Origin of the sequence: Rhizobium sp. AN80A, assembly GCF_030053015.1 — a bacterium.
Taxonomy (GTDB): Bacteria; Pseudomonadota; Alphaproteobacteria; order Rhizobiales; family Rhizobiaceae; genus Rhizobium; species Rhizobium metallidurans.
Genome location: NZ_JASJPX010000003.1, coordinates 2382387 through 2439366 on the forward strand (window position 1 = coordinate 2382387; position 56980 = coordinate 2439366).

Genomic DNA, 56980 nt, shown 5'->3' on the forward strand with positions numbered 1-56980 from the left:
ATCGCCGTCGCCGCCGTGCAGGTCGGCCTGGCGCATGCGCTCGGGCGCTTCCGGCAGGAACTGGGCAACGAGGCCCCCTGCCCGCCAGCGATGACGCGGCTTGCCTTGCTCGTCGCGGTCGAGCAGCTCGGCGGCGGCCAGGCGCACGCGCGTCGGGATCTGCTCGGACTGGCGGAAGTAGGTGCCGGCAATGTCTTCCAGCGTGGCGCCGTCAAGTGCCACGATGCCCTGGTAAGGCTGGCTGAACTTGCCCTGGTCGATGGTAAACGCCAGCATGCCCTTGCCGAGCAGCTGCTCGGGCTCAATTCTGCCGGCGGCAACCGCCTCGTCCAGCAGCGTCTGGTCGAAGCGGGCGTAGGCACGCACGTTCTCGGGCGTCGTGAAATCGGCGACAAGCAGATCGACCGGACCGTCGCTCTTGGTCTGCACGGTGAACTTGCCTTCGAACTTCAGCGATGTGCCAAGCAGCACCGTCAGCGCGATGACCTCGGCCAGCAGGCGGGCAACGGGTGCGGGATAGTTGTGGCGTTCGAGGATCGCATCCAGCATCGGGCCGAGCTGGACGGCGCGACCGCGCACATCCAGGCCTTCCACCTGAAACGGAACGACATGATCATCGCCGGCGAAATCGAATTCGCCGAGGGCGGCTGCAGCTTCTGCCATGGTCTTCTCCTAGTCTGAGGGCAACGGACGAGCCCGTCCATCCGCCAGCGCGGCCACAGGCCTGTCCGGCCCGATGTGGCCTCCAGTATGGTTCAGATCGCGCCCAGGCACCAAGCAAGAATCGACTTCTGCGCATGAAGACGGTTTTCCGCTTCATCGAAGACCACGGATTGCGGGCCGTCGATCACCTCGTCCGTGACTTCCTCACCACGATGGGCCGGCAGGCAATGCATGAACAATGCATCCTTGTCGGCCTGTGCCATCAAAGCCGAATTGACCTGATAAGGCTGGAAGATGTTGTGACCCCGGGCCCGATGTTCCTGATTCATGGAGACCCAGGTATCGGTCACCACGCAATCGGCGCCGGCGACCGCACGGTCTGCATCATGACCAAGCATGATTTCGGCGCCCTCATTGCGGGCCCAGTTCAGATAGTGATCCTTCGGCTCGGAACCAAGGGGTACCGCCATGTTCATGCGATAGCCGAACCGGGCAGCCCCTTCGACCAGCGAATGCAGCACGTTGTTGCCGTCGCCCATCCAGGCGACCGTCTTGCCCTTGATGGGGCCGCGATGCTCCTCGAAGGTCATGATGTCGGCCATGATCTGGCAGGGGTGCGTGTCATCCGTCAGCGCGTTGATGACGGGAACCGTCGCGTGTTCGGCGAGCTCCAGCATGCGCGCATGGTCGGTGGTGCGGATCATGATCGCATCGACATAGCGCGAGAGCACCTTGGCGGTATCGCCGATGGTCTCTGCGCGGCCGAGCTGCATTTCGGTGCCCGAAAGGAACAGCGTTTCGCCGCCGAGCTGGCGCATGCCGACGTCGAAGGAGACGCGCGTGCGGGTCGAGGGCTTTTCGAAGATCATCGCCAGCATCTTGCCTGCAAGCGGCTTGTCGCCCTTGCCGGCCTTGAAGGCCTGCTTGCGGGTCTTGGCATCGTCCATGATGACCCTGAGGTCGGAAGACGTTACCGCGGAGAGATCGAGGAAGTGTTTCGGGGGAAGCCATCTGTCTATACCTGTTACGCCCGCCATCCGGCCGGGTCATCAATCATTCAAGCCGTCTTCTTCGCCTTGGCGCGCACGCTCTCGGCGGCACGCTCGAGACGCGCAAGGCCTTCGCGGGCTTCGTCGGCCGTGACGACGAGCGGGGGCAGCAAACGGATGACATTGTCGCCGGCCGGAATGGCTAGCAGGTTCGAAGCACGGATGGCCTGCAGGAGCTCGGCCGACGGAACGGCCGCCTTGACGCCGAGCATCAGGCCTTCGCCGCGGATATCCTCGATCACATCGGGGAAACGATCCTTCAGCGATGCAAGCCCCTGACGGAAGACCAGCGCGACGTCGTTGACGTGCTGCAGGAAGCCCTCTTCGAGGACCACGTCGAGCACCGCGTTGCCGACGGCCATGGCGAGCGGGTTGCCGCCATAGGTCGACCCGTGCGTGCCAGCCTTCATGCCCGATGCGGCTTCCGCCGTCGCAAGGCAGGCGCCGAGCGGGAAACCGCCGCCGATGCCCTTGGCGACGGCCATGAGATCGGGCGTCACGCCGGACCATTCATGCGCGAAGAGCTTTCCGGTGCGGCCGACGCCGGTTTGAACCTCGTCGAGGATCAGAAGCAGGCCCTTTTCGTCGCAGAGCTGGCGCAGCGCCTTCATGAACTCGGTGGTCGCCGGGCGGATACCGCCCTCGCCCTGCACCGGCTCGATCAGGATGCCGGCCGTGGCATCGGTGATGGCGGCGCGAACGGCTTCGATATCGCCGAAGGGCACCTGGTCGAAACCGGGCGTCTTGGGGCCGAAGCCCTCGAGATACTTCTCCTGGCCGCCGGCGGCGATGGTCGCCAGCGTGCGGCCGTGGAAGGCGCCCTCGAAGGTGATGATGTGGAAACGCTCGGGATGGCCCTTCGAATACTGGTAGCGGCGCGCGGTCTTGATCGCGCATTCCAGTGCCTCGGCGCCCGAATTGGTGAAGAACACCTTATCCGCGAAGGTTGCATCCGTCAGCCGCTTGGCGAAACGCTCCTGGCCCGCGATCTCGTAAATGTTGGACAGATGCCAGACCTTGTCGGCCTGCTCCTTCAGCGCGCCGACGACGTGCGGGTGGCTATGGCCGACGGAGGTCACGGCAACGCCCGCGCCGAAATCGAGATATCGCTCGCCGGTTTCGGTGATCAGCCACACGCCCTCTCCTCGCTCGAACCGCAGCGGGGCACGAGAGTAGGTATCATAAAGCGGCGCGGCTTCAGCCATGGCGCGATCTCCTGTCATTCGCTCAACACTGGCCCGGACTCCGGCTAAAAGCGGGTGCCCGGAAATGAAAAATGCCGCCTTTCGGCGGCGAGGGGCACTATTGTCTTTTCGCAGTGCGATGTCAACAAAACTGAGCTTTTGCCGCATGCGTCAAGCAAGCATCGGGGCGCCGGCGAGCTATCAACAGCTAATGTTGCAGAAATGACTCTACCATCCAGCAAGTTGGGGAAAACCGAGAAATCGATTCGCCGCGATTCAACCGACTCTTGTCACGGAGTCGCCCTCACTCTAGGTTAAAACTCAATTACTAGACTGCATGCGGCGGAACTAGTCACCAAAATCGAGCAAGCGTTTCTTGGTCCGGACACGTCCGTGCCATGGGTGAAGGATTCTGCCTACACCAACGCTAATAAGGCGGAGACAGGGCATGAACTGGACAGACGAGCGCGTTGAAAGACTGAAGAAGCTTTGGGCCGAGGGCCTGAGCGCCAGCCAGATTGCGGCACAACTTGGCGGTGTAAGCCGCAACGCCGTCATCGGCAAGGTCCACCGCCTGAACCTTCCGGGCCGCGCCAAGGCCGGCGGCGCAACGACGGCGACGAGAGCGCCGAAGCGCCCGGCGGCATCCACGCCACGCCCCGCCAGCAACTTCAATTCCGCGCGCATCTCGCCCGCCCGTGCCGTCGCCCGCCCACAGGGTTCGGCGATGCTCAAGGAAGAGATGGACATCGATGCGATCGAGGAAGTTCGCTTCCGTCCGTCCGCCAACGTGGTCGTTCCGATTTCACGCCGCCTCGGTCTCACGGAACTGACCGAGCGCACGTGCAAGTGGCCGGTCGGCGATCCGCTGACCGATGATTTCCACTTCTGCGGCTGCGAGTCCCCGGATACGTCGCCCTACTGCACCTATCACCAGCGCATGGCCTACCAGCCGGTCAACGAGCGCCGCAAGGCAGCCAACCGGGTCGCATGACCCGGAAAGCCGGATAAGGAACACAAGAAAACGGGCCCTCGCGGGGCCCGTTTTTCGTTGGATCGTGAGAACTGGAAGCGCTTACGCTTCCATGGAATAGCCGGCGCCGCGAACGGTGCGGATGACATCCTGCATGTTCGAGAAGTTGAGCGCCTTGCGCAGGCGGCCGACATGCACGTCGACGGTGCGTTCGTCGACATAGATGTCGTGGCCCCAGACGCCATCGAGCAGCTGCGAGCGCGAGAAGACGCGGCCCGGCGACGACATCAGGAATTCCAGCAGGCGGAATTCGGTCGGTCCGAGGCGGACTTCGCGGCTCTTGCGGTGGACGCGGTGGGTTTCGCGATCGAGTTCGATATCGCCGCACTTCAGCAGCGAGGACAGAACTTCCGGCTTGGCGCGACGCAGCATCGCCTTGACGCGGGCAACGAGCTCAGGTGTCGAGAACGGCTTGACGACGTAGTCGTCGGCGCCGGTCGAAAGGCCGCGAACACGTTCGCTTTCCTCGCCACGGGCGGTCAGCATGATGATCGGCAGGCGCTCCGTCTCCGGGCGCATCCGCAAGCGACGGCACAGTTCGATGCCGGATACGCCAGGCAGCATCCAGTCGAGGATCAAAAGGTCGGGCGTGCGCTCCTGCAGCCGGATCTCGGCCTCGTCACCGCGAAGGATGGTATCGACTTCAAAGCCTTCGGCCTCAAGGTTATAGCGAAGAAGCACGCTCAGTGCTTCTTCGTCTTCAACGACTGCTACTCTTGGGATCATTCGTCTCGGTCTCCTGGTGGCGCGGGTCCGTCACGCTTATTCCGTGACCGCGCCGACGGTGTTAGCCGTATCGTCCTTCGGACGCTCGCCTTCCGGCTGGGCGCCGGTTGCCATGTAGTAGATGGTTTCAGCGATGTTGGTGGCGTGGTCGCCGATACGCTCGATGTTCTTGGCGCAGAACAGGAGATGCGTGCAGCTGGTGATGTTGCGCGGATCTTCCATCATGTAGGTCAGCATCTCGCGGAACAGCGAGGTGTACATCGCGTCGATTTCCTCGTCGCGCTCGCGGATCGACTTCGCCTTGTCGGCGACGCGGCTGGTGTAGACGTCAAGCACTTCCTTGAGCTGGACGAGCGCCAGTTCGGCGAGGTGCTCGAGGCCGCGGGCGAGCTTGCGCGGAACGCCGGTGCTCTGGACCGCGATGACACGCTTGGCGGTGTTCTTGCCGAGGTCGCCGACGCGCTCGAGGTCGGCGGCGATGCGGATCGAACCCATGATCTCGCGAAGGTCGGCGGCCATCGGCTGACGGCGGGCGATCGTGATGATGGCCTTTTCGCCGACTTCACGTTCGGCGTTGTCCAGGATCACGTCGTCGGAAATGACCTTCTGGGCGAGCGAGATGTCACCGTTGACCAGCGCCCGGACAGCGTCCGAGACCATCTGCTCGGCAAGGCCGCCCATCTCCGAAATACGGCGGGTCAGGAACTTGAGATCATCGTCATAAGCGGAATAGATATGTGTCGATGCCATGGGGCTTATCCTTGAATGTCCTGAGGTTTACCGGTTTCGGAGATCAGCCGAAGCGGCCCATGATGTAATCCTGGGTGCGCGGATCGTCCGGGTTGGTGAACATCTTGTCGGTGTCGTTCTCCTCGACAAGGTTACCGAGGTGGAACATGGCGGTGCGCTGCGAGACGCGGGCCGCCTGCTGCATGGAGTGCGTGACGATGACGATCGTGTAGGCTTCACGCAGCTCGTGGATGAGTTCCTCGACCTTGGCGGTCGCGATCGGGTCGAGCGCCGAGCAGGGCTCGTCCATGAGGATGACTTCGGGGCTGACGGCGATCGCGCGGGCGATGCACAGACGCTGCTGCTGACCGCCCGAGAGGCCGGTGCCGCCTTCATGCACGCGGTCCTTGACTTCGTTCCACAGGCCGGCGCGCTGCAGGCTCTGCTCGACGATGACGTCCATGTCGGCCTTCGTCTTGGCGAGACCATGGATGCGCGGGCCGTAGGCGACGTTCTCGTAGATCGACTTCGGGAAGGGGTTCGGCTTCTGGAACACCATGCCGACGCGGGCGCGCAGTTCGACGACGTCGATATCCGGATCGTAGATATCATCGCCATCGAGCGTGATCTTGCCGGTGACGCGGCAGTTGTCGATCGTGTCGTTCATGCGGTTCAGGCTGCGCAGGAAAGTGGACTTGCCGCAGCCCGACGGACCGATGAGAGCCGTCACGGTGTTTTCGCGGATGTTCAGCTTCACGTCGAAAAGCGCGCGCTTGTCGCCGTAGTAAACCGAGACGTCTTGGCCGATCATTTTATACGGAATGGTATTCATCTTCTGGTCTAGCGCCTTCTCAACTGCTGCTTCCGTCAACATGTTCATGATGTTTACTCCGTTTACCAGCGGCGCTCAAAGCGACGACGCAAGAGGATGGCTCCGAGGTTCATGACGATCAGGAACAGGAGCAGGACGATGATGGCGCCGGACGTGCGCTCGACAAAGGCGCGTTCGGCTTCGTTTGCCCACATGTAGACCTGCACCGGCAGAGCCGTGGAAGGATCCATCGGGGTGGTCGGCGCATTGGCGACGAAGGCGACCATGCCGATCAGGAGCAGCGGTGCGGTTTCGCCGAGCGCGTGCGCCAGACCGATGATGGTGCCGGTCAGGATGCCAGGCATTGCCAGCGGCAGGACATGGTGGAACACCATCTGCATCTTCGAGGCGCCGAGGCCCAGCGCCGCGGCGCGGATCGACGGCGGCACGGCGCGCAACGCCGCGCGGGTGGCGATGATGATGGTCGGCAGCGTCATCAGCGTCAGCACCAGACCGCCGACCAGCGACGCGGAGCGCGGGAGCCCAGCGAAGTTGATGAAGACGGCGAGACCGAGCAGACCGTAGACGATGGAGGGCACCGCCGCGAGGTTGTTGATGTTGACCTCGATCAGGTCGGTCAGCTTGTTCTTCGGCGCGAACTCCTCGAGATAGATCGAGGCAGCGACGCCGATCGGCAGCGACAAGGCGAGAACGATCAGCATCAGGTAGAGCGACCCGATCAGGGCGACGCCGAGACCAGCGGCCTCAGGGCGGCTGGAGTTGCCGTTGACGAAGAGGCCGGTGTTGAATTGCTTGGTCAGCGCGCCGCTGGCGGTAAGCTGTTGCATCCAGCCGACCTGGCGATCGTTGACCTTGCGGTTCTTCTCGTCGACCGTCAGATCGATCTGGCCCTTGTTGGCCGAGTCGACGTTGGCGTCGGCGAGCAGCGTGACGTTGACCGTCTTGCCGATGAGCGACGGGTCGGCGACGACCATGTCGCGGAGCACGATCGGCGCGCCCTTGGAGATCATCGCGGTGGCGTCACGCGTTTCCGGACGGCTCTGGGCGTTGATGCCCAATGTCTTGACCATGGCGTCGCGGATCAGCACCGGATAGTTGCCGGTGATCAGCACCGAGGGGTCCGTGGCGCGCTTGTTGTTGGGATCGAGAACCTTTTCGGAGAACTCGATGGGGAGCGTGATCGCGGTCTGCTGGAATGCCGTGTAGCCCTGACGGACAACCGTCGTGATCAGGATGGCGAGGAAGATCAGACCGAAGGAGATGGCGGCGATGCCATAAGCCTGGAACCGGCGCTCGGCGGCGTAGCGACGCTTGATGCCGATGTCGCGGCGGGCCGGCGCCTTGGAGACGACGACGCCCTGCGAGGAGGAAACAACGTCCGTCATTCGTACTGCTCCCGGTATTTGCGCACGATGAAGAGCGCGTAGATGTTAAGGCAAAGCGTGATGAAGAACAGCGTGATGCCAAGCGCGAAGGCAACCAGCGTCTGCGGCGAGGTGAACTCGAGGTCACCCGTCAGCTGGTTGACGATCTTGACCGTCACCGTCGTCATCGGCTCGAAGGGGTTGATCTGGATGCGGGCGGCGACGCCGGCCGCAAGCACGACGATCATGGTTTCGCCGATGGCGCGCGAGGCGGTCATCAGCAGCGCGCCGACGATGCCAGGTAGAGCGGCGGGGAGAACGACCTTCTTGATCGTTTCCGAGCGCGTGGCGCCGAGACCGAGCGAACCGTCACGCAGGGCGCGCGGTACGGCGGTGATGATGTCATCCGACAGCGAGGAGACGTATGGGATCAGCATGATGCCCATGACGATGCCGGCCGTCAGTACGCTCTGCGCCTGGATGAAGTTGCTGTAATCGCCGGTCAGGAGACCGTTCACCTGGGACGAGAGGTCGCGCAGGAACGGGCCGACGGTGACGAGGGCGAAGAAGCCGTAGACGATGGTCGGGATACCGGCCAGGACTTCGAGCAGCGGCTTGGCGATACCGCGAACCTTGGGAGCCGCGTATTCCGCCATGTAGATGGCCGCGAACAGGCCGACCGGAACGGCGACGAGCATGGCGACGAAACCGATGTAGAGCGTGCCGAGCAACAGCGGGATGAGGCCAAACTGACCGAAGGACGAACTGCCGGCGCCGGCGAAGCGCGGATCCCAGACCGTGCCGAAGAAGAACTCGGCGGCCGGAACCTCGGAGAAGAAGGCGGCCGCTTCCGTCAGCATCGACATGACGATGCCAACCGTGGTCAGGATGGCGATGGAGGACGCAAGCAACAGGCCCCAGAGCATAACGCGCTCGACGCGGTTACGGGCACGGAAACGCGGGGCGACTTCGCGCAGCGCATAGGCGCCGCCGGCGACGGCAATCACCAGAACGACCAGCGTCATGATCAGGCGGCTCACACCGCTCTCGGCGTTCAGCGTCTGCGCGCCTTCGATCATGTAAGGCTGCGGCACGCCGGCGAGCGGAACGCCCTTGGCGGCGAGCTTGGCCTGCAGGCCGGCGGGATCGCCGACGCCGGCAGCCACGTCTTCCTGCGCGAGCAGCGGCAGACCGCGGGCGATGGCGTTGACCATGCCGTAGTTCAGGTTCTGCTGGGCGGCCGGCAGGGCCTTGACGTCTTCAGAGTCTGACTCGAAAAGCCTTCAATGATATCGGTACCTTGCCAAGCGTCGTGTCAGTACCCGGATGTGAGCGATGGTGATCCAGGCCTCGGCTGATGCGACGGATTTTTCCCAATCCTTGGCCAATCTTCGGCATCTACCAAGCCACGCGAAGGTGCGCTCCACGACCCAGCGACGCGGCAGAACCTCGAAGCCTTTTGCCTTATCGGTGCGCTTGACGACCTGGAGGGTGAACTTTGCGATCTTTTGCAGGGCGCCCCTCAGCTTCGGTCCGGCATAACCACCGTCGGCGAAGATATGTCTCAGCCACGGCCAACGCTTGAGAATGGTTTTGAGGACGGCAGGCGCGCCGTCGCGATCCTGTATCTCGGCGCTGTGAACCTTGAGGCCGACCATCAATCCGAGCGTATCGACGACGATATGCCGTTTGCGTCCCTTGATCTTCTTGCCTGCGTCATAGCCTGAAATTCCACCACTTTCCGTGGTCTTCACGCTTTGGCTGTCGATCACGCCCGCAGACGGCGAGGCTTCCCGGCCCTCCAATTCACGCGCCTCCATCACCAGACGATGATTGATCCGAGCCCACAACCCTGTCGCTCGCCATTCGTAGAAGTATGACTGCACAGTTGTAAAAGGCGGAAAATCCTTCGGCAGCATTCGCCACTGGCAACCGGTCGTCGCGATGTACAGCAACGCATTCACGACTTCACGAAGATCGGTGCTGCGCGGCCTGCCCAGCCGCCGTGGTCCAGGCAGGCAAGGCCAAATCAATCCCCATTCCCGGTCCGTCAGATCGCTTGCATAGCGCATTGTGCGTCGGGCATATTGCCGACGGGTGAAATCAGTCCAGCCCATTGTGGCCTCCGTTCGTCCTAAGCAAACAAACAGAATCACAACTGGCTGATTTCACTCAACTCTTTTTCGGTCGGGCTCTCAGGGAAGCCGCCACGGACGGAGGATTCGATGATGGATGGGCTGATGATAAGCCAGGCGCACAGCACGAGCAGCGCGGGCAGGACAGCCCAGATAGCGGCGTAGGCACCGTAGTAGCCAGGCCGGGAATGCAGCGCAGAGGATTTGCCTCCGGCAAGCGCCGTCGCGCGGCCGCGCGCTGCCACGAAGGCAACGGCGCCAAGCACAACGAGGCACAAGAGTAAGACGGATGTACTCATTCGTTAAGGTCCCCCAGGCCCTTGGCCCCCAAAGAGCGAAATGCCAGCACGGCCATTTCGGCTTCCAATCATGGAGTAGTTCAACTTCGCCGCCCCCTTAGAGCGGACAAAGGCAGTGCCGGCGCGAACCCTTCGGTTCGCGCCGGCAAAGTCGATTACATGGTCTTGCCGTCTTCGACTGCCTTGCGGGTCGCTTCGCGCTCGGCGTCCGGAGCAGCAACCAGGCCGTACTCGACGAGCGGGCTGTCAGGGCCAACCATCTGGTCGGATACGAAGAAGTTCACGTATTCCTTCAGGCCCGGGATAACGCCCAGGTGAGCCTTCTTCACGTAGAAGAACAGCGGACGGGAAACCGGATAGGTGCCGTCAGCGATCGTTTCCGGGGTCGGAACGATGCCCTTCACGGTGGCAACCTTCAGCTTGTCAGCGTTGTTTTCGTAGAAGGAGAGGCCGAATACGCCAACGCCGGTCTTGTTGGCAGCGATGCGTGCCAGCGTTTCCGGATAATCGCCGTCGATGTCGACTGCAGCGCCGTCCTTGCGAACAGCAACGCAAGCCTTGCTCTGGGCAGCCTTGTCGGTGATTTCCTTGGAGATCACGTCGAGAGCGCCGCTATCCTTGCAGCCAGCAGCGAGAACGTTCAGTTCGAACACTTCGCGGGTGCCGTGCTTTTCGCCAGGGATGTAGGCAGCGATATTAACAGCCGGGAGCTTCGGGTTGACTTCCGACCACTTCTTGTAGGGGTTTGCGACGAGCTTGCCGTCGACAACAACCTGGGCAGCGAGAGCCTTGTAGAGGTCGGCCGGCTCGTAAGCGACGTCAGGGTTGGACGAGTCGGTCGCGAAGACGATGCCGTCGTAGCCGATCTTGACTTCCTGGACGTCGGTGACGCCGGCAGCCTTGCAGGCTTCCAGTTCCTTGGCGTTGATCGGACGCGAAGCGTTGGCGATATCGATCGTGTCAGGGCCTACGCCCTTGCAGAATTCCTTGAGGCCAGCGCCGGTGCCGCCGGATTCAACGACCGGCGTCTTGAAGTCCTTGAAGGTTTCGCCGAAGCTCTCGGCAACGATCTTGGCGTAAGGCAGAACGGTGGACGAACCACTGACCTGCACCTGGTCGCGAGCAACAGCCGCGCCTGCGAAAGCGGCGGAAGCAGCAAGTGCGGCGACCGTAAGTTTAAAAGCGTTCATAATAGTCTCCCGGGCTTATAGCTGTCTGGGTGGGGCCTGGAACGGCCCCTGACGGTGCCGTCTCTGTCAGCGGCACGCATTCTTTAGCCCCTGATGACAAGAGCTTTTATGTCAATTCGGTGAAACATTTATGACAGTCTATGCACTTGAAATACATAGATAAAACTAAACTTCACGAACGAAGACCGCTCTTTTATGTCAAAATCGGACTGTAAAGCTCGTTCCCTTGCCGACCTCGGACTTCACGATCAGGCGCGCACGGTGACGGGTCAGGATGTGCTTGACGATGGCAAGCCCCAGCCCCGTGCCCTTCTTTGAACGGCTGTCCTCGATGTTGACGCGGTAAAAGCGCTCCGTCAGACGAGGAACATGCTCAGCCGGAATCCCCGGCCCCTTGTCGACGACGGTGACCTCGACCGGTCCGCCGGGACCATTGTTGAGGAAGACCTCGACGACCTTTCCTTCCTGGCCGTACTTGCAAGCGTTCTCGATCAGGTTTTCAAATACCTGCACGAGCTCGTCGCGGTCGCCGAGCACCTCCGCCCTGCCTTCCGGCAGATGCAGCCGGATATCGACGCCGACATCGTTTGCAAGCGGCAGAAGCGCATCCCGGACATGGCCGAGCAGCGGAACGAGATCGACCTTCTCATCGGGCGCGATATGTGACTTCAGCTCGAGACGCGACAGCGACAAGAGGTCGTCGACCAGCCGGCTCATGCGCGTCGTCTGGTCGAACATGATGCCGAGAAAGCGTTCCTGCGCCTTCAGGTCGCTTTTTGCCGGGCCCTGGATCGTTTCGATGAAGCCGCGCAGCGAAGCGAGCGGCGTGCGCAATTCGTGGCTGGCGTTCGCAACGAAATCCGAGCGCATGCGGTCGATGCGGCGGACCTCCGATATATCGCGGAAGGACAGGACGAAGAGGCGTTCGCCTGATCCACCGACGACACCATTGATGGCGCCAAGCTCCACCGGCGAGCTTCGGACAATATAGACGCGCTCGGACGGCAGGCGTTCCGAGTGCTCGATCTGGTTCGGGGCATTGGTGACGATCGTTTCGCGAACCATGTCGAGAATGCTCGGCGAGCGGAGGCGCGCGGAGATATGCGCCCCGATGACGACCTCGCCAAACGCCTTTTCGGCGGCGCGGTTCTGGAACAGCACCGAGGCATCGCCGGCGAGCACCATGACCGGGATATCAAGCGCGGAAAGCGTGGCAGACACCTCGGGCAAGAGGCTGCGCGCTGGCTCATCGACCTCGGGCACCGGTGGCGCCGGCGTGATCTGTTTGCGCGGCTCGGACGAACACATGATAGCGAGAAGCATGATCGCCAGCAGCCCGAGCACGCCCCATCCGTTCATGCCCGCGGTAGCGGCGATGAAAGCGATCGCCACTGCGACAAGAAGCACGAAGCTCTCCCGACGGATCTTCGCCGTCAGTTTTGCCGTCCATGGCGTTTGCTGTTCCAAGTGCCCCTCGCGACGTTGATTCGTTCTTCGTTGGCTATCAAACTTCGCCTGATAGCGCTCTTTCATGACAGAAGTTTACCGATGCCGCCAGCAAACCGACAAGCGCCCAGGCTACGCACATAATTTTTACCGGCGCCAAGATGTTTGATTTTCAAAAGGAAATATGTTCGCCTTGGCCGCTACTCACAGACCGAGGAGGATCGTCATGGCGCAGGAAGTCGAAAGCAGGGCAGTCGAACTGGAAATTCGCGGCAAGAAGCGCGTCTTCGACGTGGATGACCCCGTTCTGCCCGACTGGGTCGACGAGGAAGCGCTGAAATCGGGCGACTTCCCCTACAACAAGAAGCTCAAGGAAGATGAGTATCTCGAAGAGCTGAAGGCGCTTCAGGTCGAACTGGTGAAAGTACAGTTCTGGCTGCAGGCGACCGGAAAGCGCGTCATGGCGCTGTTCGAGGGCCGCGACGCGGCCGGCAAGGGCGGCGCGATCTCCGCCTCTTCCGCGCACATGAACCCCCGCCTTGCCCGCGTCGTGGCGCTGACGAAGCCTACCGACCGCGAGGCCGGGCAATGGTATTTCCAGCGCTACATCGCGCAGTTTCCGACGGCCGGCGAATTCGTGCTGTTCGACCGTTCCTGGTACAACCGCGCCGGCGTCGAGCCGATCATGGGCTTCTGCACGCAAAAGCAATATGAGGACTTTCTCGCGCAGGCACCGCAGATCGAGAAGGTGATCAGCCACGAGGGCATCTTCTTCTTCAAGTTCTACCTGGATATCGGCCGCGAGATGCAGCTCAAGCGGTTTCACGACCGCCGCCATGATCCGCGAAAGGTGTGGAAGCTGTCGTCGATGGATATAGCTGCGCTGACGAAATGGGACGAGTACAGCGAAAAACGCGACCGGATGCTCAAGCAGACGCATACGGAATTCGCGCCCTGGACCGTCGTGCACGCCAACGACAAGCGCCGCGCCCGGCTGAACCTTATCCGCCACATGCTGAAAACGATCGACTATGACGGCAAGGACAAGGACGCGATCGGCAAGCTCGACGACAAGATCATCGGCCAGGGACCGAAGTTCCTGGCGTGATCGCACCCAAGCGCGTCACCGGAGCGCGTTACTGGCCGGGCAGAATGCGCACGGCGTAGAGGTTGATGCCCCTCGCCTTGCCATCCACGTCGCTGTTGATCAGCAGGTTGCCGGCGGAGGTCGGCGCCAGCGATCGATCGAACCGGACCTGCAGCAGCACGTCCGACTTCTCCCTGTTGATCGTGAAGCGGTGACGGGCGCAATCGCCGAGCGACTGGAAGTCGCATTCGACGGTGATCTGCGTCGGCTCGTCGGAGGTCGACTGCAGGGTAATGGCGATCGTCGAGGACTTGCCCGCGAGCTGCTGCAGGATGTCGGGGGGAACGCTGATCCCGACATTGCCGTCGGCGCCCGGGGCTTGCGACGTCAGGCGGAGTGCCGGACCATCGTTTTCCGCGACGTTTTCGACACGCGCCTGCGCACCCTTGACGACCTTGTTCGTATCGGAGGGCTTGAAGATCTCGAGCCAGGCGGCGGAGAAGGAGTTCTGCGGATCGATGGCAGGCGCCGCGTCGCTATCGGCGCTATGGCCGTCATCCGCGCTGGTACCGTTGAAATCCTCCGGCGCGGTGGTGGCGGGCGGATTGGCGACGCTGGTATCACGCTCGGCGGCGGTCATCAAAAGGCCGGAGGTCTGCACCCACCAGGCGCCCATGCCGATAAAGGCGAGCAAGACGCACCAGACGAGCAGCCGTGAGAAGAACTTTCGCGGCTTGCGCCGGGAAACCGCACGTTCCGGGCGGAAATCCATGCCGGCCGGCTTTTTTTCGGCCGCCAGGGGTTCGGGCGCGGCGGACAGATGATCCGCATTTCCGGCGTGCAGGCCGGCGAGGCCGGAATCGTCATCGTGGCGATGATCGGCAACCATGACCTCGGGCGCGCGCGTTTCGCCACCGATCGAGGGGCTGTCGAAATCCTCGCGGGCGCGCGGAGCCGGCGGGGGCGGAAGATCGACGACCGGCGGCACCGGCACCTCCGGCGGCCCCTGGCGCGGATGAAGGCGCTGCCGCTCCTCGGCCTCGATCATGTGGATCGTCGTTTCCAGGCGGTGGCGATGATGCGCGATTGCGTTGGTATCGGTGACGTCCTGCTTGCGCAGACCGGCCTCCAGCGCCTGGCGCGCGGATTGATAGATCTTGGCTCGGACTTCGGGATTGTCGCGATCGGCGTTGTCTAGCGCCGTTCTGATAGCCGTTTCTAATCCGCTCACGTCCGGTCCTTCGTTCTGATGACAGGCGTCATTATGCTTAACAATATGCCACTGCGGTAGCGGCTGATGCCGCAAACCGCAAGGCTGAGGCTGCCAACGCCCCCCGTTCAACAGGGGATAATACCGAAAGGCAGACCTTTTTATAGAGCAACCGATGTTGGCGGAACCGCGACGGCGGTCTTTTCCTGGCGAAAACTCTCTGCTATCACATTGACGTTTTCGTAAACGTCAATTCTTCACGGTGACCCATGGCCCTGCCCCCGATCCTGACGCGGAACCTCAGACTGCCCGTGGTGGCCTCCCCGCTGTTCATAATCTCGCATCCGGCGCTGACGCTGGCGCAGTGCAAGGCCGGCGTGATCGGCGCATTCCCGGCGCTCAACGCGCGGCCGGAGAGCCAGCTCGACGAATGGCTTGCGATGATGACCGAGGACCTCGCAGCGCACGACGCCGCCAATCCTGACAGGCCAGCCGCACCGTTTGCGGTCAACCAGATCGTCCACACGTCGAACAAGCGGCTGGAGCACGACCTGATGCTCTGCGTCAAATACAAGGTGCCGATCGTCATCTCCTCGCTCGGCGCAGTTCCCGAGGTGAACGCCGCCGTGCACTCCTATGGCGGCATCGTGCTGCATGACGTGATCAACAACCGCCATGCCAACTCGGCCATCCGCAAGGGCGCCGACGGACTGATCGCGGTGGCGGCGGGCGCCGGCGGCCATGCAGGCACGTTGTCGCCGTTTGCTCTGGTGCAGGAGATCCGCGAATGGTTCGACGGCCCGCTTCTGCTGGCCGGCGCGATCGCCAATGGCGGCGCGATCCTGGCGGCGCAGGCGATGGGCGCCGACATGGCCTATATCGGCAGCCCCTTCATCGCCACCGAGGAGGCACGCGCCTCCGACGCCTACAAGCAGGCGATCGTCGACGGTGCGTCCACGGACATCGTCTATTCCAACTATTTCACCGGCGTCGCCGGTAACTACCTGAAGCCGTCGGTCAAGGCCGTGGGCCTCGACCCCGACAACCTGCCGGTGGCCGACGCCTCGAAGATGGATTTCGAACAGGCCGTGGGCGGCGCCAAGGCCTGGAAGGACATCTGGGGCAGCGGCCAGGGGATCGGCGCCATCAAGGCCGTCAAACCCGTCGCGGCGCTGGTGGAGCGACTGAAAAAGGAATACGACGCGGCCCGCGGCCGGCTGGCGCTGCCCGCGCCGGTCTGAGCCGCGCCGGGTAATTTCCACAGCGACGTTCTTTTTTGCCAAAGACGTGACAGGGCGCTTGAAATCTTTGGCCAATGCTTGTATCAGCGCCATGCAAATCGCGGGCCGAACACAAATCACCCGCCGGATTGCCGCTTTAGCTCAGGTGGTAGAGCACATCATTCGTAATGATGGGGTCGCAGGTTCGAGTCCTGCAAGCGGCACCATTTTTTCCAAGACAGATCCCTTTAAAGCTCGGCAACCACTAGTGTCGCAATCCGCTCGCAAGACGGTGGCTTTGCCGGGCGATGGTCGCGCGCCTCCACTCGCTGGCTGTGATAACGATCAATATGCCCGCCACTTCCAGGATCCAGTTCCATTTGAAGGCGAGAACGCGGCTGCCGATGAAGCGATCGACATGTTGGAACGATCCGGCCCGAATGACCACATATCCGAATACAAGCATCGAGCCTGCCAGCGCCAGCATGAGTTCACGCGGCGACCGCCTCACGCGAAAGAGAACGACGGAGGTTACCACGATCCCGACGACAGCGATCGCGAGAATGAAATAAAGCTGCACCGTTCGACGCTGTTCGTACCAGCCACCGGCAAGCGCGATCATGCGGCCGATCTGCGTGAAAGCAGACTGGAGGTCGAGCTGCTTGTTGATCCCAAGGCAGAAGAACGCCACCGAGATCATACGCCACGTGGCCGCTTCCGTACTTCCCGGCAGATGTCTTGACCCCGCAAATCCCGCGGTCCGCCAGCAGGTGACGCCGGCGAGCAGATAGAGGGCGACGGTGAACCATCCAACGACGGTGGGATCTCCGATACCCGGGCGCCAGCTGAATTCCTGGATCACTCCTGTTCCCCGAGCTTGTGTGGCCAAACACTGTTCGGGGTTGATCCTCATTGGTTGCATCGCCCGAGGCAAGTTGGTCTTTGGGTGCAGCCTCCCTGCGCCACGGCGACATCGGTTCAACCGAACTTGAACATATTTTGATGCGCCAAACGGCCACATCCTCAGAATTCGCGATACCGCGACGCATTGATGTCGCATATGAGTGCGATCGTCCTAAAACGTGATGGCGGTCGCGTTTGGATTGGGCGGGCCGTGTCATGAGGGGTCTGAGGCACGGCCCGCAACGCAACGAGGGTAAGGGCACATGTGGGATATCCTGACGATATTGGGCATCTTCGCCCTGCTCTATCTGGGGCGTGAAGTGCAGATCGTTTTCGCCAAGGCCCGCGCTTCCGGATGGAATGATTTCCCCCGGCGCTAGGGCGTCCCCAACCGGCTTCCTTCGATCAGCCGAAGATGCGTGACGCCGTAAGCCGTGCCTGCTTCAATCGCCTGGGTCCGCCGTTCGTGGATCATCCGAATGAGCGAAGTGCAAGACGGCATCCGGGATGGTACCGTTCGTTGTCTCGTTGGTATTGCGTTATCGATTGTATTGAGTTCGCGAGACGTGGCCCGCCTTGAGCGGGCTTTTTTTCGCCCGTACGATGCCGTTCGGCCTTATTTCGCGAGCGTTTCCCCGTCCCCAAGGCTCTGCGGCAGGGATTGCAGCAAGGTCTGGCGCGCGGAGCGCAGATGCACCCTGCAGGCGGCGTCGATCGCGGCGGGATCGCCGGTTTCAAGGGCTGCGATATAATCCAGATGTTCGTGGATGGCGCGCTCGTTGCGCTCGCGCGCGAAGGCCTTGTTCCACTGGTAGTGATAGTGGAAGACGATGGCGATGGCGTCGTAGAAATCGGCGATGAAGCGGTTCTTCGCCGCACCGTGGATCAACAAATGGAAGCGCTCGTCGAGGGCTGAGAATTCCTTGTAGCGGCGGTCGAGATCATCCAGCATGGCGTGGTGTTCGGCCTTGATCTCCGCCAGCGCCCGCCAGGCCTCGTTCTCCTCAGGCAGCCGGCCGAATTCGGCGGCGGAGTGCAGCTCGAACATCTCGCGCACCTCGGCAAGTTCCAGCGCGAATTCGCGTGTGAAACCCTTTAATATCCAGTGGCTGTTCGGCCGCTTCTCGATCAGCCCGAACCGCGAGAAGCGGATGAGGAATTCGCGCACGCTGGTGGTGCCGGTGCCGATTTCGCGGGCAAGCTCCAGCTCGTTGATCTGCGTGCCGGGGGCCGCATCATCCGACAGGATGCGCTGCATGAAGCTGCGCTCGATGATGTTGTGCAGGGAATCGGTCTCTTCCGAGGGAAAGAGATCGGCCTGGGTCGGTGTGCGCAGCACCACCTTCTGGCGCTTGTTCCAGCGGATGATACCCTCTTCGTCGAGGCGGGTCAGGATGGCGCGGGCGGTGCTGCGGCTGATGCCGAGCTTGGCGGCGATGTCGGGCTCGGAGGGCAGGGTCTCGTCGGCGCGCAGCGCCGCGGCATAGCGATTATACGCTTCCTTGAAGACCGTGTTCTGCCGTGCCATGCACACCCCGCCTCGTTGCCCCGCCGCACGCGGCGAGGGCCCGCGGTGGCGGGCGCCGGCGCATGGCAGGAGCTTATCTCTCGGCGATCCTTATCTTATTTTGGATCGTCCGCGGCTGTTTGCCTCCCTCGTCCACAGGATCAATAATCCCGTTGACTTGAAAATGTTTATTGTAGATAAAAAACAAAAGCAATGCGCATTCGCCGATGCAGCGAGTGTTTCCCTAGGGAGAAGATCGTTGAAGAAAGACCCTTGGATTATCCTGTCATCAGGCGACAATGTCGCTGTGGCCACGGCCCCGATCGCCGCCGGCGAGACGGTTGCGGGGGTGACGACGCTCGATAAGATCGACCCCGGCCACAAGATCGCGCTCGAAGATATCGCGCTCGGTCAGCCGGTCGTGAAATACGGGCAGGCGATCGGACGCACGACCGCTGACGTCAAGGCCGGCCAGCACATCCATAGCCAGAACCTGCATTTCGAAAACGACCGCCTGGCCGCCACCGCCAATTCGGCGCCGGAAGAAGCGAGTGCGGCCGACCGGGCGCGCACCTTCATGGGCTACAAGCGCGCCGACGGACGTTCGGCGACGCGCAACTATATCGGCATCATCGCCAGCGTGAACTGTTCCACCACGGTCTGTCGCGCCATCGCCGATCAGGCCAACCGCACCATCCTGCCGCATTACGAGGGCATCGACGGCTTCGTGCCTATCGTCCACGACCAGGGCTGCGGCATGAGCTCGACCGGCGACGGCATGGCCGTGCTGCACAGGACACTTGCCGGCTATACCAGGCATGTGAATTTCGGCGGCGTGCTGATGATCGGGCTCGGCTGCGAGGTCAACCAGCTGACGCTCTACGGCCAGAGCGGCGCCGGCAATTCCAAGCGCCATTTCAACATTCAGGATGCCGGCGGATCGCGCCGCGCCGTCGAGCGCGCCATGGGCATGCTGAAGGAGATCGCCGACGATGTCGGGCGCGAGCGCCGCGTGCCGCTGCCGATCAGCGACATCATCATCGGCATGCAGTGCGGCGGGTCCGACGGCTTCTCGGGGATAACCGCCAATCCGGCGCTCGGTGTCGCGGCCGACCTTCTGGCGGCTGCCGGCGGCACGGCGATCCTGTCGGAGACCTCCGAGATCTACGGCGCCGAGCACTTGCTTCGCAGCCGCGCGGTCAGCGAGGAAGTCGCTCGCAAGCTCGACGAGAAGATCGTCTGGTGGGAGAAATACGTGGCGATGCACGGCGCCTCGCTCGACAACAACCCCTCCCCCGGCAACAAGCGCGGCGGGCTGACGACCATCCTGGAAAAGTCGCTCGGGGCCGTCGCCAAGGGCGGGCGTTCGCCGCTGACGGCGGTCTACGGTTATGCCGAACGGGTGACGGCACCCGGGCTCGTCTTCATGGACACACCCGGCTACGACCCTGTCTCGGCCACCGGCCAGGTCGCCGGCGGCGCCAACATGATCGCATTCACCACCGGGCGGGGCAGCTGCTTCGGCTGTCGGCCGGCACCGTCGATCAAGCTCTCCAGCAATTCGGCGCTCTATGCCTCGATGGAAGAGGACATGGACATCGACTGCGGCACGATCGCCAGCGGCGATGCGACGATCTCGGGCAAGGGGCGCGAGATCTTCGACCTGATCATCGATACGGCATCCGGCAGGAAGACCAAGAGCGAGGAGTTCGGCTACGGCGATAACGAATTCGTGCCTTGGCATCTCGGAGCGACGCTCTAATCAATATTGGACACAGTCTTCAGGGAGGAATGATGAAGACGAGGAGGATCGGCCGGACCGAGCTCGAGGTGACCGAAGTAAGCTTCGGCGCCGCGGCACTTGGCGGCCTCTACCGCGCCTGCCCGCGCGAGCAGGCAATGCAGACGCTCGACGCCGCCTGGGATAGCGGCATCCGCTATTTCGACGTGGCGCCCTGGTACGGACTGGGTCTCGGCGAGCGCCATGTCGGCGATTTTCTGCGCGGCAAGCCGGAAAGCGAATGGGTGCTGTCAAGCAAGGTCGGGCGGCTGCTCAGACCGGTGCCGACGGGGACGGTTCCCGACTACTCTTACGTCGATCCGCTCTCCTTCGATGCCGATTACGACTATTCCTATGACGGCATCATGCGCTCGGTCGAATTCAGCTACGCCCGGCTGGGGCTGAACCGCATCGATATCCTCTATGTTCACGATATCGGCGGCTATACGCATGGCGCCGCGAAGAACGCCGTCTATCTCAAGCAATTCCTCGATACCGGCATCAAGGCGCTGGAGGCACTGAAGAAGACGGGCGCGATCAAGGCCTTCGGGCTCGGTGTCAATGAAGTGCCCGTCTGCCTCGACGTCATGCGCAATGCCGATATCGACTGCATCCTGATGGCGGGGCGCTACACGCTGCTCGACCGCTCGGCCGAAGCCGAGCTGCTGCCGCTCTGCCGCAAGAAGGGTACGTCGCTTGTGGTCGGCGGCGTCTTCAACTCCGGCATTCTCGCGACCGGTGCGGTCGCGGGGTCGAACTTCGACTACATGCCGGCGACGGAAGAGGTGCTGGCCAAGGTGCGCGGCATGGAAGAAGTCGCCAAGAAGAACGGTGTGTCGCTCGCCGCGCCGGCGCTGCAGTTCGCGCTGCGCGATCCTGTTGTCTCGTCGGTGCTGATCGGCACCGGCAAGGCATCCAGCGTGACGCGCAACATGGAGCTCTTCTCACCGATTTTGCCGGAGACGATCTATCCGGAATTCGATAGCTTCACGCTCGTTGCGCCGCCGCTCGGCGACGACGCTGTCCGCGTTTAAGGAAAGAACAGAATGCTCAAAGGAATTCACCCCGTTCTCAGCCCCGATCTCCTGTGCGCCATCGCGCGCATGGGCCATGGAGACGAGATCGTCATCGCCGATGCCAACTTCCCGTCCTTTTCCATGGGCCCGGAAATGATCCGCGCCGACGGCGTCAGCGCGACCGCCATGGCGGAAGCCATTCTCAGCCACATGCCGCTCGATACGTTCGTGCCGGAATCGGCCTGGGTCATGGAAGTGGTGGGCGATCCGACCGCGGTGCCCGAGGTCTGCAAGGAATTTCAGACCATCGTGTCCAAGCGCGCGGGCGATTTCTCGATTTCGACGCTCGAGCGTTTCGCCTTTTACGAACGGTCGCGCAAGGCCGCCTATATCGTCGCGACCACCGAGTTCCGGCTTTATGGCAACCTGATCCTGAAGAAGGGCGTGGTGCTGCCGGACGAGGTATTCTGGGGATAAGGATAGAAACGGAATAAACGTTCCGTATTGACATTCACGCGGAACCTATATTTCATAAATCGAACGCGACGGCCTTGCGGGCTGGATGTCCTGGAGAGACATCCGGCCCTGGATGGAAAAGGCCGGAGGGTATGGAAGAACGAGTTGCCGGCGCTTTGACGTCGGCTGCTCGGTCGGAGACCGGGGGCAGGTACCGGGGCGGAAAGAGCCAAAGGGCTTATCCCACACAGACTTGCAATCAGGGCAGGCCTCGGCTAGCTTCGAACTCGGAAATGTTTTTTATCGATAAAAGTCTCTCGTTCGCGTTCACGAGAGATTTCCTGGAGGAGAACGCACCTGAGAGGAGAACCAACATGCGCATGAAGTCCATTCTTTCGCGTCGCGCCTTTACCGCCATGGCGGGCGCAGCCGTCATGGCAACGGCCATGCCGATGCCGTCCTTCGCGGCGGACGTGACCATTCCGATCATCGTCAAGGACACCACGTCCTTCTACTGGCAGATCGTGCTTGCCGGCGCCCGCGCCGCTGGCAAGGATCTCGGCGTCAACGTTCCTGAGCTTGGCGCACAGGCAGAATCCGACGTGAACGGCCAGATCAGCATTCTCGAGAACGCCGTTGCCGGCAAGCCGGCGGCGATCGTCATCTCGCCGACCGAGTTCAAGGCGCTCGGCAAGCCGATCGACGAAGCCGCCAAGTCCGTTCCGATCATCGGCATTGACTCGGCCGCGGATTCGAAGGCCTTCAAGTCGTTCCTCACCACCGACAACGTCCAGGGCGGCCGCATCGCAGCCGATGGCCTGGCGGCGGCGATCAAGGAAATGACCGGCAAGGAAGAAGGCGAAGTCGTCATCCTCACCAACCTGCCGGGCGTCGGCTCGCTGGAACAGCGCCGCGAAGGCTTCCTGGACCAGGTGAAGACCAAGTACCCGGGCCTCAAGGTCATCGCCGACAAGTACGGTGACGGCCAGGCGACAACCGGCCTCAACATGATGACCGACCTGATCACCGCCAACCCGAACCTCGTGGGTGCGTTCGCCTCGAACCTCATCCTCGGCCAGGGCGTCGGCCAGGCGATCGCCGAAAACAAGCTCGGCGACAAGATCAAGGTCATCGCCTTCGACAGCGACGACAAGACGGTCGGCTTCCTCAAGGACGGCTCGCTGGCTGGCCTCGTCGTGCAGGACCCCTATCGCATGGGCTATGATGGCGTGAAGACCGCGCTTGCCGTGTCCAAGGGCGAAAAGGTCGAGGAGAAGGTCGATACCGGCGCCAACCTCGTCACCAAGGCCAATATGAGTGACCCGAAGATCGACGCTCTCCTGAACCCGAAGGTCAAGTAACGAACTGACGATGGCCGTGCGGGAGCGATCCCGCGCGGCCTTTCTTCCCTTCAGCCGAACTCCTAGGGAGGAGCGGACGGCGAAGGACGGCATGGCAATTCGCGAGGAGGAAACGCACATGAGCCTGGAAGAGGTCAGTCATCGCCACGATGACAGCGCCAAGCCGAAGGAGGCGGACCGCGTACCCGCGGGTGCCCCGATCCTCGAACTCAAGGGATTGCAGAAGAATTACGGATATGTGCAGGCGCTGAAACCGGCGACGATCACTTTCCTGGCCGGCGAGATCCACGCGATCGTCGGCGAAAACGGCGCCGGCAAGTCGACGCTGATCAAGCTTCTGACCGGCGTCATCACCCGTACGGCGGGCGAAGTGCTCTGGTGCGGACGCCCGGTCGCGCTGGCGACGCCCAACGAGGCGATCGCGCGCGGCATCAACGCCGTGCACCAGGAAGTCGTTCTCTGCCCGCACCTGACGGTGGCGGCCAATCTCTTCCTCGGCGACGAGGTCAATCAATACGGTCTGATGCGCAAGCGGGAGATGGAGAAGATGGCGCAGGCCGTCCTCAACGATCTCGGCTTCGGCCTGCCGGCCGGCGTGCCCTTGAGCGATCTGACGATCGGCCAGCAGCAGCTGGTCGCGACCGCCCGCGCCGCCATGCGCGGCACGCAGTTCCTGATCTTCGACGAGCCGACCGCCTATCTGACGCGCCAGGAATCGGCCCAGCTCTTCAAGCTCATCCGCCGCCTGCAGAACGAAGGCGTGACGATCGTCTATATCAGCCACCGCATGGAAGAAGTCTTCGAGCTGGCGGACCGCGTCTCGGTGCTGCGCGACGGCACCCATGTGGGAACGCGCAATATCGGCGAAACCAACGAGAACGAGCTGATCGCGCTGATGATCAACCGCTCGATCGAGCAGATCTATCACAAGGAAGAGATTGCGATCGGCGAGACCATCGTCGACGTTCGTGGCTTGTCCGGGCCGGGCTTCGAGAACGTGTCGCTTTCGGTGAAGGCAGGACAGATCGTCGGCCTCTACGGCCTGATCGGCGCCGGACGCAGCGAATTCGCGCTCGGCCTTTACGGTCGCGAAAAGACCACGGCCGGTGAAATCCACTGGATGGGCAAGAAGGTCAACATCAAGGACGAGCGCACCGCGATGGAGCTCGGCATCGCGCTGGCGCCGGAAAGCCGCCGCGACCAGGGCCTCTGCCTCAACCTGCCGATCGGCCTCAACATCAACCTGCCGGTCTTCAAGCGGCTGAGCAAGGGACCGGTCATCAGCCACGGCGAGGAAAGCAGGAACGCCGACCAGCAGATCCGTGACCTGGCGATCAAGACGCCGAGCCGTCGGGTGCTGGTGTCAGCGATGTCTGGCGGCAACCAGCAGAAGGTCGTCATCGGCAAGTGGCTGAGCCATGGGGCGCGGCTCTTCATCTTCGACGAACCGACCGTCGGCGTCGATGTCGGCACCAAGGCGGAAATCTACCGGCTGTTCGCCAAGCTTCTGAAGCAGGGCGCGGGGATCATTCTCATCTCCTCCTACCTGCCCGAGGTCTACGAACTGGCCGACCGGCTGCATGTGTTCCGCAGTGGCCAGCTCGTGGCCAGCCACGACTTCCACGCCGCCATGCATGAAGAAGTGCTGAGCGAAGCGATCGGCGTCTAAAAGAACAAGAGGGAGAGAGAAAAATGACCGTAACCCCCACCGAGATCGCCGCGCCGCCGCCGCGCCGCAAGGTCAACATCCTGTTCGGCCTGACCCTGATCGGTCTTCTGGCCTTCCTGTGGATCCTGCTCGGCATCGTCACCGCCAGCTTCTGGACGCCGCTCAACATCTCCAATCTTCTGCGCCAGGGCGCGATGACGGCGATCCTGGCGCTTGGCCAGACCTTCGTGATCATCACCGCCGGCATCGACCTTTCCGTCGGCGCGATCGTCGGCTTCTGTACCGTCATCCTGGCATGGCTGCTGCAGGCGGGCTTCCCCGTCTGGGCGGCGATCCTGATCACGCTTTTGATCGGCGTCGGGATCGGGGTGTTTCATGGCTTCGGCATCGTCAAGATGGGCCTGCCGCCCTTCATCATCACGCTGGCGACGCTGACGTCGCTGCGCGGCATCGGGCTTCTGATCACCAACGGTTCGACGATCAACATCGTCAACGAGCCCTTCACGAACTTCGCCCGCGCCGACTTCCTCGGCGTCCCGAGCCTGTTCTGGATGGTCGTGCTGGTTGCGATCCCGTCCTACATCTTCCTGCATCTCAGCCGCTGGGGACGCTATCTCTTCGCGGTCGGCTCCAATCGCGAGGCGGCGCGTCTGTCGGGTGTCAGGGTCAACGGCATCATCTACATGGCCTATATCCTGTCGGCGACCTTCGCGGCGTTCGTCGGTGTCCTGCTCGCCTCGCGTATCGCCATCGGCAACGCCACGCAGGCGGACGGCTGGGAACTGCAGGCGATCGCCTCGTCGGTCATCGGCGGCACCTCGCTGTTCGGCGCGGTCGGCTCCGTGCATGGCCCGCTGATCGGCGCCTTCATCCTGGCCACGATCAACAACGGCGCGAACCTGCTCAACGTCAATTCGTTCTGGCAGCGCATCATCACCGGCCTGCTGATTATCGTGATCGTCTACTTCGACCAGCTGCGCCGTCGCCGCAGCTCCTGAACGCCAACATAAGGAGCCGGCCTTGCCGCCGGCTTCCTTTCAATCGAATGCAGGACCCGTCATGAAAGCCGTGCTTTGCCAACAACCGGGTGTTCTCGAGATCGTCGAGCGCCCCTCCCCCGGCACGCCGGCTCCAGGCTGGGCGCGACTCGCCGTCAGCCATGTCGGCATCTGCGGCACCGACTACCACATCTTCGAGGGCAAGCATCCGTTTCTCGAATATCCGCGGGTGATGGGCCACGAGATCTCCGCGACCGTGGTGGAAACCGGCGCCGGCGTCGAGATCGCGGTCGGCACGCCCGTGATCGTAAACCCGTATATCTCCTGCGGCCGATGCGTCGCCTGCCGCAAGGACAAGGCGAATTGTTGCACCGACATCAAGGTACTCGGCGTTCACACGGATGGGGCGTTCTGCGAGGAGATCACGGTTCCGGCGGGCAATCTCGATGCGGCGCAGGGGCTGAGCCTGGAGGCGGCGGCGACGGTGGAATTCCTGGCGATCGGGGCGCATGCCGTGCGCCGCTCGCTTTCGCCTGAAGGCTCGCGCGCGCTGGTCATCGGCGCCGGTCCGATCGGCCTTGGTGCTGCAATCTTTTCGCGGATCGCCGGCCATGACGTGACCTTGCTCGACACCAGTGCGGAACGGCTGGAGATGGCCGCCGAGCGCTTCGGATTTACGTCAGGTATCGTCGCCAACGATGCGACGCTTGATGCGGTCAAGGCGAAGACTGGCGGTGACGGCTTCGACGTCGTTTTCGACGCGACGGGCTATGGACCATCGATGGAGAAGGCGTTCCAGTTCGTCGCGCATGGCGGCGCGCTGGTTCTGGTCAGCGTCGTGAAGGACGATATCCGCTTCTCGGACCCCGAGTTCCACAAACGCGAGATGATGGTGATCGGCAGCCGCAACGCGACGCGGATCGATTTCGAGCATGTGGCGGCCTCGATCGCCAACGGCCTCGTGCCGGTGGATCGGCTGATCACCCACCGCACGACGCTCTCCGATACGCCGCGCGATCTGGCGCGCTGGGCGCATGAGAAGAGCGGCCTGATCAAGGCCGTCATCAAAATCGCCTAGAGACTGTCGATCGCCTCGCGCATCTGGCGTACGATCGAAGCGTCCGTCCGGTTGGGCGACGCGGCCTCGAAGCCGAAGGCGACCGCGCGGGGATCGACATTGCTCACAGGCGAGCTGCAGGAGCCGTGAATTTCGCGGGCGCCGGTGGCGCGCAGGATCTGCGGCGCGTTGGCGGGGCGCACGCCGCTGCCCGGCATGATCGATATCCGCCCGGCCGCCTTCCTCGACAGCCGCGTCAATGTTTCCAGGCCATCGATGGCCTTGGGAATGCAGCCGGAAGTGAGGATGCGCTCGCAGCCGAGCTCGACGGCCTGCTCCAAGGCCGCGTCGGGATCGGGAACGAGATCGAAGGCGCGGTGCAGCGTCGAGCCGAGGCCGGCGGCGTGTGCTTTCAAGCGGCGCAGCAGCGGCATGTCGAGCGTGCCGTCCTCACGGTTTGCCCCGATGACCACGCCGGCGAGGCCGAAGGCGCGGACGGCATCGATATCCGCCATCATCGCCGCTTCGTCGCCGCTGTCGAACACGAAGGGGCCGGCGTGCGGGCGGATCATCGCGTAGACGGGGATGGGGGCGGCGGCGGCCGCCTTCATCATGCCGGCGACAGGCGTGAGCCCGCCGATTTCAAGCGCCGAGCACAGTTCGATACGATCGGCGCCGCCTTCGATGGCCGCCGCCAGACCGCGCGGGCTATCCACGCATACCTCAAGCAAGATCGTCACGCATTCCTCCCTCGTCACCTCATGATCGTCCAAGCCGAAGCCTGCTCTTCCGGTTAGCATCGCAGAGTTGGATTTGCGAGCGGAGACCGGAAGGCAATCGATCATTGATCGATTGGACAGTGTCGTGAACAGTATTTTCGCAATCGCATCGATTTTTCAATCGTGCACACTATGTCAGTTAAGCATTGGATCGGTCGCCGACAGCCAGCTGTCTTCGCCGGGGAGTCTACAGCGGTTCGCCTTGCGCCAAGGCTTGCCGCGCTTTCAAGGAATAAGGGGATGGTCATGCTGAAAAGAATAGCCCTTGCGGTATCGCTCTGCGCACTGACGGCAGGTGCAGTGCAGGCGGCGGATGTCGTGGTGTCTTCGAAGATCGACACGGAGGGCACGCTGCTCGGCAACGTGATCGCGCTGGCGCTCAACGCCAATGGCATCAAGACGAAGGACCGCATCGCGCTCGGCGCCACGCCCGTGGTGCGCAAGGCGATCACCGCAGGCGAAATCGACATCTATCCCGAATACACCGGCAATGCCGGCTTCTTCTTCAACAAGCCCGACGATGCCGCCTGGAAGAACATCCAGCAGGGCTACGACATGGCCAAGAAGCTGGATTACGACGCCAACAAGATCGTCTGGCTGACGCCCTCGCCCGCCAACAACACATGGGCGATCGCCGTGCGCAACGACATTGCCGGGAAGAACAACCTGAAGAGCATGTCCGATTTCGGCAAGTGGGTCGCCGGTGGCGGCGAGGCGAAGCTGGTGGCTTCGGCCGAATTCGTCAACACCGCCGGCGCGCTGCCGGCGTTCCAGACGACCTATGGCTTCATGCTGAAGCCGGAGCAGGAAATCGTGCTCTCGGGCGGTGATACCGCCGCCACGATCAAGGCCGCCGCCGACCAGACGAACGGCGCAAATTCCGCCATGGTCTACGGCACGGATGGCGCGATCGAGGCAGCAGAACTCACCGTGCTCGAAGACGACAAGAGCGTGCAGCAGGTCTATGCGCCGACGCCGATCATCCGCGAGGAGGTGCTGAAGGCGAACCCGAAGATCGAAGAGATCCTGGCGCCGATCTTCAAAAGCCTGACCGCCGACGAACTGCGCAAGCTGAACGGCAAGATCCAGGTCGATGGCGAGCCGGCGAAAAGCGTTGCCGAGGCCTACCTGAAGGAAAAAGGCTTCCTGAAGTAATCGCCGACGCTCCGTATCCAGCCATGGGTGCGGAGCCGTTTTCCTTCCAGGCTGGGATGGATCGATGGAAGAAACCTTAGCGGTCCGCAGACTGGACCGGCTCGGCGTCGTTCTCGTGGCGGCAGGCGTCGTTGCGGCGGGATTGCTGCCATTCATCTACGTGAAGGCGAACCGGATCGCATCGGGCAAGCCGATGCTGCTGATGCAGCTTCTGGACCAGCCCGCCGTCATCATCCTCACTCTGCTCCTCGTTCTCTCGGCCTGCGCGGTGCTGTTTCTCGAAAACGCCTATGCGCGGCTTGCGATCTCGACGCTCTGTCTGGCGGCATTGCTGGCGGCGATCGGGTTCGTGGCGACGTCGTTTACGCCGGCAGGCAGCGCGGCGGCGCGCATGACGCCGGGCGGCGGCTTCTGGGTGCTGCTCGCGGTGACGGCGCTGATCATATCGGATGCGCTGGTAAAGGTGCGGCTGCGCCCATGGATGCGGGTCGCGGCACTTGCTGCTTACGCCTGTCTGCTCGGTGTTTTTCTCTGGTCGGGGCTGCTCGACAGTCTGTCGATCATGCGCGAATTCGCCAATCGCGGCGACCAGTTCTGGGCCGAGGCGTGGACGCATGTTGAGCTGGCCTTCGGGTCGCTGGCGATCTCGGTCTTGATCGGCCTGCCGCTCGGCATCGTCTGCTTCTGGGTGCCCAGGCTTCGCGCCGCGCTCTTGCAGGGGTTGAGCCTGATCCAGACGATCCCAAGCCTGGCGCTTTTCGGCCTGCTGATGCTGCCGCTCGGCTATCTCGCGGCGCAAGTTCCGCTGGCTGCCGCGATCGGGATCAGCGGCATCGGCGCGGCACCCGCCCTGATCGCGCTGGTGCTCTACTCGCTGCTGCCGATCGTGGCCAACACCGTCGTCGGTCTCGAGGGCGTCGACCCCGCCGTGCGCGACGCAGCCGCCGGGATGGGACTGACGCGCCGCCAGATCCTCACCGGCATCGATTTGCCGCTGGCGCTGCCCGTCATCCTCACGGGTATCCGCATCGTGATGGTGCAGGCGATCGGGCTGGTAACGGTGGCCGCGCTGATCGGCGGTGGCGGGTTCGGCGTCTTCATCTTCCAGGGGCTTGGCCAGACGGCCATGGACCTCGTTCTTCTCGGCGCCGTGCCGACCGTCATCTTCGCCTTTTCCTCGGCCGTCATTCTCGATGCGGTCGCCGACAGCATACGGGAACCTGCCGCATGAGCATGATCGACATCCGCAACGTCACCAAGCGCTACGGCGACACGACCGTGGTCGACAACGTGTCGATGGCGGTCGAAAAGGGAGAGATCACCGTCATCGTCGGAACCTCGGGGTCCGGCAAGTCGACGCTGATCCGGATGATCAACCGGCTGGTGCCGATGACCTCGGGCGAAATCCGCGTCGGCGGGCGCAACGTGGCCGATGTGCCGGAGACGGAGCTGCGCCGCAATATCGGCTACGTCATCCAGGGCAACGGGCTCTTTCCGCACCGCACGGTGGCGCAGAACATCGCGACGGTGCCGCAGCTGCTTGGCTGGGAGCGCGGCAGGATCGATGCCCGCGTCGATGAACTGCTCGGCCTCTTCAATCTCGACCCCAAGTCCTTCGCCAGGAAATATCCGCACCAGCTTTCCGGCGGCGAGCAGCAGCGCGTCGGTGTCGCGCGGGCGCTGGCGGCGGGGCCGGAGGTGCTGATCATGGACGAACCCTTCGGCGCGCTCGATCCCGTCATTCGCGGCAAGGCGCAGGACGATCTTCTGGCGATCCAGAAGCAGTTCGGGACGACGATCATTCTGGTGACGCACGACATGGACGAGGCCTTCCACCTCGGCAACCGGATCGCGGTGATGCGCGGCGGCAGGCTGCTGCAATATTCGACGCCGGAGAAGATCATAACCGAACCTGCCGACCCCTTCGTGCAACAGTTGACGGGAACGACGGACCGGGCGCTGAAGCGCATGTCGCTGCTGCCGCTGACATCGGGCATGGCGCCCGCCAAGGCCGGGCTCGACCACGGCCTGCCGCAATCGCTCAGCCTGCGCGACGCGCTGGCGGAGATGATCTGGCAAGGGATCGACGAGGCGGCCGTCGAAAACGAGAAGAAGGCGGCCATCGGCTCGATCTCGATGTCGCACCTCCTGGAGCTGGGCCGCAAGGAATGAAGCTCCTGACCGCCAATCTCTTTCGCGTCGCGGCTCTGGCGCTGCTCCTGATCCTGTTGTTCCGGACGGAGTGGCTGTCCTTCCTGCTGACGCCGCTCACCAAGAACAACGCGCCCGCCGTCTACACGCAAAGCAGCCTGCCGCTTCTGGCGCTCGGGCATCTGCAATTGGTGCTGATCTCGATTGTCGGGAGCGCCGTGGTCGCCATTCTGGGCGGCGTTTTCGTGACGCGGCGGAGCGGCGCCGATTTCCTGCCGCTGTCGCGCGCCATCGCCAATGCCGGACAGACCTTTCCGCCGGTCGCGGTGCTGGCGCTGGCGGTGCCGGCCATGGGCTTCGGCGCCGGGCCGACGCTGGTGGCGCTGTTTCTCTACGGGCTACTGCCGATCTTCGAAAACACCATCTCTGGCCTGCGCCAGGTCTCCCCCGCCGTGCTCGACGCCGCCGACGGCATGGGCATGAACCCGACGCAGCGGCTGTTCCAGGTGGAGCTGCCGCTGGCGCTGCCGCTGATCATCGAGGGCGTGAAAGTGGCGACCGTGATCAACATCGGGACGGCGACGATCGGCTCGACGGTGGCGGCCAAGGGGCTGGGCGAAGTGATCATCGCCGGGCTGATATCGGATAACACCGCCTTCATCCTGCAGGGCGGCCTGATCGTCGGGCTAATGGCGCTCCTGATCTATGACGCGGTCGGACTGGCGGAAAGCGCGATGACGCGAAGAATGGGCTTGCGCACCGCCTAAGCCAGCAGCTACCAAAGCGGCCTGATACGCACGATGGAGGCAGCCTTGGCCAAGATGATTCACTCGATGATCCGCGTTCTTAACGAAGCGCGCTCGGTCGAATTCTACGGCAAGGTCTTCGGGCTCGAGGTCGCCGACCGCATCGATTTCGACACCTTCACGCTGATCTATCTCAGCAACCGCGAGACCGGCTTCGAGCTGGAACTGACCGTCAACAAGGGCCGCGTTGAACCCTATAATCTCGGCGACGGCTATGGGCATCTGGCGGTGTCGGTCGACGAGGTCGCCGTCGAGCACAAGCGGCTGACGGAAGCCGGGCTCAATCCCGGCAAGCTTGTTGAGCTCAACCGCGACGGCAAGCTGCTTGCCCTGTTCTTCTTCATCACCGATCCCGACGGCTACAAGATCGAAGTCCTGCAGCGCCACGGCCGCTATCTCTAAGAGACCCCGATGATTTCCAAGACAGACCTGCATACCGGCTGGACCCTCAACTGTAACGTTGCAGGAAAGCCTAACCTGCCGAAAACAGTGCCGGCGCATGTGCCCGGATGCGTGCATCTTGACCTTCTGGCAAGCCGGCTGATCCCCGATCCCTATGTCGACGTCAACGAGATCACCAATGACTGGATCGGCAGCGAGGACTGGACCTATCACTGCCGCTTCGACGCATCGCCCGACGCCGATTTCGTGCACGAGCTTGTCTTCGACGGGCTGGATACGGTGGCGACGATCTCGCTCAACGGCGAAGAGATCGGCCAGACGTTCAACATGCACCGCACCTACCGCTTCGACGTTTCCGATCGTCTGAAGGCCGAGGGCAACGAGCTGGTCGTGACCTTCCGCTCGGCTTACGCTTACGGCGCGGAGATGGAAGCGCATTATGGCTACCGGCCGAACAACTATCCCGGCCCCGGCAACCTGATGCGCAAGATGGCCTGCAATTTCGGCTGGGACTGGGGACCGACGCTGGTGACGGCGGGTATCTGGAAGCCGGTGCGGCTGGAGCGCTGGGCGAAGGCGCGGCTGGCCGAAACGCTGGTTTCGGCAACGCTTGCCGGTGGAGACGGGATGGTCACGGTTCGGGCAAGGATCGCGCGCGCTGGTGACGCCGGCGACTGCCGCATTACGGCGAGCATCGGCGGCGTCACGCATAGCGAGATCGTCGAGGCCGGAAGCGACGAGGTCCGCTTCCAGGTGCGCGTTCCCTCCCCGCAGATCTGGTGGCCGCATCATCTCGGCGCGCAGCCGCTTTATCCGATGCATGTCGAATTGCGCGACGGCGAGAGCGATGAACTGCTCGACGATTACGCCAAACAGATCGGCTTCCGCTCGGTGCGGCTCGACACTTCCCCGGACGAGCATGGCTCGGCCTTCACCTTCGTGATCAACGACGTGCCGCTGTTTCTCTGCGGCGCCAACTGGATCCCCGACGATTGCTTCCCCTCGCGGGTCACGGCAGAGCGCTATGCCTCGCGGATCGACGAGGCGAAGGCCGCCAACATCAACCTCTTGCGGGTATGGGGCGGCGGCATCTTCGAGCGGGACGAGTTCTACGAGAAATGCGACCGGGTGGGCATGCTGGTGTGGCAGGATTTCCTGTTCGCCTGCGCCTCCTATCCCGAGGAGGAGCCGCTCCGTGGCGAGGTCGAGGCGGAAGTGCGCGACAACGTCGGGCGGCTGATGCCGCATCCCTCGCTGATCGTCTGGAACGGCAACAACGAGAATATCTGGGGCTTCGACGAGTGGGGCTGGCGGCCGATCATCAAGGAGGGCGAGAGCTGGGGGCTCGGCTACTATCTCGATATCCTGCCGAAGCTCTGCGCCGAGATTGATCCCGACCGCCCCTACTATCCCGGCAGCCCCTATTCCGGCACGATGGAGATCGAGCCGAACGCCGATGCGCATGGGTGCAAGCACATATGGGATGTGTGGAACGACGTGGGCTACGAGGTCTACCGCAACTATATCCCGCGCTTCTGCTCCGAGTTCGGCTGGCAGGCGCCGCCCAACTGGGCGACGCTGGAAGAGAGCGTTCACGACGCGCCGCTGACGCCGGTGTCCAACGGCGTCTTCCATCACCAGAAGGCGACGCAGGGCAACGACAAGCTCATCCGTGGGCTGACCGGCCACCTGCCCGAGCCGCGGACGATGAACGACTGGCATTTCGCCACGCAGCTGAACCAGGCTCGCGCCATCCGCTTTGCCGTCGAGCACATGCGTTCGCACCGCGATATCTGCAAGGGCGCCGTTGTCTGGCAGTTCAACGACTGCTGGCCGGTGACCTCCTGGGCGGCGCTGGATTCGGCCGGACGGCGCAAGCCGCTGTGGTATGCGATGCGGCAGGCTTTCGATCCCAGGCTTCTGACGATCCAGCCGCGCGAAGGCGGGCTTGCGGCCGTTGCCGTCAACGAGCGGACGCTATTCTGGCGGGCGAAGATCTCAGGCAAGCGGTTGCGGTTTGATGGGACCGTGCTTGCGGAGTTCGAATTCTGGCGGCTGCTCTGCGACCGCTTCGAGGCGAAGGCGTTCACGCTACCTCAGGATATCGCGACCGCCGACGATCCCGGCAATGAAATGGTCGTCGTCGACATGCTGGACCGGCGGGCATTTCACTATTTCGTCGAGGATATCGACCTCAAGCTGCCGAAGCCGGAGAGGAGGATCGAGGTCAGCAAGCGGGAGGGCGGTTACGCGGTCGCGGTGACTGCGTTCAGCCTGCTGAAGGATCTCTGCCTGATGGCCGATCGGCTCGATCCGGATGCGGTGGTGGACACGATGCTGATCACGCTTCTGCCGGGCGAGACGCATGTGTTCGAGGTCAAGACGCGGGCGACGATCGGTGTGGCCGATATCGTGGTGGGGACGGGTGCTGCGCTCGGCCAACGATCTCGTTTCAGCTGGTTGAGATAGACCGGCGCAATTCATGCAAAAACCTCCGACTTTCGCCGGAGGTTTTTGTGGCCGTCGGTGGGTCCCGCACGCGGCGGGACCCTTCCGTTCCGGCCTCGCGGGAGACCTACATCCAGTAGGGCGGCACGCCGTAGTAGTCATAGACGCGGCGGCCGTTGTCGTTGTACCAGGTGTCGTCATCATCCGCGTAGCTTGGCGCGCCTTCGATCTGTTCCTTGGTCAGGTCGATGCGGTAGCCATCCAGCTGCGTATCGTAGGACAGCTTTTCCCAGGGCAGCGGATAGTGATCGTGGCCGATGCCCATGAAGCCGCCGAAGCTCAGCACCGCATAGGCGACGCGGCCATCTCTCTTGCCGAGGATCAGGCGTTCGATCGAGCCGATGTGCTTGCCATCGGCGCCGTAGACACGGGTCCCTTCCACGCGGTCGCTGGCGATCAGCGTGTGCGTATCCTTGACGTTCGGGTCACGGAGGGTCTTGTCGTTGTCCTGTTGCAGCATGTCTCTACTCCCTTTCGGTTGGTTCCTCGTGCCTGGCCTCTACTCCTCGTGCCGGGCGTATGAGTTGAAAACGTCGCCCGCTGCCCGTTGTTCCCGAATTTGATCCGCAATTTTGGCGGGCTGCGCAATATTGACGTTTACGTCAAGGTTATTGTAGCTTCATGTTGCTTGAACCATTCGAGCAATGACATAAGCTGCCGTATTGGAGGATGGAGGATCATCCAGTAGTTTCGACGGGCGCCCCGCCGGCAGCGACAGGGAGAGAGACACGATGAACAGCATTTCCGCCCATCCTGGCGGTGAAAAGCCCGACAAGCCGTGGCTTGCCACCTATCCGGCGATCGTACCGGCCGAGCTTCCGGCGCTGGAATACGAATCACTGGCGGAGTTGCTTGAGAAATCCTGCGCGCGTTATGCCGACCGCATCGCCTTTTCCAGCATGGGCAAGACGCTCACCTATCGCCAGCTGGAAAGCCAGACGCGCAAGATCGCGGCATGGCTGCAGGCGAGCGGCCTGCAGAAGGGTGACCGCGTCGCGGTGATGATGCCGAACGTGCTGCAGAACCCGATCGCCGTCTATGGCATCCTGCGCGCCGGGCTTGTGGTGGTGAACGTCAACCCGCTCTATACGCCGCGCGAACTGGAACACCAGCTGCGCGATTCCGGCGCCAAGGCGATCTTCGTTCTGGAGAACTTCGCCCACACCGTCCAGCAGGTGCTCGGCCATACCGATGTGCGCCATGTGGTTGTCACGTCGCTCGGCGAAATGCTCGGCGCCAAGGGGCTGATCGTCAATCTTCTCGTCCGCAAGGTGAAGAAGCTCGTTCCCGCATGGTCTATCCCACGGCACAAGACTTTCAAGCAGGTGCTTGGCGAGGGCGACGGCGCGACGCTGAAGCCATCGGGACTTGTGGGCAGCGACATCGCCTTCCTGCAATATACCGGCGGCACGACAGGGATCGCCAAGGGCGCCGTGCTCACGCACAAGAACCTGTTGTCGAACAAGCTGCAGCTGGAACTCTGGCTGAAATCCGCCTTCGAGAAGCGCCAGCGGCCGGATGTGCTGAACTTCCTCTGCGCGCTGCCGCTCTACCATATCTTCGCGCTGACGGTGAATTCGCTGATGGGCATGTCGCTTGGCGCCCATAACATTCTTGTCGCCAATCCGCGCGACATCCCCGCCCTGGTGCGCGAATTCTCCAAATCGAACGTCCATGTCTTCCCAGGGCTCAACACGCTGTTCAACGCGCTGATGAACAATCCGGAATTCGCCAAGGTCGACTTCTCCTCGCTGGTGATTTCGCTCGGCGGCGGCATGGCCGTGCAACGGCCGGTGGCGGAGCGCTGGCTTACGATCACGGGATCGCATATTACCGAGGGATACGGCCTTTCCGAGACATCACCCGTCGCCACCGCCAACCGCTTCGATCCGCCCGAATTCACAGGCTCGATCGGTCTGCCGATCTCCTCCACCGATCTCGACATCCGCAACGAGGACGACGCGTCGCTGCCACTCGGCGAGATTGGCGAGATCTGCATTCGCGGACCGCAGGTGATGGCCGGATACTGGAACAAACCGGAAGAGACGGCGCGCGCCATGACCCCCGACGGCTATTTCCGCACCGGCGACATGGGCTTCATGGATGCCCGCGGCTACACCAAGATCGTCGACCGCAAGAAGGACATGATCCTCGTCTCCGGCTTCAACGTCTACCCGAACGAGATCGAGGAAGTGGCGGCGATGCACCCGGGCATCCTGGAAGCCGCCGCCGTTGGCGTGGCCGATGGGCATTCCGGCGAGGCGGTGAAGCTGTTCGTGGTGCGCAAGGATCCTGACCTGACCGAGGCGGATGTGAAGGCGCATTGCGTGGCCAACCTCACCAACTACAAGCGGCCGCGCTTTATCGAGTTCCGCACCGAACTGCCGAAGTCGCCGGTCGGCAAGATCCTGCGCAAGGATCTGCGTAACTGATTTGAATGTTTCGTGAAAATTGCAAGCCATCCGCAATCGCGGGTGGCTTTTTTGCGTTTAAGAAGATCGTTGAACTTGATTTGCACCCGGTAAAGCGAATAGTTTCCGCGACCCTCTCGCCCTGCAAAGGAGCCTCCCATGAATGCCATCGTCGACCAACTGAAAAGCACCGCGGCTGCCACCAAGGCCACCGATATCCGTGCTGCCTTCGCGGCCGATCCGAAACGCTTTTCGCGTTTCACCGCCTCGCTCGACGACCTCCTGATGGATTTCTCGAAGACGGCAGTGAACGACGAAGTGCTGGCCCTTCTGGTCAAGCTCGCCGAGACCGGCGGCGTCGAGGCCAAGCGCGACGAGATGTTCTCGGGCAAGGCGATCAACTTCACCGAAAACCGCGCCGTGCTGCACACGGCCCTTCGCAACCGCTCGAACACCCCGGTTCTCGTCGACGGCAAGGACGTGATGCCTGACGTCAACGGCGTGCTCGCCGCCATGGGCAAATTCGCCGACGGCATCCGCTCGGGCGCGCTGAGGGGTGCTACCGGCAAGGCGATCACCGACGTCATCAACATCGGCATCGGCGGCTCCGACCTCGGCCCCGTGATGGCGACGCTGGCGCTGGCGCCTTATCATGACGGCCCGCGCGCGCACTTCGTCTCTAACATCGATGGCGCCCATATCGCCGACATCCTGAAGCTGGTGCAGCCGGAAACGACGCTCTTCATCGTCGCGTCCAAGACCTTCACCACCATCGAGACGATGACGAACGCCCAGACGGCGCGCAAGTTCATCGCCGATGCGCTCGGCGAAGCCGCCGTCCAGCATCACTTCGCGGCCGTATCGACCGCGCTCGACAAGGTTGCCGCCTTCGGCATCGAGAGCGAGCGCGTGTTCGGCTTCTGGGATTGGGTCGGCGGCCGCTACTCGATCTGGTCGGCCATCGGCCTGCCGCTGATGATCGCCGTTGGCCCCGAGAACTTCGGCAAGTTCCTCGATGGCGCGCATTCGATCGACAACCACTTCCGCACCGCGCCGATCGCCAAGAACCTGCCGATCCTGCTCGGCCTGATCGGCTTCTACAATCGCAACGTTCTCGGCTACGCCACCCGCGCGATCCTGCCTTACGACCAGCGCCTGTCGCGCTTCCCCGCCTATCTGCAGCAGCTCGACATGGAATCGAACGGCAAGGGCGTCACCATCGACGGCACGCCGGTAGAGGGCAATTCCGGCCCCGTCGTCTGGGGCGAGCCCGGCACCAACGGCCAGCACGCCTTCTACCAGCTGATCCACCAGGGCACGAGCGTGATCCCGGCCGAGTTCATGATCGCCGCCAACGGCTTCGAGCCGGAACTGCGCCACCAGCATCAGCTCCTGATGGCAAACTGCATCGCGCAGTCGGAAGCGCTGATGAAGGGCCGCACCTTCGAGGAAGCCAAGAAGCAGCTGACCGACAAGGGCATGGACGACAAGCAGGCCGATTTCATCGCGCCGCACCGCGTCTTCACCGGCAACCGCCCGTCGATCACCTTCGTCTACGACAAGCTGACGCCGTTCGCCTTTGGCCGCCTCGTGGCGCTCTATGAACACCGCGTCTTCGTCGAAGGCGTGCTGTTCCGCATCAACTCGTTCGACCAGTGGGGCGTCGAGCTCGGCAAGGAACTGGCGACGGGCCTGCTGCCCGTCATCGAAGGCAAGGAAAGTGCTGCCGGCCACGACTCCTCGACGCAGGGCCTCGTCGCCGAGCTGGCGAAGCTCGCGAAGTAACGAACGCAACGTTCAACAGACGCTCCCGTGGTGACCGCCGCGGGAGCGTTTTCTATTTGGGCGATATGACTGCCTCAGGACCACCCCTTGATGGCGGTCAGGGCCTGGCGCCCTTGCCTGATGGTACGGTGCTCGCGGCCTGCTTGACCTGCGAGCCGGGCTGCGAGGCGACTGCAGGAGCGGACTTGTCCTTCTTCGGCTTGCGCGCTTCACGCGTGCTACGGATTTGACCCTTTGCCATTTCAAGCTCCCTGATTGCGCCACACCGAGCGATGCGGCGCAATCAGCAGGCGCGCTTACGCGGCAAAATGCAAATCCATTCTCACCTGCAACGCTCTAACGAGCGAACTTCTTGGCGCCGGCAACACAGCCGACGATGGCGACGGTGACGACGAGCATGACGGGGCTGACCTGCTCACGCAGCAGCGTTGCCGCCAAGAGCAGGCCGAAGAAGGGCTGCAGCAGCTGCAGCTGCCCGACACCGGCGATGCCGCCTTGCGCGAGGCCGCGATACCAGAAGAAGAAGCCGATCAGCATGCTGAACAGCGAGACATAGGCGAGACCCGCCCAGGCGGGCGCAGCGATCACCGAGAAGGACGGCGGCAGATTGACGAGCGCGAGAGCGAGCATGACGGGCAGCGAGACAACCAGCGCCCAGGAGATGACCTGCCAGCCGCCGAGCCGGCGCGACAGCTTGGCGCCCTCGGCATAGCCGAGCCCGCAGGCGATGATGGCGGCCAGCATCAGGAGATCGCCGAGCGGGGCAGCGGTTACGCCTTGCGACAGGGCGAAACCCGCGACCAGCGCGCTGCCGAGGCAGGAGAAGATCCAGAAGGCCGGATGCGGACGCTCGCCACCCCTGATGACGCCGAAGATCGCGGTCGAGAGCGGCAGCAGGCCGATGAAGACGATGGAGTGCGCCGAGGTGACGCGGGTGAGCGCCAGCGCGGTCAGCAACGGGAAGCCGATGACGACACCGAAGGCGACGATAACAAGCGACGGGAGGTCGCTCAGCGACGGCCGCCTTTCGCGAAACAGCGCGAGCAATGCCAGCGCGATCAGCCCGGCGATCGCCGCGCGGGCAACGGTAAGAAAGACGGGATCGAACCCCATCACCGCCATGCGCGTCGCGGGCAGCGAGCCGCTGAAGATCAGAACACCGATAAAACCATTCAACCAACCGGCCGCCGTGCGGTCCATGGCACACTCCTTCACGATCAATAGCCATCTTATGGTCCCTAGCAGCGTGGCCATGCCAGTTACGGTATGGTACGGTTTCGCCAAACTGTTATGCATCGGAGAGCAGTACGGATGGCCGATAACGTAGTCGTTGGCACTACCCGCGTGGCGATGGTGATGAACACGATCAGGCAGCGCATCGCCGGCCGCAGCCTGACGGCGGGGGCGAAACTGCCTTCGGTGCGGGCGCTCGCGGGATCGCTGAAGATCTCCACCTCGACGGTCGTCGAAGCCTATGAGCGGCTGGTTGCCGAGGGCGCGATCCTGTCGCGGCCGGGCTCCGGCTTCTATGTCGCCAACCAGGCGGCCCCCTTCGCACTGTCGGAGGTCGGGCCAAGGCTCGACCGGGAGATCGATCCGTTCTGGGTGTCGCGCCAGTCTCTGGAGGCGGGCGATATTGGGCTGAAGCCGGGTTGCGGCTGGCTGCCGCCGGCCTGGCTTCCGGAGGATGGCGTTCGCCGCGCCGTGCGGGCGCTGGCGCGAGCCGACGGACCGGTGCTGCTTGCCTACGGATCGCCGCTCGGATTGCCGCCGCTCAGGCAGCTGATCGCGCGGCGGATGGCCGACAAGGGGATCGGCGCCTCGCCCGACCAGATCATCCTTACGGAGTCAGGCATCCAGGCGATCGACCTGCTCTGCCGCTTCCTTATCGAGCCGGGCGACACGGTGATGGTGGACGATCCCTGCTATTTCAATTTCCACGCCCTGCTGCGCGCCCACCGCGCCAGGATCGTCAGCGTGCCCTACACGCCCTCCGGCCCCGATGTCGAGGTCTTCGCCCGCGTGGTGGCCGAGCACCGGCCGAAGCTCTACGTGACCAATTCGGCGCTGCATAACCCGACCGGCGCGATTCTCTCGCCGGTAACCGCGCATCGGGTGCTGAAGATTGCCGAGCAGTTCGACCTGACAATCATCGAGGACGACATCTTCACCGATTTCGAGCACGTGACGGCGCCACGGCTCGCCGCCTTCGACGGGCTCGATCGCGTCGTCCATATCGGCAGTTTCTCGAAGACGCTGTCGGCCTCGGCGCGCTGCGGCTTCATCGCCGCCAAGCCGGACTGGATCGGCGGGCTGACGGATCTGAAGATCGCCACCTCGTTCGGCGGCGGGCGGCATGCGGCGCAGCTGGTGTTGAGCGTGCTCAGCGACGGCAGCTACCGCAAGCATATCGAGACGCTGCGTAGCCGGCTGTCGAAGACGATGTTCGACGTCTCGGGCAAGCTCAAGAACCTCGGCATCGTGCCCTGGCTCGAGCCGCAGGCGGGGATGTTTCTATGGTGCCGACTGCCAGATGGCATCGACGCCGCCGATGTGGCGCGCGCCGCACTGGAGCGGGACGTGGTGCTGGCGCCGGGCAATGCGTTCAGCCTGTCGCAGACGGCGACCGATTTCATGCGGTTCAATGTTTCGCAGACGGAAGATCCGAGGGTTTACGAGGTGCTGCGCGAGGCCATGAAAGCGGCGCGGGATAAGGCTTAGTCTGGTCGGCGCGACGATAATTTCGGTGGAGGTGTCGAGATGGGGCCGCGTCATCCGTCTAGAGAGAATGAAGGATTGGGAGGATCGATATGATCGACGACGAGCTGGAGCGATTTGCGGCGCAGGGCGCGGAGGCCTTGCCTGATGGCGACGATGGCGTGGTCACGCATGATGGCGCCGATATCTGGTACAGCGCGTATGGCTCCGGGCCTCCTGTCATCCTGCTGCATGGCGGGCTCGGGAACAGCGGCAACTGGGGCTATCAGGTGCCGGCGCTGTTGCGATCAGGCCGGCGCGTGGTGGTGATCGACAGCCGCGGTCATGGCCGCAGCACGCGGGACGGCAAGCCCTATACCTACGAGCTGATGGCATCGGACGTGCTTGCGGTGATGGATCATCTGGAGATCGAGAAGGCAGCGCTTGTCGGCTGGAGCGATGGGGCTTGCACGGCGCTGATCCTGGCCGACCAGCATCCTGATCGTGTCGACGGCGTGTTCTTCTTCGCCTGCAGCATGGACCCATCGGGCGTAAAGCCCTTCGTGCCGACACCTGTCATCGACCGCTGCTTCAACAGGCATCGGATGGATTACGAGGCGCTCTCGCCGACGCCGGATCAGTTCGACCGTTTCGTCGAGGATGTGAGCCTGATGATGTCGACCGAGCCGAATTATTCGGCCGCAGACCTGAACCGCATGCGTGTGCCGGTAACGGTGGTGCTCGGCGACAAGGACGAGTTCATCAAGCCGGAGCATGCCGCCCATCTCGTGCGCAGCATTCCCGGCGCAACCTTCATTCCGCTGGAGGGCGTCAGCCACTTCGCGCCGCTGCAGCGGCCCGATGAGTTCAATCGGACCGTGCTCGCGTTTCTCGATCGGCTGCCGTGAGGCTTAGAGGCCGATCTCGTTGGCCCATGGCGGGTTGGCGCCGGCGCGGGAGACCGTGACGGCGGCGGCCTTGGCGCCGAGCGCAAGCGCGTTCTGCAGCGCCTTCTCATCGAGCGAGGCGACCTGCACCTTGGTGAGCAGGCCATCCATCTTCAGCGAGGCGAGAACGCCGGCATCGAACGTATCGCCGGCACCGACGGTGTCGGCCACGGTGACGCGCTGGCTGGGGACGGTGACCTTGCGTTCGCTGGTGTAGCCCGTCGCGCCCTCGGCGCCCTTGGTGATGACGACGAGCTTGGCGCCGTGCTGCAGCCAGTGGGCGGCGAGATCGTCATGGTTGCCGTCCATGCCGAACCACTCCAGGTCCTCGTCGGAGAATTTCAGGATGTCGGACTTGGCAGCCATGCGCTTGATGCGCGCCATGTGCGCCTGCTTGTCCTTGATGAAGCCGGGGCGGATGTTCGGATCGAGCGAGATGACGCGCTTGGCGGCCTCGCGGTCGAGCAGCGCCTCGTAGGTCTCGCCGCAAGGGCTGGGGATCAGGCTGATGGCGCCGAAGTGCAGCGCCTCGCAATCGTCGCCGAGGACGGGCAGGTCGTCGGTGGTGATCATGCGGCCGGCGGTGCCTTCGTCATAGAAGGCGTAGGTCGCCTGGCCGTTGACCAGCTTGACGAAGGCGAGCGTCGACGGGCGCTGCGCGATGGCGCAGAGGCTGAAGTCGACATTGCTCGCCTTCAGCGTCTCCTGCAGGATTTCGCCCATCATGTCGTCGGCGAGACCGGTGAAGAAGGAAGTCGGGATGCCCAGGCGCCCGAGCGCGATCGCCGTGTTGAAGATGGCGCCGCCGGCATAGGGCGCGAAGCCCTTTTCGCCGAGCGTCGTCTCCCGCGGCAGCATGTCGATCAACGCTTCTCCACAGCACAAAATCATGTCCGTCTCCCAAGGGCATTACGATCCGTCGATGCTCAATTGGATTAGATAACTTCGTGGCAAAAGCAAAGCGGCGTGAGCAATTATTCACTCAAAGTGATGAAATACCGCCGTTGCGGCCGGACCATGCGAGCGGCGCGTCGAGGAAGGATTCCACCTCGTTCAACGTGTTCTGATCAAACAGCTGCTGCTCCTTGGCGACGGCGAGAACATCGCGCCAGGTGGCGATGTAGTGCAGCTTGACCTTGCCATCGGCGAAGCGCAGCGCGCCCTCATCGAAGATGCCGTAGTAGAAGAGCGCGATGCCATGATCGACAATGCCGCCAGCTGCGCGCACCGCGTCGATGAACTTGAACATGCTGCCACCCGCCGTCGTCAGGTCCTCGATGACGAGAACGCGCGAACCCTCGGGCATGTTGCCTTCGATCTGGGCGTTGCGGCCGTGGCCCTTCGGCTGCTTGCGGACATAGATCATTGGCAGGCCGAGGCGATCGGCCAGAAGAGCGGCAAAGGGGATGCCCGCGGTTTCGCCGCCGGCGATGCAATCGAACTTCTCGAAGCCCGCCTCGCGCAACACGACGCTGGCGGCGAAGTCCATCACCGTCGAGCGGATGCGCGGGAAGGAGAGAAGCTTGCGGCAGTCGATATAGACGGGGCTCGCCATGCCGGAGGCGAACTTGTAGGGCTGGGTGGCATTGAAGTGAACGGCCTTGATCTCCCAGAGCATCTTGGCCACCAGTTCGGCCATGACTTTGCGGTCTGTGAATGTTGCCTGGATCATCGTTCTCTCCTTGCCTCGATCTTGTGCTCAAACTTATGGGCCAATAGCAGCAAGTGGGGCAAGTTTCCAGAACGCGCGAGGCTCAAAGGCAAGAATGGCAATTGCACGCGCCTGCGTTGTTATTGAGACCGCTTCTCGCTCTGTTAATTTCGCCGCCCGAACGGTGCGTCGCAGCACGGCCATTTCACCGTTTGCGCGAGGCGTGCTGCGCGATGAAAACCATCGCTGGTATTTCCGTTGCGGACAACTTAAATTTCCACAACCTGTTCATAATTTTAGACATTCATCATACGTATTGTTCGGCAGGCATTTGCATGGAGCACGATGCCCGAGGACCCCGAAGACATTCAAATTTGAATGATTTCATTAACAACAGGGTGAAACTTCCCCAGCCATTTTCCGAGCGCCCAAAGACACCATGAAGGAGTCCAGAATGCGCCTGACGAGGTTCACACCGTTCCAGCAGTTCAACCAATCGCTGACCCTCAAGATCTTTTCCATTTGCTTTGTCTCGACGCACGTGCCGCTTCTGGCGCTCGTCGTCTATCTGGTCACCGGCTTTCGCAGCGAGGCTATGCCCGTCCTGATCCTCGTGCTGGCGGCGACGCTGATCGGCACGGCCTTTTGCCTGGCATGCGTCTGGGCATTCATCCGGCCGTTGCACCAGATCGCGGGCGTGGTCGAAACCTACCGCTCCACCGGCGTCGTGAAGTCGGTCCGCAGCCAGCGCAAGGACGAGGTCGGGATCGTGACCAACGGGATCTCGATCCTGATCAAGGAACTGGACGCGACGCTGGCACAGTTGCGCCGGCAGGCGACCACCGACGTCCTGACCGGCCTCGGCAACCGCCGCTGGCTGAAGGATATCGGAGCGCTGGAGATTGCCCGCGCCGCGCGCGAGCGCACGCCGATCTCCGTCGTGGTCTTCGATCTCGATCACTTCAAGTCGATCAACGACCAGTTCGGCCACGACGTCGGCGACCAGGTGCTGGTGATGGCCGGCGCCACGATCCAGCACAACATGCGCCCCTATGACATCGCGGCCCGCATCGGCGGCGAGGAGTTCTGCCTGGTCCTGCCGCGGACCGATATCGATGTCGCGGTCGGCATCGCCAACAGGCTGCGCCTGCAGTTCGAAAGCAAGGCCGTCGGCCCGCTGCCGGCCAAGCGCGTCACGGCAAGCTTCGGCGTCTATCGCGGCGACCCCGCCAGCGAAACGCTGAAATCCATGCTGATGGCGGCGGACCGGGAGCTTTATGCCGCCAAGAACGGTGGCCGCAACACGGTTCGCTCGGCGGTCGCCCTGTCGGTCAGGGACGCGAAGATCCGTGCCTGATCACTCCGCTATCAATTCGCCGATATCGGCGGGCAGCATCTTCTTGTAGAGCGCGATTGCTGCCCGTCCCTCGTCCTCGCTCAACGCGGCGGCATATCTGACCGCCGCTGCCAGGAGCTGCATGACGAGCCTCGCAAGCGCCAGCAGCGCGGGCTTGCGACGATCCGGATAGACCTCCTCCAGCACCGCCAGCAGCGCCTGCGCGTGAAACTCCATATCGTCGGCGTCGATTTTCTGCAGCAGCCGATCCGCCTGCGTGGCGAACCATATGTCGCGCATGACGGGCTCGCTGCGGAAGAAGGCGTGGTACTCGTCGGCGATCCTGCAAAGCGCCGCACGCAGCGTGGCGGCATCCGTCGCCTCCGCAAGCGCCGCGACCACGCAGGCGCGGCCCTCCTCGTTGAAGCGCTCGGCAAGCGTTGCGAAAATCGAGCTCCTATCCGGGAAATACTGGTAGAGCGCGCCGAATGAGAGATCGGCCTTTTCGACGATCTCGCTCATCTTCAGCGCATCGCTTCCCTTCGCCTCGATCAGTTGCGTGGCAACGGTCAGTATCTTCTCGAAGCGCTCGCGGCCCCTTTGCTGACGAGGAATGCGCCGGGGCTGCCTTGTGGCGCCCGTCTTTATTCGCGATCCCGCCGCCGCTTCGTCCGTCATCCGATGCTCCATCGCGCTTGACAGTAGAAATAAGAGAGTTTATCTCATTTTGCAAATGAGAGAGTTTCTCTGTTATTGACTTTTGGCGCAGCCAAAGTGGGAGGTCATCGGCATGGCAATCATTCTCGTATTGGCGCTTGTCGCCGCCGCGATCGGTAGCGGGCTCGTCGCCGGGACGTTCTTCGCGTTCTCGACCTTCGTGATGCCGGCGTTTTCGCGCATCCCGACGGAACAGGGGATCGCGGCGATGAACTCGATCAACGTCACGATCCTGCGCTCACCCTTCATGATGCTGTTCGTGCCGACGGCCATTCTTTGCCTCTTGATCGGCGTGCTCGCGGTGATGAGCTGGCGGGAGGGAGCGAGCCTGTGGATGCTCGCCGGCGCGATCATCTACATTGTCGCTTCCTTCGCCTCGACCATCATCTTCAACGTACCGATGAACGATGCGCTGGGGCAGGTTTCCGGCAACGGTCCCGAGGCCTCCGCCCTGTGGCAAGGCTACCTTCGCGACTGGACGTGGTGGAACCATGTGAGAACGATGGCGTCGCTTTTGGCATCGGCCGCGTTCGTCCGGGCACTGATGGTGATCTGATCGCGCAATCGAGCGCCGATATCTCTAATGCGCCAATGGTTTCAAATGTTTGCGCTTGCTTAGCGGCGCGGCGGCGATATCGTGCAGGGCATGGACCATATCGAACTCTTCCGCCGTCTCGGCGTGGCGCTTGCCATCGGCCTGCTCGTGGGCGTCGAGCGGGGCTGGACAGAGCGTGAGGTGCGCGCCGGCGGGCGCACCGCCGGGCTTCGGACGTTTGGGCTCACCGGCTTTCTCGGCGGCATCGTCGGCACGCTGCAGCCGCTGACCGGCCCGTTCCTGCCGGCCACGATCGCCGTTCTTCTCGGCGCCGTCTACATCGCGGGCAAGTGGCAGGAGGCGATCGAGGACAAGGATTACGGCATCACGTCCATCATCGCGGCCCTTTGCGTGTTCGCGCTCGGCATGCTTGCCGCCCTTGGTGATCTGATCACGGCAGGGGCCGGCGCGGTCGCGGTGACCGTCGTGCTCGCGGCCCGCACCAGCCTTCACGGCTTCCTGCAGGGGCTGACCTGGGTGGAGCTGCGGTCGGCGCTGATGCTGCTGGCGATGACTGTCATCGCTCTGCCGCTGCTGCCGGACCAGGCGCTCGACCCCTGGGGCGCGCTCAACCCCTATTCGCTCTGGCTTCTGACGATCACCATCGCGGCGCTGTCGTTCGCCGGCTACGTGGCCATCCGGCTCATGGGATCGAGCCGAGGGATATTGCTCGCGGGAGCGGCCGGCGGGCTCGTCTCCTCCACGGCGCTGACGCTCTCCTTCGCACGCTATTCGATGGAAGCCCCGCAAGGGGCGCGGCATCTGGCGGCGGGAGCGGCGATTGCAGGCGCGCTGTCCTTCGCACGCGTTCTCGTCATCGCCAGCGCCCTTTCGCTCGCCATGCTCGCGCCGCTCTCGTCGGCGCTCATCCCCGCCATCATCGGCTTCCTGGCAACCAGCCTTTTTCTGGCCTGGCGCTCCGGGTCCTCGACGCAGGCCCCGAAGATCGAGCTGACCAATCCGTTCGAACTCAGGACGGTGATTTCCTTCGCGCTGCTGCTCGGCCTGATCAGCCTCGTCTCGAAGATCGCGACCGAATATGTCGGCGCCTCGGCGCTCTATGTCGTCGCCGCCATTTCCGGTCTCGTCGATGTGGACGCGATCACGCTCTCGACCGTGCGCCTCGTGGGCTCGACGATCAGCGCCACGACGGCGGCCGACGTGACGCTGATCGCCGTTCTGGTCAACATGGTGACGAAGGTGGCGTTGGCCTTTACCGCCGGACGCCGAGACTATGCCGTGACGCTCGGGCTCGCCTCGGCGGTGGCCATCCTGCTCGGGGCGGTCGGATATCTGTCGACGCGCGGCCTTTGGGCTGCCTGAGGCGAGCGGGTCAAGAGGCGGTGCGGGCCGTGTCGGTCGGGACGGCCTGCAGGTGGCTCGCAAGCTCGACACGGTTGCGGCCGGCGCGCTTGGCCGCATAGAGCGCCTTGTCGGCGGCGCTCAGCATGGCATCGAATGGCAGCGGCTTGGTGCGACCGGATGCGACGCCGACGCTGACGGTGCATTTGCACAACTCTCCGTCGATATCGAGTTCGCGTTCCTCGAACGCCTTTCGGATGCGCTCGGCCACGATTTCAGCACGGCCGGGCATGACCTCGTGCAGCACCATGGCGAACTCTTCCCCACCGTGACGGGCAACCGTGTCGCTCAGCCGGCAATTGGCGGTCAATTCGGCGGCGAAGATCTTGAGGACGCGGTCGCCGACCGCGTGACCGAAGCTGTCGTTGATCGACTTGAAATGGTCGATGTCGAAGACCAGCACCGCCGTCGTCGGCCCCATGACGCCGGCGCCGTGGCGATCGAAGAGCGCGCGGCGGTTAAGCAGGCCGGTCAACGGATCGGTTGCCGCGTCGATGCGATGGCGGGCTGCCATGCGCCATTGGTGCAAGGCAAGCGACAGCGCGCCGATGCCGGTCATGCTGGCGATACAGACGGCGAGGCTGAGATCTTCCGCCCAGTTCTTTGGAGCCACCCCCAGGACGAGCTTGCCCTGATAGATCAGGACAACGGCGCAGAGAACGAACGAAAAGGCCGTCAGGCAGTAAAGGGCGGTAATCCCCGTCAGCGGCACGGCGGCCTCGGATCGCGCGCGCCAGTATTGATAGGCGGTGGCGAACAGGAACGCGGCAATGACGGTGTTGTCGATGATGAAGGCCAGGCCGTCGTAGCCGAGCAACATAGGCAGCGACGCCGCTACCGTTGTGACAGCGGCAGAGGCCGCCACGCGCCCGCGCGGGAACTTTCCCGATCGGAACTGGCACCCGGCCCCCCACACCATCGCGAAGCCGGGAAAGAGGAGCGCGAAATTGACGATGCCGACGGTCACGTTCGGCTGGTCGACATAGAGCCCATAGGCAAAGATGCCGCTGACGATCAGAATGAGGCCGATGCCGCAGGCCAGCAGAAATGTTTCGGTTCGCCGGGCAATCCAGCTCGCCAGCACGGTAATGGCGAGACATGCCGCCGAGACCGCCAACGCGGTCAGCAATGAATTATAGTCAAGCGTCATGCTTTGAACTCCGCGGCTTCTGCCACGCTTTCGTTTTCAGAAAATGGAATTTGCCCGAGAGCGAATGTGTTATCAATTTCGTTAAAAAAACATGTATTTAAAGCATAGATGTTAGCGCAATAACATATCTCCGCGGATAGATACTCTCCTCCCAGTAAAAACTAATGGGTTTACGAGCGCTGTCAGCGCTCGACATCCCAATGGAGCGGGAACATGGGGTCGAATACGGTGACGGGACCGGCGCCGGTCTCGATCCTGGCCGGAAACGACACAGGCTCGGCGCGCTTCACCAGCGTTATTCTTTCCTCATTGACAGGAAGGCCATACCAGGCTGGGCCGTTCAGCGACGCGAAGGCTTCCAGTCGGTCGAGGGCATTGTCCTGTTCGAAGACGTGGGCAAGGCAGCTCATCGTGTTGATCGAGGTGTAGATGCCGGCGCAGCCACAGCCGCATTCCTTGAGCGGGTCGACATGCGGGGCGGAATCGGTGCCGAGGAAGAAGCGAGCGTCACCGCTCGTGGCGGCCTGGCGCAGCGCCACGCGGTGATGTTCGCGCTTGGCGACCGGCAGGCAATAATAATGCGGACGAATGCCGCCGACGAGGATGGCGTTGCGGTTGATGATCAGGTGATGGGTGGTGATCGAGCCGGCGAGGTTGCGCTCAGCCGACTTGATGTAGTCGATGCCGTCCTTGGTGGTGACGTGTTCCATCGTCACCTTCAGCTCCGGCAGGCGCTTGCGCAACGGATCGAGCACGGTTTCGATGAAGACGGCTTCGCGATCGAATATATCGACGTCCGATGTCGTGACTTCACCATGGACGCAAAGCGGAAGGCCGATCTTGGCCATGCGCTCGAGCACCGGCATGGCCTTGTCGATATCGCGTACGCCGCCATGCGAATTGGTGGTGGCACCGGCTGGATACAGCTTGACTGCGGTGATCAGGCCGCTCGTCTTGCCCTTCTCCACGTCGTCGGGATCGGTGTGTTCGGTCAGATAGAGCGTCATCAGCGGCTCGAAGCGGTCGCCCTTCGGAAGTGCTGCCATGATGCGGCCTCGATAGGCCTCAGCATCCGTTGTCGTCACGACCGGCGGCACGAGGTTCGGCATGATGATGGCGCGGGCGAAGTCGCGGCTTGAGATCGGCGATCACACCTTCCAGCATGGCGCCGTCACGCAGGTGAAGATGCCAATCATCGGGGCGGCGGATGGTGATCGATTGCATGACTGTAACTCCGGCAAGGCTGCGCTTCAGGCTCAGCCTTGGGAATTACATCCAAGCATGTTCGATGGCAAATGGTTTGCCCATCGCAGCCGGGCAATTGCGATCAGGCGATCTCGAGCGTGACGTCGGCGCGGCGGCGATTGCCGAGAATGAGGCGGCCGTTCGGAAGGTCGTTCTCATAGACCTTGCGCGCCGATTCCTCCTCGCTCAGCTTGTAGCCGCGCCAGCGCGCCCACAACCGCTCCTCGAGCACCTCGATCGGCGGGGCGAGCATGATCGAATAATCGAACACGCCTTCGAGTTCCGCCCACTTGCCGAGGCTGAAGAGCAGGTAGTTGCCCTCGACGATGATGAAGCGATGCTCCGGGGAGATGGGACGCGCCGAGGCGATGGCAAGCTCACGCGAGCGATCGAACACCGGCACCAACACTTCCTGATCGGCCAGGCGAACGGCGCGGATGATATCGAGGAAGCCGCGCACGTCGAAGGTCTCGGGGATGCCCTTGCGGGCAAGCTGGCCGCGCTCGATCAGGATGGCATTGTCCATGTGGAAGCCGTCCATCGGCAATACTGCGGCAGTTTCGCCGCCGGCCCGCAGCGCGTCGGCGATGTGGTCTGCCATTGTGGACTTGCCGGCGCCGGGCGGGCCGGCGATGGCGATCAGAAAGCGCTTCGCGTCGCCGGCGCGGGCAAGGACCTCGCCGGCGATATCCTCGATCGTCATCGTCATGCGGCAACAGGCTCCGTAGGAACTGACTTGGCGCCGGTCATGAAGGCGACGGCATCCGACATTGTGTATTCCTTCGGATTGATGACCGTCAAGCGACGCCCGAGGCGGTGGATGTGGATGCGATCCGCCACCTCGAAGACATGCGGCATGTTGTGCGAGATCAGCACGATCGGGATGCCGCGCGAGCGGACGTCGAGGATCAGTTCCAGCACGCGCCGGCTTTCCTTGACGCCCAGGGCCGCCGTCGGCTCGTCGAGGATGATGACCTTGGAGCCGAAGGCAGCGGCGCGTGCAACCGCCACGCCCTGACGCTGGCCGCCGGAGAGGGTTTCGACCGCCTGGTTGATGTTCTGGATGGTCATCAGGCCGAGCTCGGTGAGCTTCTGCCGCGCCATCTTTTCCATCGCCGAGTGATCGAGCTTGCGCATGACCTTGCCCATGAAGCCCGGTTTGCGGATCTCGCGGCCGAGGAACATGTTGTCGGCGATCGACAGCGCCGGCGACAGGGCAAGGTTCTGGTAGACGGTCTCGATACCGGCCTTTCTGGCTTCCATCGGCGAATGGAAGTTGATCGGCTGGCCTTCGAGGCGGATCTCGCCTTCATCGGGACGGATGGCGCCGGAGATCGCCTTGATGAGCGAGGACTTGCCGGCACCGTTATCGCCGATCACGGCCAGGATTTCGCCCGGATAGAGATCGAAATCGGCGTGGTCGAGGGCGGTGACGCGGCCGTAGCGCTTGACGAGACCACGCGCCATGAGAAGGGGTTCGGTTGCCATCAGCCTGCTGCCTTTCTGATCCACTGGTCGATTGCGACGGCGACGATGATGAGGACGCCGATCAAGAGGTAGGTCCATTGCACGTCCGTGCCGAGCAGGCGCAGGCCGAGCGAGAAGACGCCGACGATGAGCGCGCCGAACATCATGCCGAGAACGGAGCCGCGGCCGCCGAAGAGCGAGATGCCGCCGATCACCACCGCCGTGATGCTTTCGATGTTGGCGAACTGGCCGGCGGTGGGCGACACCGAGCCGATGCGGCCGATGAGGGCCCAGCCGGCGAGCGCGCAGATGATGCCGGAGAGCACGTAGACCGAGATCAGCATGCGCTTGACGTTGACACCCGACAGTTCGGCGGCCTCAGGATCGTCACCCACTGCATAGAGATGGCGGCCCCAAGGCGTATGGTTGAGCACATACCAGAGGAAGGCTACGAGCAGCACCATGGCGATGACGCCATAGGTGAACACCGCGCCGCCGATGCGGAAGGTATCGCCGAAGAGCTGGAGGAGCGGCGCCGTGGTTTCGATTTCCTGGGCGCGGATCGTCTCGTTGGCGGAGTAGAGGAAGTTGGTCGCGAGAACGATCTGCCACATGCCGAGCGTGACAATGAAGGGTGGCAGCTTCATGCGGGCGACGAGCCAGCCATTGATGAAGCCGCAGAGCGCGCCGACGGCAAAGCCACAGAGGATGGCGAGCTCGACCGGAAGGCCGTAGCGGAAGACGAACTGGCCCATGACGACCGAGGACAGCACCATGATGGCGCCGACCGACAGATCGATGCCGGCCGTCATGATGACAAGCGTCTGCGCGGCGCCGACGATGCCCGTAATCGCCACCTGCTGAAGAATGAGCGTCAGCGAGAAGGCGGAGAAGAACTTGGTGCCCAGCAAGGCGCCGAAGATGACCAGCGACAGCACGAGCACGATCAGCGAGACCGCCGATGGGCTCGAATGCAGGAAATGCCGGAACTTCTGAAGGAAACTCTTGTCGTCCGTGTCGAACGAGGCGACGTCGGTCGAACTGTCCTTGAGGACTTTTTCGTAATCGTGATGCGGCGATGCCGCGGTTGGCTCACTCATGGATGTTCCTCCCGGAATCCTGTCCGCCGTGCGTGCGCGGGACGATTGCATGTGAGTGGTGGTCTTTCCCCAGGCCTGCCTTGCGGCCGCCTGGGGTGACAGTCGTTGCACCGGGAAAGTCCCCTCTGGCCTGCCGGCCATCTCCCCCACAAGGGGGGAGAAGACTTGCGGCGCCCACCTGCCCCAATCGAGGCTCAGCGGAACCGGCCGGGTTAGCCCTCCCCCTTGTGGGGAGGGTTGGGAGGGGTCTCAGGCCCGATCGCTTAGCCCCAGCACTTGCCAAGGCCTTCCTTGGTGTCGATCGACTTGACGCCGGAGACCGGCTTGTCGGTGACGAGCGTCACGCCGGTGTCGAAGAAGTTCTTGCCTTCGGTCGGCTTCGGCTTTTCGCCGCTGTCGGCGAACTTCTTGATCGCCTCGATGCCGAGTGCTGCCATCTGCAGCGGATACTGCTGCGAGGTGGCGCCGATGACGCCGTCGGCGACGTTCTTGACACCAGGGCAACCGCCGTCGACGGAGACGATCAGCACGTCCTTCTCGCGGCCGACAGCCTTCAGCGCTTCATAGGCGCCGGCGGCAGCCGGTTCGTTGATGGTGTGGACGACGTTGATGGTCGGATCCTTCTGGAGAAGGTTTTCCATCGCGGTACGGCCGCCTTCCTCGTTGCCGTTGGTGATGTCGTGGCCGACGACGCGCTTGTCGTCCTCGTCGCCGATCTTGTTCGGGTCCTTCGGGTCGATGCCGAAGCCCATCATGAAGCCCTGGTCGCGCAGGACGTCGACGGACGGCTGCGACGGGGTCAGATCGAGAAAGGCAACCTTGGCGTCCGCGGCCTTGTCGCCCAGCGTTTCCTTGGCCCACTGGCCGATCAGCTTGCCGGCGAGCAGGTTGTCGGTGGCAAAGGTCATGTCGGCGCTGTCGATCGGCTCAAGCGGGGTGTCGAGCGCGATGACGAGCAGGCCGGCGTCGCGGGCCTTCTTGACGTTCGGTACGATGCCCTTGGTGTCGGAAGCGGCAATCAGGATGCCCTTGGCGCCATCGGCGATGCAGGTTTCGATCGCGGCCACCTGGCTTTCCGAGTCACCATCGATCTTGCCGGCATAGGACTTCAGGTTGACGCCGAGTTCCTTCGCCTTGGCGGTCGCGCCTTCCTTCATCTTGACGAAGAAGGGGTTGGTGTCGGTCTTGGTGATCAGGCAGGCGGAGACGTCCGCGGCCTTTGCGGGCGCCGAGAAGGCGACGCCGAGAGCCAGCGCGGCGAGCGCGGTGGAAAGCACTGATTTCTTCATTTACTCCTCCCAGAGTGTAGCCGGACCGCCCCATGGCTTGCCGGAATTTTAAAGCGCGAACACCGCCTCAGACGACCGCCGATGGCTTCCTCCAAGCCGTTTCGCGCTGTTTACGGTACTAATTAAGGGCGAAAGAATTTAGCTTGTCAATAAATAAATCCAATTGAATTATTAATTCCCTGTGGCATGCTCGGCGAAAATAACGCATAGGCCGATCAACGGGAGGAATGGCCAATGTCGTCGATGAGAGGTCCGGTTCACTTGCCGGCCCAGCTGCCCGGCGTCAGCCCGGCAGGCGGCGCGAACCAGGTTCGGGTTCGCGCCTACAATGAGAGACTGGTGCTTTCTTTGGTGCGCCTGCATGGCGCCCAGTCGAAGGCGGATATCGCACGCCGCACGGGCCTTTCGGCGCAAACCGTGTCGGTGATCATGCGCGTATTGGAAAAGGAAGGGCTGCTTTCGCGCGGCGAGCCGATCCGCGGACGCGTGGGCCAGCCGTCGGTTCCGATGCGGCTCAATCCGGATGCGGTCTATTCCTTCGGCGTGAAGATGGGGCGGCGCAGCGCCGACCTGGTGCTGATGGACTTCGTCGGCAAGATCCGCATGCAGCTGCATGTCACCTACGCCTACCCCCTGCCCGATCTGTTTCTCAAATTCATCGTTTCCGGCATAAAGGAACTGGAAAGCCGGCTGAGCGACGACGAGCGCAGCCGGATCGCCGGCGTCGGCATTGCGGCACCTTTTGAGCTGTGGAACTGGGAAGAGGAAGTGGGCTCGCCCAAAGGCGCGATGGACGTCTGGCGCGATTACGACCTGCATGCCGAGGTGGCGGCGAGCCTCCCCTACCCGGTCTATCTGCAGAACGACGCGACCAGCGCCTGTGGCGCGGAACTCGTCTTCGGCATCGGCCCGCAGCATCCCGATTTCGTCTATTTCTTCATCGGCTCCTTCATCGGCGGCGGCATCGTTCTGAACTCGGCGATCTTTTCCGGCCGCACCGGCACGGCCGGCGCGATCGGCCCGCTTCCGGTGCGCGGGAAGAACGGCGAGACCTTGCAGCTGCTCGAAGTCGCCTCGATCTTCGTGCTCGAAAACATGCTGCGCGAACGCGGCATCGATCCGGAACCACTCTGGTATTCGGCCGACGACTGGATCGACTTCGGCGAGCCGCTCGAATTGTGGATCCAGGACACCGCCAAGGCGCTGGCGCAGGGCATCGTCGCGGCTGCCTCGATCATCGATTTCAGCGCCGCCGTCATCGATGGCGGCTTCCCGCCCTGGGTTCGCGAACGGATCGTTCAGGCGACGATCTACGAAGCGGACAATCTCGACCTGCAGGGCGTCGTCATGCCCGATATCATCGAGGGCGCGGTGGGTGCCCACGCGCGCGCCATCGGCGGCGCCAGCCTGCCGATCTTCGCCCGCTATCTCACGGACCAGAACGTGCTCTTCAAGGAGGTGGAGAATGCTGAAGGGACTTAACCCGATCCTGAGCCCGGAGTTGCTCTCGACGCTGCGTGCCATGGGCCATGGCGACGAGATCGCCATCGTCGACGGCAATTATCCGGGCCTCGAGGACGCGCGGCGGCTGATCCGGCTCGATGGGCACGGCATCATTCCCGTGCTCGATGCCGTGCTCAGCGTGCTGCCGATCGACGATTTCGTGCCGGAGGCGATTTTCCGCGCCACCGTGAAGGGCGAGCGCGACAAGCTCGACCCCGTGCATGAGGAGATGATCGACTGCTGCGCCCACTACGAACCGCACCGGCAGGTGGTGCCGCTGGTCGGGCCCGATTTCTACAACAGGGTGAAGGCGGCGCATGCGCTGATCCAGACCAGCGAGCCGCGCCTCTACGCCAACATCATCCTGCGCAAGGGCGTGATCCATCCGGGCAAGCCGGGCGACAGTAGCAAAGCCCAGATCGACCCGTTTCCTTACTGACGACCGCTGAGCCGGCGATCAGATCTCGCCGGCGAGCGGCCCCCAGACATCCGTCAGCGCGAAGCCGCCCGGGTGCGGATCGAAGGGATCGAGCGCCACCTGCGACAGGCCGAAGGTGAAGCCGCGGCCCGTGATCGTCGGGATGACGGCCGGGCGGCCGGCGACGGTGGTCTCGGCCAGAAGCCCGACCTCGAATTCGGATCGATGATCGAGCGCGACTTGAAGACATCGCCGACCTTCGCCTTGCCGCGCGCATGCAGCGTCGCGAGGTTGGCGGAATTTCCGGTGCCGCAGGGCGAGCGATCGGCGCGGCCCGGCCACATGGTGGTGCAGGTGCGCACCGTGCCATCGGCCTCGAGATCGCGGAACATGACATAGGCGACACCCGAGATCGCCGGGATCTCCGGGTGCACGACCTTGATCTCGCGATTGATCCTTTCCTTGATCACCATGCCGGCGGCTACCAGGGAGGCGGCATTGGACTTGGCGATCGTCAGGCCGATCTGGCCGACATCGACAAGCGCGTAGAAGATGCCGCCATAGCAGAGGTCGAGCTTGATCGTACCCCACT

At 63.1% G+C, this 56980-nt stretch carries 50 protein-coding genes, 1 tRNA gene and 4 pseudogenes (2 of these 55 only partly in view); 26 read left to right on the forward strand and 29 right to left on the reverse strand.

Features of this window, described 5'->3' with window-relative positions; all coding sequences use genetic code 11:
* The 3 genes from P3R82_RS23430 to P3R82_RS23440 all read right to left on the reverse strand — a co-directional run.
* A protein-coding gene (locus tag P3R82_RS23430; protein ID WP_283195530.1) for an Hsp33 family molecular chaperone crosses the window boundary here: on the reverse strand, positions 1-663 show its 5' portion. The gene continues 333 nt to the left of window position 1, outside the view; only the first 663 of its 996 coding nucleotides appear in the window; its start codon is at positions 661-663; its stop codon lies beyond the left edge, outside the window.
* A gap of 92 nt (positions 664-755) precedes the next feature.
* Positions 756-1700: an ornithine carbamoyltransferase gene (gene argF / locus P3R82_RS23435; RefSeq protein WP_283195531.1), complete on the reverse strand. Its 945-nt coding sequence runs from the start codon at positions 1698-1700 to the stop codon at positions 756-758.
* Positions 1701-1720: 20 nt separating this feature from the next.
* Complete coding sequence (locus P3R82_RS23440) at positions 1721-2917, reverse strand: aspartate aminotransferase family protein (RefSeq protein ID WP_283195532.1); 1197 nt, start codon at positions 2915-2917, stop codon at positions 1721-1723.
* Between the two features lie 427 nt (positions 2918-3344).
* Between P3R82_RS23440 and P3R82_RS23445 the strand changes: the two genes are divergently transcribed.
* A complete protein-coding gene (locus P3R82_RS23445; protein ID WP_183902738.1) occupies positions 3345-3890 on the forward strand; it encodes a GcrA family cell cycle regulator in 546 nt (181 codons plus the stop codon).
* An 81-nt stretch (positions 3891-3971) separates the two neighbouring features.
* Here P3R82_RS23445 and phoB read toward each other — a convergent pair whose 3' ends face one another.
* The 9 genes and pseudogenes from phoB to phoR all read right to left on the reverse strand — a co-directional run bounded on the left by phoB (position 3972) and on the right by phoR (position 12671).
* Complete coding sequence (gene phoB, locus P3R82_RS23450; protein WP_018898307.1) at positions 3972-4655, reverse strand: phosphate regulon transcriptional regulator PhoB; 684 nt, start codon at positions 4653-4655, stop codon at positions 3972-3974.
* A 36-nt stretch (positions 4656-4691) separates the two neighbouring features.
* On the reverse strand, positions 4692-5405 hold the full coding sequence (gene phoU / locus P3R82_RS23455; RefSeq protein WP_283195533.1) for a phosphate signaling complex protein PhoU: 714 nt from the start codon (positions 5403-5405) through the stop codon (positions 4692-4694).
* A 43-nt stretch (positions 5406-5448) separates the two neighbouring features.
* Positions 5449-6264, reverse strand: coding sequence for a phosphate ABC transporter ATP-binding protein PstB (gene pstB, locus P3R82_RS23460; protein WP_183901296.1), 816 nt, complete (start codon positions 6262-6264; stop codon positions 5449-5451).
* A 14-nt stretch (positions 6265-6278) separates the two neighbouring features.
* Positions 6279-7601, reverse strand: coding sequence for a phosphate ABC transporter permease PstA (gene pstA, locus P3R82_RS23465; protein ID WP_183901295.1), 1323 nt, complete (start codon positions 7599-7601; stop codon positions 6279-6281).
* Positions 7598-8842 (reverse strand): annotated as a pseudogene (gene pstC / locus P3R82_RS23470) (phosphate ABC transporter permease subunit PstC); the annotation flags it as partial. The gene pstA and the pseudogene pstC, both read right to left, overlap by 4 nt.
* Positions 8843-8863: 21 nt before the next feature.
* Positions 8864-9697, reverse strand: a complete 834-nt coding sequence (locus P3R82_RS23475) for an IS5 family transposase (RefSeq protein WP_283193952.1) — start codon at positions 9695-9697, stop codon at positions 8864-8866.
* 35 nt (positions 9698-9732) lie between these two features.
* Positions 9733-10014 carry a phosphate ABC transporter permease family protein gene (locus tag P3R82_RS23480; RefSeq protein WP_283195534.1) on the reverse strand — a complete coding sequence of 94 codons (282 nt, stop codon included), beginning with the start codon at positions 10012-10014 and terminating at the stop codon, positions 9733-9735.
* 155 nt (positions 10015-10169) lie between these two features.
* A complete protein-coding gene (locus tag P3R82_RS23485; RefSeq protein ID WP_283195535.1) occupies positions 10170-11204 on the reverse strand; it encodes a substrate-binding domain-containing protein in 1035 nt (344 codons plus the stop codon).
* Between the two features lie 198 nt (positions 11205-11402).
* Complete coding sequence (gene phoR / locus P3R82_RS23490) at positions 11403-12671, reverse strand: phosphate regulon sensor histidine kinase PhoR (protein WP_283195536.1); 1269 nt, start codon at positions 12669-12671, stop codon at positions 11403-11405.
* Between the two features lie 205 nt (positions 12672-12876).
* On the opposite strand from phoR, the gene ppk2 reads away from it, so the two are divergent.
* On the forward strand, positions 12877-13758 hold the full coding sequence (gene ppk2, locus P3R82_RS23495) for a polyphosphate kinase 2 (RefSeq protein WP_283195537.1): 882 nt from the start codon (positions 12877-12879) through the stop codon (positions 13756-13758).
* Between the two features lie 28 nt (positions 13759-13786).
* On the opposite strand, the gene P3R82_RS23500 is transcribed toward ppk2, so the two are convergent.
* Positions 13787-14968 carry a hypothetical protein gene (locus P3R82_RS23500; protein ID WP_283195538.1) on the reverse strand — a complete coding sequence of 394 codons (1182 nt, stop codon included), beginning with the start codon at positions 14966-14968 and terminating at the stop codon, positions 13787-13789.
* 248 nt (positions 14969-15216) lie between these two features.
* Between P3R82_RS23500 and P3R82_RS23505 the strand changes: the two genes are divergently transcribed.
* Positions 15217-16188, forward strand: a complete 972-nt coding sequence (locus P3R82_RS23505; protein WP_283195539.1) for a nitronate monooxygenase family protein — start codon at positions 15217-15219, stop codon at positions 16186-16188.
* Between the two features lie 130 nt (positions 16189-16318).
* Positions 16319-16394: transfer RNA gene (locus tag P3R82_RS23510), tRNA-Thr, on the forward strand.
* A 38-nt stretch (positions 16395-16432) separates the two neighbouring features.
* Here P3R82_RS23510 and P3R82_RS23515 read toward each other — a convergent pair.
* Both P3R82_RS23515 and P3R82_RS23520 read right to left on the reverse strand, forming a co-directional pair.
* A complete protein-coding gene (locus tag P3R82_RS23515; protein WP_283195540.1) occupies positions 16433-17029 on the reverse strand; it encodes a hypothetical protein in 597 nt (198 codons plus the stop codon).
* A 657-nt stretch (positions 17030-17686) separates the two neighbouring features.
* Entirely contained in the window at positions 17687-18598 is a 912-nt protein-coding gene (locus tag P3R82_RS23520; protein ID WP_283195541.1) for a GntR family transcriptional regulator, read from the reverse strand.
* Between the two features lie 238 nt (positions 18599-18836).
* On the opposite strand from P3R82_RS23520, the gene P3R82_RS23525 reads away from it, so the two are divergent.
* The 7 genes from P3R82_RS23525 to P3R82_RS23555 all read left to right on the forward strand — a co-directional run bounded on the left by P3R82_RS23525 (position 18837) and on the right by P3R82_RS23555 (position 26935).
* A complete protein-coding gene (locus P3R82_RS23525) occupies positions 18837-20339 on the forward strand; it encodes an altronate dehydratase family protein (protein ID WP_183901269.1) in 1503 nt (500 codons plus the stop codon).
* A 32-nt stretch (positions 20340-20371) separates the two neighbouring features.
* A complete protein-coding gene (locus P3R82_RS23530; protein ID WP_283195542.1) occupies positions 20372-21391 on the forward strand; it encodes an aldo/keto reductase in 1020 nt (339 codons plus the stop codon).
* A 12-nt stretch (positions 21392-21403) separates the two neighbouring features.
* Positions 21404-21850 (forward strand): RbsD/FucU domain-containing protein, encoded by a 447-nt coding sequence (locus tag P3R82_RS23535; RefSeq protein WP_183901265.1) that lies wholly within the window; start codon positions 21404-21406, stop codon positions 21848-21850.
* 353 nt (positions 21851-22203) lie between these two features.
* Complete coding sequence (locus tag P3R82_RS23540) at positions 22204-23190, forward strand: ABC transporter substrate-binding protein (RefSeq protein WP_183901264.1); 987 nt, start codon at positions 22204-22206, stop codon at positions 23188-23190.
* A 118-nt stretch (positions 23191-23308) separates the two neighbouring features.
* Complete coding sequence (locus tag P3R82_RS23545; protein ID WP_283195543.1) at positions 23309-24859, forward strand: sugar ABC transporter ATP-binding protein; 1551 nt, start codon at positions 23309-23311, stop codon at positions 24857-24859.
* A gap of 23 nt (positions 24860-24882) precedes the next feature.
* A complete protein-coding gene (locus P3R82_RS23550) occupies positions 24883-25857 on the forward strand; it encodes an ABC transporter permease (RefSeq protein WP_183901262.1) in 975 nt (324 codons plus the stop codon).
* Between the two features lie 61 nt (positions 25858-25918).
* Positions 25919-26935, forward strand: coding sequence for a zinc-binding alcohol dehydrogenase family protein (locus P3R82_RS23555; protein ID WP_283195544.1), 1017 nt, complete (start codon positions 25919-25921; stop codon positions 26933-26935).
* On the opposite strand, the gene P3R82_RS23560 is transcribed toward P3R82_RS23555, so the two are convergent.
* Positions 26932-27654: a copper homeostasis protein CutC gene (locus P3R82_RS23560; protein ID WP_183901260.1), complete on the reverse strand. Its 723-nt coding sequence runs from the start codon at positions 27652-27654 to the stop codon at positions 26932-26934. The genes P3R82_RS23555 and P3R82_RS23560 overlap by 4 nt on opposite strands.
* Positions 27655-27939: 285 nt before the next feature.
* Here P3R82_RS23560 and P3R82_RS23565 point away from each other — a divergent pair, with 285 nt between their 5' ends.
* The 6 genes and pseudogenes from P3R82_RS23565 (at position 27940) to P3R82_RS23590 (ending at position 34671) form a co-directional block, all read left to right on the forward strand.
* Positions 27940-28848: an ABC transporter substrate-binding protein gene (locus P3R82_RS23565; protein WP_283195545.1), complete on the forward strand. Its 909-nt coding sequence runs from the start codon at positions 27940-27942 to the stop codon at positions 28846-28848.
* A gap of 64 nt (positions 28849-28912) precedes the next feature.
* Complete coding sequence (locus tag P3R82_RS23570; RefSeq protein WP_283195546.1) at positions 28913-30079, forward strand: ABC transporter permease; 1167 nt, start codon at positions 28913-28915, stop codon at positions 30077-30079.
* Positions 30076-31020, forward strand: coding sequence for an ABC transporter ATP-binding protein (locus tag P3R82_RS23575; RefSeq protein WP_047507184.1), 945 nt, complete (start codon positions 30076-30078; stop codon positions 31018-31020). The genes P3R82_RS23570 and P3R82_RS23575 overlap by 4 nt, the downstream gene beginning before the upstream one ends.
* Positions 31017-31766 (forward strand): ABC transporter permease, encoded by a 750-nt coding sequence (locus P3R82_RS23580; protein WP_283195547.1) that lies wholly within the window; start codon positions 31017-31019, stop codon positions 31764-31766. Before P3R82_RS23575 ends, P3R82_RS23580 begins: the two co-directional genes overlap by 4 nt.
* Positions 31767-31811: 45 nt before the next feature.
* Positions 31812-32207 (forward strand): VOC family protein, encoded by a 396-nt coding sequence (locus tag P3R82_RS23585; RefSeq protein WP_283195548.1) that lies wholly within the window; start codon positions 31812-31814, stop codon positions 32205-32207.
* Between the two features lie 9 nt (positions 32208-32216).
* Positions 32217-34671 (forward strand): annotated as a pseudogene (locus P3R82_RS23590) (glycoside hydrolase family 2 protein).
* 111 nt (positions 34672-34782) lie between these two features.
* Here P3R82_RS23590 and P3R82_RS23595 read toward each other — a convergent pair.
* Positions 34783-35175 carry a PRC-barrel domain-containing protein gene (locus P3R82_RS23595; protein ID WP_183901252.1) on the reverse strand — a complete coding sequence of 131 codons (393 nt, stop codon included), beginning with the start codon at positions 35173-35175 and terminating at the stop codon, positions 34783-34785.
* A gap of 271 nt (positions 35176-35446) precedes the next feature.
* Here P3R82_RS23595 and P3R82_RS23600 point away from each other — a divergent pair, with 271 nt between their 5' ends.
* Together P3R82_RS23600 and pgi are read left to right on the forward strand one after the other, a co-directional pair.
* On the forward strand, positions 35447-37147 hold the full coding sequence (locus P3R82_RS23600) for a long-chain fatty acid--CoA ligase (RefSeq protein ID WP_283195549.1): 1701 nt from the start codon (positions 35447-35449) through the stop codon (positions 37145-37147).
* 138 nt (positions 37148-37285) lie between these two features.
* Entirely contained in the window at positions 37286-38911 is a 1626-nt protein-coding gene (gene pgi / locus P3R82_RS23605; RefSeq protein WP_283195550.1) for a glucose-6-phosphate isomerase, read from the forward strand.
* Between the two features lie 97 nt (positions 38912-39008).
* On the opposite strand, the gene P3R82_RS23610 is transcribed toward pgi, so the two are convergent.
* Positions 39009-39152: a hypothetical protein gene (locus P3R82_RS23610; RefSeq protein WP_183901247.1), complete on the reverse strand. Its 144-nt coding sequence runs from the start codon at positions 39150-39152 to the stop codon at positions 39009-39011.
* Between the two features lie 95 nt (positions 39153-39247).
* Positions 39248-40111, reverse strand: coding sequence for a DMT family transporter (locus P3R82_RS23615; RefSeq protein WP_283195551.1), 864 nt, complete (start codon positions 40109-40111; stop codon positions 39248-39250).
* Between the two features lie 90 nt (positions 40112-40201).
* On the opposite strand from P3R82_RS23615, the gene P3R82_RS23620 reads away from it, so the two are divergent.
* Positions 40202-41632, forward strand: coding sequence for a PLP-dependent aminotransferase family protein (locus P3R82_RS23620; RefSeq protein WP_283195552.1), 1431 nt, complete (start codon positions 40202-40204; stop codon positions 41630-41632).
* Between the two features lie 83 nt (positions 41633-41715).
* On the forward strand, positions 41716-42516 hold the full coding sequence (locus P3R82_RS23625; protein WP_283196412.1) for an alpha/beta hydrolase: 801 nt from the start codon (positions 41716-41718) through the stop codon (positions 42514-42516).
* Positions 42517-42519: 3 nt separating this feature from the next.
* Here P3R82_RS23625 and P3R82_RS23630 read toward each other — a convergent pair whose 3' ends face one another.
* Entirely contained in the window at positions 42520-43446 is a 927-nt protein-coding gene (locus P3R82_RS23630; RefSeq protein WP_283195553.1) for a carbohydrate kinase, read from the reverse strand.
* A gap of 91 nt (positions 43447-43537) precedes the next feature.
* Complete coding sequence (locus P3R82_RS23635) at positions 43538-44227, reverse strand: orotate phosphoribosyltransferase (protein ID WP_183901242.1); 690 nt, start codon at positions 44225-44227, stop codon at positions 43538-43540.
* Positions 44228-44660: 433 nt separating this feature from the next.
* On the opposite strand from P3R82_RS23635, the gene P3R82_RS23640 reads away from it, so the two are divergent.
* On the forward strand, positions 44661-45563 hold the full coding sequence (locus P3R82_RS23640; RefSeq protein ID WP_283195554.1) for a GGDEF domain-containing protein: 903 nt from the start codon (positions 44661-44663) through the stop codon (positions 45561-45563).
* On the opposite strand, the gene P3R82_RS23645 is transcribed toward P3R82_RS23640, so the two are convergent.
* A complete protein-coding gene (locus tag P3R82_RS23645; RefSeq protein WP_283195555.1) occupies positions 45564-46220 on the reverse strand; it encodes a TetR/AcrR family transcriptional regulator in 657 nt (218 codons plus the stop codon). It abuts the gene before it with no gap.
* Positions 46221-46332: 112 nt separating this feature from the next.
* On the opposite strand from P3R82_RS23645, the gene P3R82_RS23650 reads away from it, so the two are divergent.
* Positions 46333-46815 carry an anthrone oxygenase family protein gene (locus P3R82_RS23650; RefSeq protein ID WP_283195556.1) on the forward strand — a complete coding sequence of 161 codons (483 nt, stop codon included), beginning with the start codon at positions 46333-46335 and terminating at the stop codon, positions 46813-46815.
* A 90-nt stretch (positions 46816-46905) separates the two neighbouring features.
* A complete protein-coding gene (locus P3R82_RS23655; protein ID WP_283195557.1) occupies positions 46906-48177 on the forward strand; it encodes an MgtC/SapB family protein in 1272 nt (423 codons plus the stop codon).
* A 10-nt stretch (positions 48178-48187) separates the two neighbouring features.
* Here P3R82_RS23655 and P3R82_RS23660 read toward each other — a convergent pair whose 3' ends face one another.
* From P3R82_RS23660 to P3R82_RS23685, 6 genes and pseudogenes are all read right to left on the reverse strand, one after another.
* Positions 48188-49366: a GGDEF domain-containing protein gene (locus tag P3R82_RS23660; protein ID WP_283195558.1), complete on the reverse strand. Its 1179-nt coding sequence runs from the start codon at positions 49364-49366 to the stop codon at positions 48188-48190.
* Positions 49367-49548: 182 nt separating this feature from the next.
* Positions 49549-50590: pseudogene (gene pyrC, locus P3R82_RS23665) on the reverse strand (dihydroorotase).
* A 103-nt stretch (positions 50591-50693) separates the two neighbouring features.
* A complete protein-coding gene (locus P3R82_RS23670) occupies positions 50694-51320 on the reverse strand; it encodes a nucleoside triphosphate hydrolase (RefSeq protein WP_283195559.1) in 627 nt (208 codons plus the stop codon).
* The gene (locus tag P3R82_RS23675) at positions 51317-52099 is read right to left on the reverse strand and encodes an ATP-binding cassette domain-containing protein (RefSeq protein WP_111561616.1); all 783 of its coding nucleotides are present in this window, start codon (positions 52097-52099) and stop codon (positions 51317-51319) included. The genes P3R82_RS23670 and P3R82_RS23675 overlap by 4 nt, the downstream gene beginning before the upstream one ends.
* On the reverse strand, positions 52099-53178 hold the full coding sequence (locus P3R82_RS23680) for an ABC transporter permease (RefSeq protein ID WP_018898261.1): 1080 nt from the start codon (positions 53176-53178) through the stop codon (positions 52099-52101). Before P3R82_RS23680 ends, P3R82_RS23675 begins: the two co-directional genes overlap by 1 nt.
* A gap of 263 nt (positions 53179-53441) precedes the next feature.
* Positions 53442-54467: a sugar ABC transporter substrate-binding protein gene (locus P3R82_RS23685; RefSeq protein WP_183901235.1), complete on the reverse strand. Its 1026-nt coding sequence runs from the start codon at positions 54465-54467 to the stop codon at positions 53442-53444.
* A 234-nt stretch (positions 54468-54701) separates the two neighbouring features.
* Between P3R82_RS23685 and P3R82_RS23690 the strand changes: the two genes are divergently transcribed.
* Together P3R82_RS23690 and P3R82_RS23695 are read left to right on the forward strand one after the other, a co-directional pair.
* Positions 54702-55949, forward strand: coding sequence for an ROK family protein (locus P3R82_RS23690; RefSeq protein ID WP_283195560.1), 1248 nt, complete (start codon positions 54702-54704; stop codon positions 55947-55949).
* Complete coding sequence (locus P3R82_RS23695; RefSeq protein WP_283195561.1) at positions 55933-56409, forward strand: RbsD/FucU domain-containing protein; 477 nt, start codon at positions 55933-55935, stop codon at positions 56407-56409. The genes P3R82_RS23690 and P3R82_RS23695 overlap by 17 nt, the downstream gene beginning before the upstream one ends.
* 18 nt (positions 56410-56427) lie before the next feature.
* Here the strand turns inward: P3R82_RS23695 and P3R82_RS23700 are convergent.
* Positions 56428-56980 (reverse strand): annotated as a pseudogene (locus P3R82_RS23700) (4-hydroxyproline epimerase) (it continues 484 nt past the right edge of the window).

Excerpts from the sequence above, each read along its gene's own strand:
- argF (WP_283195531.1), bottom strand. The coding sequence starts at position 1,700 with ATGGCGGGCGTAACAGGTATAGACAGATGGCTTCCCCCGAAACACTTC.
- P3R82_RS23440 (WP_283195532.1), bottom strand. The coding sequence starts at position 2,917 with ATGGCTGAAGCCGCGCCGCTTTATGATACCTACTCTCGTGCCCCGCTG.
- P3R82_RS23445 (WP_183902738.1), top strand. The coding sequence starts at position 3,345 with ATGAACTGGACAGACGAGCGCGTTGAAAGACTGAAGAAGCTTTGGGCC.
- phoB (WP_018898307.1), bottom strand. The coding sequence starts at position 4,655 with ATGATCCCAAGAGTAGCAGTCGTTGAAGACGAAGAAGCACTGAGCGTG.
- phoU (WP_283195533.1), bottom strand. The coding sequence starts at position 5,405 with ATGGCATCGACACATATCTATTCCGCTTATGACGATGATCTCAAGTTC.
- pstB (WP_183901296.1), bottom strand. The coding sequence starts at position 6,264 with ATGAACATGTTGACGGAAGCAGCAGTTGAGAAGGCGCTAGACCAGAAG.
- pstA (WP_183901295.1), bottom strand. The coding sequence starts at position 7,601 with ATGACGGACGTTGTTTCCTCCTCGCAGGGCGTCGTCGTCTCCAAGGCG.
- P3R82_RS23475 (WP_283193952.1), bottom strand. The coding sequence starts at position 9,697 with ATGGGCTGGACTGATTTCACCCGTCGGCAATATGCCCGACGCACAATG.
- P3R82_RS23480 (WP_283195534.1), bottom strand. The coding sequence starts at position 10,014 with ATGAGTACATCCGTCTTACTCTTGTGCCTCGTTGTGCTTGGCGCCGTT.
- P3R82_RS23485 (WP_283195535.1), bottom strand. The coding sequence starts at position 11,204 with ATGAACGCTTTTAAACTTACGGTCGCCGCACTTGCTGCTTCCGCCGCT.
- ppk2 (WP_283195537.1), top strand. The coding sequence starts at position 12,877 with ATGGCGCAGGAAGTCGAAAGCAGGGCAGTCGAACTGGAAATTCGCGGC.
- P3R82_RS23505 (WP_283195539.1), top strand. The coding sequence starts at position 15,217 with ATGGCCCTGCCCCCGATCCTGACGCGGAACCTCAGACTGCCCGTGGTG.
- P3R82_RS23520 (WP_283195541.1), bottom strand. The coding sequence starts at position 18,598 with ATGGCACGGCAGAACACGGTCTTCAAGGAAGCGTATAATCGCTATGCC.
- P3R82_RS23530 (WP_283195542.1), top strand. The coding sequence starts at position 20,372 with ATGAAGACGAGGAGGATCGGCCGGACCGAGCTCGAGGTGACCGAAGTA.
- P3R82_RS23535 (WP_183901265.1), top strand. The coding sequence starts at position 21,404 with ATGCTCAAAGGAATTCACCCCGTTCTCAGCCCCGATCTCCTGTGCGCC.
- P3R82_RS23540 (WP_183901264.1), top strand. The coding sequence starts at position 22,204 with ATGCGCATGAAGTCCATTCTTTCGCGTCGCGCCTTTACCGCCATGGCG.
- P3R82_RS23545 (WP_283195543.1), top strand. The coding sequence starts at position 23,309 with ATGAGCCTGGAAGAGGTCAGTCATCGCCACGATGACAGCGCCAAGCCG.
- P3R82_RS23550 (WP_183901262.1), top strand. The coding sequence starts at position 24,883 with ATGACCGTAACCCCCACCGAGATCGCCGCGCCGCCGCCGCGCCGCAAG.
- P3R82_RS23555 (WP_283195544.1), top strand. The coding sequence starts at position 25,919 with ATGAAAGCCGTGCTTTGCCAACAACCGGGTGTTCTCGAGATCGTCGAG.
- P3R82_RS23565 (WP_283195545.1), top strand. The coding sequence starts at position 27,940 with ATGCTGAAAAGAATAGCCCTTGCGGTATCGCTCTGCGCACTGACGGCA.
- P3R82_RS23570 (WP_283195546.1), top strand. The coding sequence starts at position 28,913 with ATGGAAGAAACCTTAGCGGTCCGCAGACTGGACCGGCTCGGCGTCGTT.
- P3R82_RS23575 (WP_047507184.1), top strand. The coding sequence starts at position 30,076 with ATGAGCATGATCGACATCCGCAACGTCACCAAGCGCTACGGCGACACG.
- P3R82_RS23580 (WP_283195547.1), top strand. The coding sequence starts at position 31,017 with ATGAAGCTCCTGACCGCCAATCTCTTTCGCGTCGCGGCTCTGGCGCTG.
- P3R82_RS23595 (WP_183901252.1), bottom strand. The coding sequence starts at position 35,175 with ATGCTGCAACAGGACAACGACAAGACCCTCCGTGACCCGAACGTCAAG.
- P3R82_RS23600 (WP_283195549.1), top strand. The coding sequence starts at position 35,447 with ATGAACAGCATTTCCGCCCATCCTGGCGGTGAAAAGCCCGACAAGCCG.
- pgi (WP_283195550.1), top strand. The coding sequence starts at position 37,286 with ATGAATGCCATCGTCGACCAACTGAAAAGCACCGCGGCTGCCACCAAG.
- P3R82_RS23610 (WP_183901247.1), bottom strand. The coding sequence starts at position 39,152 with ATGGCAAAGGGTCAAATCCGTAGCACGCGTGAAGCGCGCAAGCCGAAG.
- P3R82_RS23615 (WP_283195551.1), bottom strand. The coding sequence starts at position 40,111 with ATGGACCGCACGGCGGCCGGTTGGTTGAATGGTTTTATCGGTGTTCTG.
- P3R82_RS23620 (WP_283195552.1), top strand. The coding sequence starts at position 40,202 with ATGCATCGGAGAGCAGTACGGATGGCCGATAACGTAGTCGTTGGCACT.
- P3R82_RS23630 (WP_283195553.1), bottom strand. The coding sequence starts at position 43,446 with ATGATTTTGTGCTGTGGAGAAGCGTTGATCGACATGCTGCCGCGGGAG.
- P3R82_RS23635 (WP_183901242.1), bottom strand. The coding sequence starts at position 44,227 with ATGATCCAGGCAACATTCACAGACCGCAAAGTCATGGCCGAACTGGTG.
- P3R82_RS23640 (WP_283195554.1), top strand. The coding sequence starts at position 44,661 with ATGCGCCTGACGAGGTTCACACCGTTCCAGCAGTTCAACCAATCGCTG.
- P3R82_RS23645 (WP_283195555.1), bottom strand. The coding sequence starts at position 46,220 with ATGACGGACGAAGCGGCGGCGGGATCGCGAATAAAGACGGGCGCCACA.
- P3R82_RS23650 (WP_283195556.1), top strand. The coding sequence starts at position 46,333 with ATGGCAATCATTCTCGTATTGGCGCTTGTCGCCGCCGCGATCGGTAGC.
- P3R82_RS23655 (WP_283195557.1), top strand. The coding sequence starts at position 46,906 with ATGGACCATATCGAACTCTTCCGCCGTCTCGGCGTGGCGCTTGCCATC.
- P3R82_RS23660 (WP_283195558.1), bottom strand. The coding sequence starts at position 49,366 with ATGACGCTTGACTATAATTCATTGCTGACCGCGTTGGCGGTCTCGGCG.
- P3R82_RS23670 (WP_283195559.1), bottom strand. The coding sequence starts at position 51,320 with ATGACGATGACGATCGAGGATATCGCCGGCGAGGTCCTTGCCCGCGCC.
- P3R82_RS23675 (WP_111561616.1), bottom strand. The coding sequence starts at position 52,099 with ATGGCAACCGAACCCCTTCTCATGGCGCGTGGTCTCGTCAAGCGCTAC.
- P3R82_RS23680 (WP_018898261.1), bottom strand. The coding sequence starts at position 53,178 with ATGAGTGAGCCAACCGCGGCATCGCCGCATCACGATTACGAAAAAGTC.
- P3R82_RS23685 (WP_183901235.1), bottom strand. The coding sequence starts at position 54,467 with ATGAAGAAATCAGTGCTTTCCACCGCGCTCGCCGCGCTGGCTCTCGGC.
- P3R82_RS23690 (WP_283195560.1), top strand. The coding sequence starts at position 54,702 with ATGTCGTCGATGAGAGGTCCGGTTCACTTGCCGGCCCAGCTGCCCGGC.
- P3R82_RS23695 (WP_283195561.1), top strand. The coding sequence starts at position 55,933 with ATGCTGAAGGGACTTAACCCGATCCTGAGCCCGGAGTTGCTCTCGACG.